This window comes from Nocardioides luteus (assembly GCF_000960475.2).
Classification (GTDB): Bacteria; Actinomycetota; Actinomycetes; order Propionibacteriales; family Nocardioidaceae; genus Nocardioides; species Nocardioides luteus_A.
Genome location: NZ_JZDQ02000033.1, coordinates 1 through 57,671 on the forward strand (window position 1 = coordinate 1; position 57,671 = coordinate 57,671).

At 67.8% G+C, this 57,671-nt stretch carries 50 protein-coding genes (1 of these 50 running past the window's edge); 23 read left to right on the top strand and 27 right to left on the bottom strand.

The genetic code is table 11. The annotated features are described in order from the left end of the window. Window positions 1-92 precede the first annotated feature (92 nt). The 4 genes from UG56_RS20915 to UG56_RS20930 all read right to left on the bottom strand — a co-directional run bounded on the left by UG56_RS20915 (window position 93) and on the right by UG56_RS20930 (window position 3,482). The gene (locus tag UG56_RS20915) at window positions 93-743 is read right to left on the bottom strand and encodes an HNH endonuclease family protein (protein ID WP_045546803.1); all 651 of its coding nucleotides are present in this window, start codon (window positions 741-743) and stop codon (window positions 93-95) included. A 109-nt stretch (window positions 744-852) separates the two neighbouring features. Continuing rightward, a complete protein-coding gene (locus UG56_RS20920) occupies window positions 853-1,665 on the bottom strand; it encodes an MBL fold metallo-hydrolase (RefSeq protein WP_045546802.1) in 813 nt (270 codons plus the stop codon). Between the two features lie 22 nt (window positions 1,666-1,687). Then, window positions 1,688-2,929 (bottom strand): site-specific DNA-methyltransferase, encoded by a 1,242-nt coding sequence (locus UG56_RS20925; protein ID WP_045546801.1) that lies wholly within the window; start codon window positions 2,927-2,929, stop codon window positions 1,688-1,690. A gap of 10 nt (window positions 2,930-2,939) precedes the next feature. Beyond that, complete coding sequence (locus UG56_RS20930) at window positions 2,940-3,482, bottom strand: hypothetical protein (protein WP_045546800.1); 543 nt, start codon at window positions 3,480-3,482, stop codon at window positions 2,940-2,942. 77 nt (window positions 3,483-3,559) lie between these two features. Between UG56_RS20930 and UG56_RS20935 the strand changes: the two genes are divergently transcribed. Next, window positions 3,560-4,135 carry a mismatch-specific DNA-glycosylase gene (locus tag UG56_RS20935; protein WP_045546799.1) on the top strand — a complete coding sequence of 192 codons (576 nt, stop codon included), beginning with the start codon at window positions 3,560-3,562 and terminating at the stop codon, window positions 4,133-4,135. 123 nt (window positions 4,136-4,258) lie between these two features. On the opposite strand, the gene UG56_RS20940 is transcribed toward UG56_RS20935, so the two are convergent. Both UG56_RS20940 and UG56_RS20945 read right to left on the bottom strand, forming a co-directional pair. Next, window positions 4,259-5,416, bottom strand: a complete 1,158-nt coding sequence (locus UG56_RS20940) for a hypothetical protein (RefSeq protein WP_143055133.1) — start codon at window positions 5,414-5,416, stop codon at window positions 4,259-4,261. A gap of 139 nt (window positions 5,417-5,555) precedes the next feature. Next, window positions 5,556-9,593 (bottom strand): carboxypeptidase regulatory-like domain-containing protein, encoded by a 4,038-nt coding sequence (locus UG56_RS20945; protein ID WP_256206802.1) that lies wholly within the window; start codon window positions 9,591-9,593, stop codon window positions 5,556-5,558. 331 nt (window positions 9,594-9,924) lie between these two features. On the opposite strand from UG56_RS20945, the gene UG56_RS20950 reads away from it, so the two are divergent. Further along, the gene (locus UG56_RS20950; protein WP_045546796.1) at window positions 9,925-11,739 is read left to right on the top strand and encodes a hypothetical protein; all 1,815 of its coding nucleotides are present in this window, start codon (window positions 9,925-9,927) and stop codon (window positions 11,737-11,739) included. A 4-nt stretch (window positions 11,740-11,743) separates the two neighbouring features. Here the strand turns inward: UG56_RS20950 and UG56_RS20955 are convergent, their stop codons facing one another. Beyond that, entirely contained in the window at window positions 11,744-12,283 is a 540-nt protein-coding gene (locus UG56_RS20955) for a TOPRIM nucleotidyl transferase/hydrolase domain-containing protein (RefSeq protein WP_052693070.1), read from the bottom strand. Between the two features lie 74 nt (window positions 12,284-12,357). On the opposite strand from UG56_RS20955, the gene UG56_RS20960 reads away from it, so the two are divergent. Then, window positions 12,358-13,107, top strand: a complete 750-nt coding sequence (locus tag UG56_RS20960; protein ID WP_045546794.1) for a helix-turn-helix domain-containing protein — start codon at window positions 12,358-12,360, stop codon at window positions 13,105-13,107. Further along, the gene (locus UG56_RS20965) at window positions 13,101-13,886 is read left to right on the top strand and encodes a hypothetical protein (RefSeq protein WP_052693066.1); all 786 of its coding nucleotides are present in this window, start codon (window positions 13,101-13,103) and stop codon (window positions 13,884-13,886) included. The genes UG56_RS20960 and UG56_RS20965 overlap by 7 nt, the downstream gene beginning before the upstream one ends. 3 nt (window positions 13,887-13,889) lie before the next feature. Here UG56_RS20965 and UG56_RS20970 read toward each other — a convergent pair whose 3' ends face one another. From UG56_RS20970 to UG56_RS20995, 6 genes are all read right to left on the bottom strand, one after another. Then, on the bottom strand, window positions 13,890-14,504 hold the full coding sequence (locus tag UG56_RS20970; protein ID WP_045546793.1) for a nucleoside/nucleotide kinase family protein: 615 nt from the start codon (window positions 14,502-14,504) through the stop codon (window positions 13,890-13,892). Window positions 14,505-14,613: 109 nt separating this feature from the next. Then, on the bottom strand, window positions 14,614-16,149 hold the full coding sequence (arfA, locus tag UG56_RS20975; RefSeq protein ID WP_045546792.1) for an arabinosylfuranosidase ArfA: 1,536 nt from the start codon (window positions 16,147-16,149) through the stop codon (window positions 14,614-14,616). Window positions 16,150-16,183: 34 nt separating this feature from the next. Continuing rightward, window positions 16,184-17,035, bottom strand: a complete 852-nt coding sequence (locus UG56_RS20980) for a carbohydrate ABC transporter permease (RefSeq protein WP_045546791.1) — start codon at window positions 17,033-17,035, stop codon at window positions 16,184-16,186. Then, window positions 17,032-17,883: a carbohydrate ABC transporter permease gene (locus UG56_RS20985; protein ID WP_256206803.1), complete on the bottom strand. Its 852-nt coding sequence runs from the start codon at window positions 17,881-17,883 to the stop codon at window positions 17,032-17,034. Before UG56_RS20985 ends, UG56_RS20980 begins: the two co-directional genes overlap by 4 nt. Window positions 17,884-17,969: 86 nt before the next feature. Then, the gene (locus tag UG56_RS20990; RefSeq protein WP_045546789.1) at window positions 17,970-19,328 is read right to left on the bottom strand and encodes an extracellular solute-binding protein; all 1,359 of its coding nucleotides are present in this window, start codon (window positions 19,326-19,328) and stop codon (window positions 17,970-17,972) included. Between the two features lie 285 nt (window positions 19,329-19,613). Further along, the gene (locus tag UG56_RS20995; RefSeq protein ID WP_045546788.1) at window positions 19,614-20,636 is read right to left on the bottom strand and encodes a LacI family DNA-binding transcriptional regulator; all 1,023 of its coding nucleotides are present in this window, start codon (window positions 20,634-20,636) and stop codon (window positions 19,614-19,616) included. Between the two features lie 675 nt (window positions 20,637-21,311). Between UG56_RS20995 and UG56_RS21000 the strand changes: the two genes are divergently transcribed. The 7 genes from UG56_RS21000 (at window position 21,312) to UG56_RS21025 (ending at window position 36,981) form a co-directional block, all read left to right on the top strand. Next, window positions 21,312-26,057, top strand: coding sequence for a DEAD/DEAH box helicase (locus UG56_RS21000; protein WP_045546787.1), 4,746 nt, complete (start codon window positions 21,312-21,314; stop codon window positions 26,055-26,057). Continuing rightward, window positions 26,054-27,574 (top strand): nuclease-related domain-containing DEAD/DEAH box helicase, encoded by a 1,521-nt coding sequence (locus UG56_RS21005; RefSeq protein WP_045546786.1) that lies wholly within the window; start codon window positions 26,054-26,056, stop codon window positions 27,572-27,574. Before UG56_RS21000 ends, UG56_RS21005 begins: the two co-directional genes overlap by 4 nt. Further along, on the top strand, window positions 27,571-30,762 hold the full coding sequence (locus UG56_RS21010; RefSeq protein ID WP_045546785.1) for a helicase-related protein: 3,192 nt from the start codon (window positions 27,571-27,573) through the stop codon (window positions 30,760-30,762). The genes UG56_RS21005 and UG56_RS21010 overlap by 4 nt, the downstream gene beginning before the upstream one ends. Continuing rightward, window positions 30,743-32,581 carry a DUF1998 domain-containing protein gene (gene drmB, locus UG56_RS21015; RefSeq protein ID WP_045546784.1) on the top strand — a complete coding sequence of 613 codons (1,839 nt, stop codon included), beginning with the start codon at window positions 30,743-30,745 and terminating at the stop codon, window positions 32,579-32,581. Before UG56_RS21010 ends, drmB begins: the two co-directional genes overlap by 20 nt. Before the next feature lie 77 nt (window positions 32,582-32,658). Next, on the top strand, window positions 32,659-34,227 hold the full coding sequence (locus UG56_RS27635; RefSeq protein WP_084101390.1) for a DNA cytosine methyltransferase: 1,569 nt from the start codon (window positions 32,659-32,661) through the stop codon (window positions 34,225-34,227). Between the two features lie 61 nt (window positions 34,228-34,288). Continuing rightward, a complete protein-coding gene (locus UG56_RS27640; protein WP_218145257.1) occupies window positions 34,289-34,717 on the top strand; it encodes a very short patch repair endonuclease in 429 nt (142 codons plus the stop codon). A 605-nt stretch (window positions 34,718-35,322) separates the two neighbouring features. Beyond that, on the top strand, window positions 35,323-36,981 hold the full coding sequence (locus UG56_RS21025) for a TIGR02391 family protein (protein WP_177191523.1): 1,659 nt from the start codon (window positions 35,323-35,325) through the stop codon (window positions 36,979-36,981). A gap of 256 nt (window positions 36,982-37,237) precedes the next feature. Here UG56_RS21025 and UG56_RS21030 read toward each other — a convergent pair whose 3' ends face one another. Then, window positions 37,238-38,128: a helix-turn-helix transcriptional regulator gene (locus UG56_RS21030; protein WP_256206804.1), complete on the bottom strand. Its 891-nt coding sequence runs from the start codon at window positions 38,126-38,128 to the stop codon at window positions 37,238-37,240. A gap of 83 nt (window positions 38,129-38,211) precedes the next feature. On the opposite strand from UG56_RS21030, the gene UG56_RS21035 reads away from it, so the two are divergent. The 8 genes from UG56_RS21035 to UG56_RS21065 all read left to right on the top strand — a co-directional run bounded on the left by UG56_RS21035 (window position 38,212) and on the right by UG56_RS21065 (window position 45,922). Next, window positions 38,212-38,892, top strand: coding sequence for a class I SAM-dependent methyltransferase (locus UG56_RS21035; RefSeq protein WP_045546780.1), 681 nt, complete (start codon window positions 38,212-38,214; stop codon window positions 38,890-38,892). A gap of 48 nt (window positions 38,893-38,940) precedes the next feature. Beyond that, window positions 38,941-40,707 carry a DUF429 domain-containing protein gene (locus UG56_RS21040; RefSeq protein WP_045546779.1) on the top strand — a complete coding sequence of 589 codons (1,767 nt, stop codon included), beginning with the start codon at window positions 38,941-38,943 and terminating at the stop codon, window positions 40,705-40,707. 158 nt (window positions 40,708-40,865) lie between these two features. After that, the gene (locus UG56_RS21045) at window positions 40,866-42,404 is read left to right on the top strand and encodes a molybdopterin-dependent oxidoreductase (RefSeq protein WP_045546778.1); all 1,539 of its coding nucleotides are present in this window, start codon (window positions 40,866-40,868) and stop codon (window positions 42,402-42,404) included. 80 nt (window positions 42,405-42,484) lie between these two features. Continuing rightward, window positions 42,485-43,135: a fasciclin domain-containing protein gene (locus UG56_RS21050; RefSeq protein ID WP_045546777.1), complete on the top strand. Its 651-nt coding sequence runs from the start codon at window positions 42,485-42,487 to the stop codon at window positions 43,133-43,135. Window positions 43,136-43,172: 37 nt separating this feature from the next. Further along, complete coding sequence (gene sigK, locus UG56_RS21055; RefSeq protein WP_045546776.1) at window positions 43,173-43,772, top strand: ECF RNA polymerase sigma factor SigK; 600 nt, start codon at window positions 43,173-43,175, stop codon at window positions 43,770-43,772. Further along, window positions 43,769-44,521 (top strand): anti-sigma factor, encoded by a 753-nt coding sequence (locus UG56_RS21060; RefSeq protein ID WP_045546775.1) that lies wholly within the window; start codon window positions 43,769-43,771, stop codon window positions 44,519-44,521. Before sigK ends, UG56_RS21060 begins: the two co-directional genes overlap by 4 nt. Before the next feature lie 127 nt (window positions 44,522-44,648). Continuing rightward, entirely contained in the window at window positions 44,649-44,783 is a 135-nt protein-coding gene (locus tag UG56_RS28920) for a hypothetical protein (protein ID WP_256206805.1), read from the top strand. After that, window positions 44,783-45,922, top strand: a complete 1,140-nt coding sequence (locus UG56_RS21065) for a N(5)-(carboxyethyl)ornithine synthase (RefSeq protein ID WP_143055134.1) — start codon at window positions 44,783-44,785, stop codon at window positions 45,920-45,922. The genes UG56_RS28920 and UG56_RS21065 overlap by 1 nt, the downstream gene beginning before the upstream one ends. Before the next feature lie 7 nt (window positions 45,923-45,929). Here the strand turns inward: UG56_RS21065 and UG56_RS21070 are convergent, their stop codons facing one another. Beyond that, on the bottom strand, window positions 45,930-46,706 hold the full coding sequence (locus UG56_RS21070; protein WP_045546773.1) for an NPP1 family protein: 777 nt from the start codon (window positions 46,704-46,706) through the stop codon (window positions 45,930-45,932). Between the two features lie 123 nt (window positions 46,707-46,829). Between UG56_RS21070 and UG56_RS21075 the strand changes: the two genes are divergently transcribed. Beyond that, window positions 46,830-47,273 carry a TY-Chap domain-containing protein gene (locus UG56_RS21075; RefSeq protein WP_045546772.1) on the top strand — a complete coding sequence of 148 codons (444 nt, stop codon included), beginning with the start codon at window positions 46,830-46,832 and terminating at the stop codon, window positions 47,271-47,273. A 3-nt stretch (window positions 47,274-47,276) separates the two neighbouring features. Here the strand turns inward: UG56_RS21075 and UG56_RS21080 are convergent, their stop codons facing one another. The 9 genes from UG56_RS21080 to UG56_RS21120 form a co-directional block, all read right to left on the bottom strand. Continuing rightward, window positions 47,277-47,714 carry a hypothetical protein gene (locus tag UG56_RS21080; RefSeq protein WP_045546771.1) on the bottom strand — a complete coding sequence of 146 codons (438 nt, stop codon included), beginning with the start codon at window positions 47,712-47,714 and terminating at the stop codon, window positions 47,277-47,279. Beyond that, window positions 47,711-48,139, bottom strand: coding sequence for a hypothetical protein (locus tag UG56_RS21085; protein ID WP_045546770.1), 429 nt, complete (start codon window positions 48,137-48,139; stop codon window positions 47,711-47,713). The genes UG56_RS21080 and UG56_RS21085 overlap by 4 nt, the downstream gene beginning before the upstream one ends. 2 nt (window positions 48,140-48,141) lie before the next feature. Beyond that, complete coding sequence (locus UG56_RS21090; RefSeq protein ID WP_045546769.1) at window positions 48,142-48,498, bottom strand: hypothetical protein; 357 nt, start codon at window positions 48,496-48,498, stop codon at window positions 48,142-48,144. Window positions 48,499-48,505: 7 nt separating this feature from the next. After that, window positions 48,506-49,708 carry a WXG100 family type VII secretion target gene (locus UG56_RS21095; protein ID WP_052693065.1) on the bottom strand — a complete coding sequence of 401 codons (1,203 nt, stop codon included), beginning with the start codon at window positions 49,706-49,708 and terminating at the stop codon, window positions 48,506-48,508. Next, window positions 49,708-50,010 (bottom strand): hypothetical protein, encoded by a 303-nt coding sequence (locus tag UG56_RS21100; RefSeq protein WP_045546768.1) that lies wholly within the window; start codon window positions 50,008-50,010, stop codon window positions 49,708-49,710. Before UG56_RS21100 ends, UG56_RS21095 begins: the two co-directional genes overlap by 1 nt. A 58-nt stretch (window positions 50,011-50,068) precedes the next feature. Then, the gene (locus UG56_RS21105; protein WP_256206806.1) at window positions 50,069-51,898 is read right to left on the bottom strand and encodes an MDR family MFS transporter; all 1,830 of its coding nucleotides are present in this window, start codon (window positions 51,896-51,898) and stop codon (window positions 50,069-50,071) included. Window positions 51,899-52,146: 248 nt separating this feature from the next. After that, a complete protein-coding gene (locus UG56_RS21110) occupies window positions 52,147-53,289 on the bottom strand; it encodes a hypothetical protein (protein ID WP_143055135.1) in 1,143 nt (380 codons plus the stop codon). A 115-nt stretch (window positions 53,290-53,404) separates the two neighbouring features. Further along, window positions 53,405-53,665: a metal-sensitive transcriptional regulator gene (locus tag UG56_RS21115; RefSeq protein ID WP_045546765.1), complete on the bottom strand. Its 261-nt coding sequence runs from the start codon at window positions 53,663-53,665 to the stop codon at window positions 53,405-53,407. Then, window positions 53,649-54,071 (bottom strand): DUF302 domain-containing protein, encoded by a 423-nt coding sequence (locus UG56_RS21120; RefSeq protein WP_045546764.1) that lies wholly within the window; start codon window positions 54,069-54,071, stop codon window positions 53,649-53,651. The genes UG56_RS21115 and UG56_RS21120 overlap by 17 nt, the downstream gene beginning before the upstream one ends. A gap of 108 nt (window positions 54,072-54,179) precedes the next feature. Between UG56_RS21120 and UG56_RS21125 the strand changes: the two genes are divergently transcribed. The 3 genes from UG56_RS21125 (at window position 54,180) to UG56_RS21130 (ending at window position 55,682) form a co-directional block, all read left to right on the top strand. After that, window positions 54,180-54,584 carry a carboxymuconolactone decarboxylase family protein gene (locus tag UG56_RS21125; RefSeq protein WP_045546763.1) on the top strand — a complete coding sequence of 135 codons (405 nt, stop codon included), beginning with the start codon at window positions 54,180-54,182 and terminating at the stop codon, window positions 54,582-54,584. A 34-nt stretch (window positions 54,585-54,618) separates the two neighbouring features. Next, on the top strand, window positions 54,619-54,789 hold the full coding sequence (locus tag UG56_RS28485) for a hypothetical protein (protein ID WP_177191524.1): 171 nt from the start codon (window positions 54,619-54,621) through the stop codon (window positions 54,787-54,789). 77 nt (window positions 54,790-54,866) lie between these two features. Next, window positions 54,867-55,682 (top strand): PIG-L deacetylase family protein, encoded by an 816-nt coding sequence (locus UG56_RS21130; protein WP_045546762.1) that lies wholly within the window; start codon window positions 54,867-54,869, stop codon window positions 55,680-55,682. On the opposite strand, the gene UG56_RS21135 is transcribed toward UG56_RS21130, so the two are convergent. From UG56_RS21135 to UG56_RS21145, 3 genes are all read right to left on the bottom strand, one after another. After that, on the bottom strand, window positions 55,673-56,038 hold the full coding sequence (locus tag UG56_RS21135) for an HIT domain-containing protein (RefSeq protein WP_045546761.1): 366 nt from the start codon (window positions 56,036-56,038) through the stop codon (window positions 55,673-55,675). The genes UG56_RS21130 and UG56_RS21135 overlap by 10 nt on opposite strands. 27 nt (window positions 56,039-56,065) lie before the next feature. After that, a complete protein-coding gene (locus UG56_RS21140) occupies window positions 56,066-56,419 on the bottom strand; it encodes a nuclear transport factor 2 family protein (RefSeq protein ID WP_218145258.1) in 354 nt (117 codons plus the stop codon). An 84-nt stretch (window positions 56,420-56,503) separates the two neighbouring features. Next, on the bottom strand, window positions 56,504-57,671 hold the 3' portion of the coding sequence (locus UG56_RS21145; protein WP_045546760.1) for a vitamin B12-dependent ribonucleotide reductase. Its footprint extends 1,754 nt past the window's final position; the window shows 1,168 of its 2,922 coding nt (coding positions 1,755-2,922); its start codon lies beyond the right edge, outside the window; it ends in the stop codon at window positions 56,504-56,506.

The following is a 57,671-nucleotide window of genomic DNA, read 5'->3' on the forward strand; positions in this document are numbered from 1 at the left end:
GGCCGACGGGACTGACGCCTCGGCCGACGGGACTGACGCCTCGGCCGACGGGACTGACGCCTCGGCCGACGGGACTGACGCCTCGGCGGGGGTCAGCGGGCGCGGGTCACCGAGACGGTCTGGCTGCCGCAGCCGTTGGCGGAGGTGAGGTTGGTGAGGGCCGACTTCTCGGTGCTGTCGACGGAGAGACGCCAGCGGATCTTCACCGAGACGAACTCCTTCAGGTAGCGGCACTTCTGCTGTGCGGGCATCCACTCGGCCGGGTCCTGGTCGCCCTTGGCCTGGTTGACGTTGTCGGTGACGCCGACGAGGGAGCCGTAGAAGCCGAGGTCGTTGGCGTAGTCGCGCCGCTCGGTCGAGGTCCAGGTGCGGGCGCCGGAGTCCCAGGCCTCAGCGAGCGGGACCATGTGGTCGATGTCGATGTCGCTGGTGGCGGTCCAGGAGACACCGTCGTAGTAGGAGTACCAGCGGCCGCCCGACAGCGAGCAGCTCGAGCCGACGGTGGGGGCCTCCTCGGCCTCCGCGATCAGCACCTCGTTGCGGGTGTTGCAGCCGTCGCCGTCGGCGTCGATCCAGTGCTGGAAGAGGTCACGGCTGTAGCCGGTGCGGTTCTCGGCCGCGACGGGGAGGTCGCCGATGGCGGTGGAGAGCGGCTGGGAGTAGGACTCGGCGTGTGCTGCCGCCGGGATCGTGAGCGGCACGAGGGCGCCGCAAGCAAGGATGAACAGGCCACGGAGTTTCATGGGGGTCTCCCGAGGTGAGGTGTTCGGTCGCCCCTAGACGATGCCGCGTTTTACGCGCCCCGTGTAACGCGGTTACCAGATGTTTCGAGAAGTTCACCCAGGGGCGCGATCACGCCGAGACGAACGGCTCCGTCAGGTGCGGCGTCGCCAGGTGAAGCGTGGCGGCGGCTTCGCGGCTGAGCAGGCGCTCCCTCGAGTGCCTGGCCGCCTCGGGGTCGACCTCGTGCGCGTAGGCGAGCTCGGGGTGGAGCAGTTGGAGCGCGTGTACGAGGAGGTCGCCGGTGACGAGCGCCAGCTCGCGCCCCTCGGCGACCAGCACGCTCTGGTGCCCCGGCGTATGACCGGGGGTGGCGACCGCGCGCCCGGTGCGCAGGGGCGTGTCGCCGTCGAGGAGCCGGAGCCGACCGGCCGCCGTGAGCGGGTCGGTGAGAGTCTCGCGAAGCTGGGGGTTGAGCGCGTCGAGCGCGTCGTACTCGGCCCGCTGGAGCAGGTAGTCAGCGTTCGGGAAGTAGGGGCGGCGGTCGCTGGCCTCGGTCACGACCGCCCACCCGACGTGGTCGGTGTGCAGATGCGTGAGCACCACGGTGTCGACCTCGGCCGCGTCGATACCCGCAGCGACGAGTGAGTCAGGAAGCACACCGGGCACCGGCGCCCACGACGCGGCCGGGCCGTCCGCCGGACCGATCCCGGCGTCCACGACAGTGAGGCCCTTGTCGCTGCGGATCGCGTAGGCCCGGAACTGGAGCCGCCAGCGGCCCTCGGCGTCGACCGCGCCCGGGTCGTAGCGGTCGACCTCGGCCCACTGCGCGGTCGTGGCCTCGGGGAAGGCATCGACGCGCGGAGAGAAGAACGGGCCCTCGCCGTCGGCGAGGGCGATGATCTCGGTCGAGCCGATCTGGAGGCGCGGAACGCTGGGGGCCATGGCCGCGATCCTGCCACGCGTTCTACGCGCCTCGCGTCGCACCAGATGTTCCGAGAAGTTCATCCAAGTCGCGCTCGACCAGCTCCTCGGCGCCGCCGTTCCCGTACGCCGCGACCACGGCCCGCAGCCGCGCGCGGGTGATGTCGGAGACGTACGCCAGGTCGGCCTTGGCCGCGTTCGAGCCCGGCCGGGTGGTCTCGGCGATCTGGACCGACCAGCACGTACGCCGCGTCCCGTCCTCCACGTTGGCCAGCGCGACCGCGTGGCCGGTGGTGCCGGAGCCGGCGAAGAAGTCGAGGACCCGCGCGTCGGCCGGCATCGTGGCCAGGATCCGCCGGATCAGGCCGGTCGGCTTCGGCGACTCGAACAGCGGCCCCACCAGCGCCTTCAGCTCCGCGACCGCGGAGTCGGTCGAGCCGATCTCCTCGGCCAGCCAGATCGTGGTGAGCTTCTTGCGCCGCGCATCGCCCGAGGCGTCGCGGGAGAGCCAGTCGCGCTGGTAGACGTCGATCCGCTCGCCCAACTTCCCGCGTACGCGACGGCACATCAGGTCGTCGGGACGGGCCGCGATCAGCGGGGCGCTCCACCGCCAGACCGCCGGGCGGCCGTCACCGAAGACCGGCCAGATCTCCTGGCCGCCGTCGAACGGCTCGACATCGACGCGGCCGGAGTCCGGGTCGCCCCACACCGGGAAGTGGAGCGTACGCGCCGTCGCCGGGTTGAACTTCTTGTTGGTGTTGCGCAGCGGCAGCCGCCGGTAGTGGCGCCCGTCGTCGGTGACCAGCGGGAAGTCCTGCTCGTTGACGGCCTCGGGGATGCTGGACTCCAGCGCACAGGACCGGGCGTCCTTGGCGTAGACCAGCAGATACTCGTGGGACGTCGCGAACCCGTTGCCGAGCTGGCGGCCCTTGGGGTTGAGGTTGACCACGATCTGCGCGAGCTGGTTGCGCTCGTCGAAGACCTCGTCCATCAGGACCTTGAGATGGGCCGCCTCGTTGTCGTCGATGGAGACGTAGATCGCCGCGCGCTCCGACATCACAGTGCGCGCCGCCTCCAGCCGGGGCCTCATCATGGCGACCCAGGCCTCGTGGCGGCCCGCCCGCTTGCCGTCCTTCCCGCGCCGGTCGTCGTGGTAGGCGAAGAGGCTGCCGGTGTTGTAGGGCGGGTCGATGTAGATCAGGTCGAAGGTCTCCCCTGCCACCGAGAGCGCCCGGAGAACGTCGAGGTTGTCGCCCTCGACGAAGGTGTTCCACGGCTCCCCCACGCGGGGAACGTTAGCCGACCGGGATATCGGTCGAGAGCAACGCGACCGATCGCTCGGCCACCAGGCACTGGATCTTGGTGCTCTTCGGCGGGGTGACGTGGAGGACGACGTCGCTGCCGCTCGTCGAGGCGGTGATGGTGGCCGGGTCCGGCGCCTCGCAGCCGTCGTAGACCGTCTGGGCGTAGAGTCGCTGGCCCGCCGGGACCTGCCCGAGCAGCGAGGTCGCCTTCGTGGCGAACGGTTCCTGGAGCGAGGTGCCGAGAGTCGCTGCGTACGCCTTGATCGCGGCCGCGTCCGGGAGCGGCGTCGCGGTCCTCTCCAGATCACCCTCCGCCGCTCCTCCAGCGGATACCAGGCCGCGGACCGGCTTCTCCGAGCTGGGCGGCCGGGACGGCTCCGGCTGGGGCTTCGGCTCGGTGGTTCCGGACGGAGACGACGAGGCCGAGGGCGTGGGGCTCGCGGCCGGATCGCTCGCCTCGTCGGAGGTGCCGCAGGCGGTGACGAGGAGCGCCGTCGCAGCGAGTGCGAGTGGGAGAAGACGCGTGGGGTGCATATTCCACATACTCCCCACGGCACCCGGCTGTTGCACCCCCGCGGCGCACGTCGTTATCCAGATGGAAGGATCACGCCGTGGCCCGCTTCACCCAGGCCGAGCTCCAGACCTACTACGGCGCCTCGGTTCCCGACCTCCTCCCGGCAGACGACCAACCGCTGCGCCTCCTCTTCGTCGGCATCAACCCCGGCCTGTGGACCGCGGCGACCCAGACCCACTTCGCGCACCCGCTCAACCGCTTCTACCCCGCGATCTACCGGGCCGGGATCACCACCCGCCCGATCGACGCCTCCGCGGGGATGACGCCGGAGGACCGCGACTACTTCCGGGCCCGGGGCATCGGCTTCACCAACATCGTCCGGCGCGCGACGGCCAAGGCCTCCGAGCTCACCAACGCCGAGCTCAAGGAGGGCGGAGCCGAGCTGTTCTCCCTGGTCGCACGCCGGAAACCGATCGTCGTCGCGATCGCCGGGATCACCGCCTACCGCACCGCGTTCAACCGCCCCAAGGCCAAGCAGGGCCGCCAGCCCGAGCCCTTGGCCGGCGCCGAGCTCTGGGTCGTACCCAACCCCTCCGGCCTCAACGCCCACGAGACCGTTCCCAGCCTCGCCGCCGCGTACGCCGAGGCCGCCCGTGCCGCCGGCCTGACCTGACCCGCCGAGACGTCACTCCCGTCGGCCGAAGCGTCACTTACGTCGTTCGAGTGCGCACACGCGTGCCAACTCGGCCGACGTAACTGACGTCTCGGCCGACGCAACTGACGTCTCGGCGGGGGGTCAGAAACCCGAGGGCGGCTGGGGAAGCTCCGGGACCCCGAGCTTGGCCAGCAGCGCGACCGCATCGTCGGCCGAGACCCTCGCGGACTGGGAGTGGAGCATGTCGTCGACGGCGAGGTCGACCTCGGAGGTGAGGCAGACGAGCACGTCCTCGCCCTCGGCCTCGGCCGGCCCCTGGAAGGCGAGCACGGGCAGGTAGGCGAGGTCCAGGGAAGCGGCCTTCTGCAGGAGGCGTACGGCGGCGAGCACGTCGGCACGGGGATCAGCGACCTCGAGCGGGCGGCCCTCGACGGACGCCGCCCCCTCGGCCGGGACCTCGACCACCCCGGCGGTCGAGGGGATGTCGTACTGCTCCACCACGGCGATCCCACCGGGATGCACCACGACGGCCTCGATCTCGCGGCCCGAGACCGGCACGTTGAGCACCACCAGCGCCGACTCGAGCTGGCCGAGCGCCTGGCGGAGCTTCTCCTCGCCGAAGGTCTCCGGGGCCCCGAGGTCAAGCATCCAGCCGCCCGCGGCGGTAGCCACCCACGTGGCCGTCTCCTGCTCCTTGAGCGCCATCAGCTTCTCGGCCTCCTGGCGCAGCCGGTCGCGCTCGAGCGCCGCGTCGTGCGCCCGCCGGCGCTCGTCGTCGAGCTCGGCGCGCAGCATCGCGACCTCGCTCTCGGCCAGCTGCTGCAGCTCGCGGCGCCGCTCCGCCTCCCGGGCACGCTCCTCGGCAGCCTGCTTCTCGGCCCTCAGCCGGGCGACCTCGAAGCGGCGTACGCCCTCCTCCAGGAGGCCGAGGGTGCGGTCGGAGACCGCGACGTCGGCGCCGGACTCGAGCCGGTCCCGCAGCGCGCCCCAGTTGACCTCGGGATGGTCGGTGACCAGGGTCTCCAGCACCTTCAGCAGTACGTCACCCTCCACCCCCGCACGCGAGGCCAGCGAGGCCCGGTTGAACCGAGCCGGCGCGGGAGCCGGGGACGAGGCCGGAGCGAGGCTCCACTGCCCTGGCGGGCCCTCGACGAAGCCACCCGAGGTCAGCACCGCGAGCAGCTCCTCCTCGGTCAGCAGCACGCGCTTGCCCTTCAAAGCGGCGCGCAGGACCGGCAGGCTCAACGGAGCCCGCAGGCGCAGGATCTCGGCGACGGCCGGCATGGAGGATTCAGGCATAGGGGCTGGTTAGGGGGTTGTTCTCGCAGGCGCGGCGATCGTACACCGCAGCACCGACATTCGAGGCCCACCAGCGCGGTTCCGAACAAAGACGCGAAGGCCCCGGACACCGACCGGTGCCCGGGGCCTCGCTGTCGGGCTAGCCCAACGGCTTCAGGTCGAAGTTGTAGACGGTCGTCTGACCAGCCACGATCTGTGCCTTCTTGGTCGCGGGCACGAACCCGTCGGCCGCGACGATCACCTGGAGCGGCGCGTTGGACTTCTGCATCCAGTACCCGTAGGTGCCGTCCGCCTTCGTCCGGAGCGTCACGTCGTAGGACACACCGTCGAGGGCCACCACCGCGCCCTCGAGCGGCTCACCCGACCCCGTCACCGTGCCCGTGATCTTGCCCCAGCCGGAGGGCGCCTTCACGATCATGGTCGCCGGGACCGGCGCCACGGTGTAGGGGGTGTCGTTCCCGATGACCACGTCGGCCGTGTAGGTACCCGGCTGGTCGACCGTGGCGTCGAACGTGACGACGGCGGTGACCGACTTGCCCGGCGCCAGCGTGAACGACGGCGGCTGCACGTCCAGCCACGCGACGCCACCGCCACCGGTCTCACCGGTCACATCGAGGATGATGTTGGAGTCGGGGAACCCGAGCGCCGCGGCGTCGGTCGGCTCCGGCGTACCGCACGCGTCGGAGGCCAGGTAGGTCGGCGACGTCTCGGCAGCGGGGTTGCCGCCGAAGTAGACCGCCGCACCTGCCACCGAGACGACCAGGATGTCGTCCGGCGCGATCTCCGCGGAGGCCGCGACCGGCACCGTGTAGGTCGAGCCGAAGTCGCTGGTCACCGTCGTGGTGCCCGACCCGATCGGGGTCAGGTTGGCGAAGGTGAACGCGGCACCGGCCGGGAGCGTGTAGAGCGTCGCCGTCACCGGCGTGTTCCCGTTGGCCGTCTCTTGGACCGCGAAGCTCACGCTGGTGGGCGTGAAGCCTCCGGAGATCCCGAAGTCACCCGGCGAGTACGTGCGCAGGATCGTCGTGGTCCCCGAGGGGCACGCGACCGAGCTGGACTGCACGACCTCGTGCGAGCTCGAGTGGGACAGCGTCGTCTCACCCGCCGGCGTGGGCGCGATCGCGGTGACCGAGGGCTTCTCGGCCGAGCCGCTCTTGCTGCCGGACGCGGAGCTCAGACCGTGCGCCTTCGACCCGGCACCCGCCTTGGTCTTGACCGCCGTGGCCTTCTTGGTCGCGCTCTTGGTGACGCCGGCCGAGGCGGTCTTGTCCCCGAGGATCACGACCTCCTCGCCGGTGGCACCCAGATCGACCTCGACGGGCGCGGACCCGGTGTTGGCGATCTTCAGGTTGCGGGAGACCGAGCCACCCATCGCGAGGCTGGCGTTGAGCGCCGTCTGGGTGACGGCGAGCCGGCCGGCCTTGAGCTGGGCGTCGGCGGTGGCGGTCGCGTCCTCGGCGACGGTGACGTCGCGGCTGACCGAGACGTAGTCGGGCGCGCCGATGCTCACGCCGTACGCACCCGTGACCGTGTCGACGCTGTAGGAGCCGTCGGCGCCGGTCTCGACCGTCTTGGCGGAACCGCCGGCGGTCGGGGTCAGGGTGACCTCGGCGCCGTCGATGCCGGACTTGGTGTTGTAGTCGGTGACGACACCGGAGACCGTGCCCATCGGGGCCAGGTCGAAGGTGATCGACATGCCGTCGCTCAGCGACGCGGTGTCGAGCGAGAACTGCGTACCGATCGTGCCGGCGGCGTTCTCGATGCCGATGGTCGCCGAGCCACCCAGAGCCCGGTCACCGCTGGGGAGGTCCCCGTAGCCCAGCTCGACCCGGCCGTCCTCGAAGAGGGTGACCGAGAAGTCGAGCGGGTCCGTCGTGCTCAGCGGGACGACGTCACGCCACTCGATGACGAACGCGTCCACGCCGTCGACGGTCGTCGCCCCGGTGAACACGTCCGCCTCACCACGGGCGTCGAGGTCGTCCCAGAACGGGTAGATCGCCGCGTTCGGCACGCTGACCGACGGGATCGCGCCGTTGTTGAAGGCCGTGCTCGAGGCGAGGAAGTTCAGGTGACCGTTCGAGGCGACGTACGCCTTGGTGTAGCTGTCGCCGTAGAGCGGGAAGCTGAACGGCAGGTCCACCGAACCCGCCACGTCGTCACCCTCGAGCCCGAGCGCGGTGGTGCCGGAACGTACGCCGCTCGAGCCCTCGGAGCAGAAGTACCCGTAGCCGTCGTAGGAGAGGACGACCTTGATGGGGTGGGTCTTGTTGCCCGTGACCTCGATCTGCGAGCTCGTCGCCTCGGCGCAGCCCGACCCCTCGGTGAAGATCGTGTACGTCCCCTCCGGAACGCCCGCGAACGAGTAGGTCCCGTCGGCGCCCGCGGTCGCGGACAGGTTGCCCGGCGACAGCTGGACCTCGGCCCCGGCGATCGGGGCGTCGGTGCTGGCGTTGGTGACGGTGCCGCTGACCGTGTACTTCGGGGCCTCGGCGAGGTCGAAGTCAACGGTCGTGGTGGCGTCCTCGGTGACGGTCGCGGTCCCGGTCTCGGTGATGAACCCGAAGGCCGAGGTGGTCACCTCGTAGTCGCCGACGTAGACGTCGGCCGAGAAGTGGCCCTCCGCGTCGGTGGTGAGGGTGCGGTCGAGGGTGTCACCGTCGAGCTCGACGGTCGCGCCCGCGATCGGGTCGCCGCCGCTGGTGACGGTCCCGGCGACCGTGCCGCCCTCGGCCGGGGCCAGGGCGATCAGGCGCGCCAGGTCGAGGTAGCCCTCGCCGTACACGTTGTTGTTCTCGGCGGTGCCGCCGCAGGTGGTGTCGTCGACGTCGGTCGCCGCCTCGTTGAGCAGGCGCCGGGTCTCCTCGACGTTGCCGATCAGGGCCGGGTTGTAGCTCCACAGCGCGGCGACGGCGCCCGCGAGGTGCGGGGCGGCCATCGAGGTGCCGTTGTAGCTGGCGTACCCACCACCCGGGACCGACGAGCGTACGTTCACGCCCGGTGCCGCGATGTTGGGCTTGGTCAGCCCGTCCTGACCGGGACCGCGGCCCGAGAACGAGGCCACGGTGCCGGAGGAGTCGACCGCACCCACCGAGTAGGTGAGCGTGTTCGCGCCCGGCGAGGACGTCCCCTGGCACATCGAGCCCGGGTTGCCCGAGGCCCACGAGGAGAACTGGCCGGCTGCGTTCCAGGCGGCGTTCACGTCGTCGAAGAACGAGTCGATGTAGCCGATGCCGTTCCAGCCCCAGGAGTTGTTGATGACGTGCGGGCGCTTGGAGACGTCCGGGTTCTCGCCGTCGGCGTCGGTCGGCTCCAGCAGCCACCAGCCCGAGTCGAGGAGACCGGCGTCGGTGCCGCAGCAGCCGTTGGTCTCGATCCACTCGGCGTCGGGCGCGACACCGATCTGGTTGCCGGCGCCGTCGTCGCCGACCATGGTGCCCATGGTGTGGGTGCCGTGGCCGTCGAGGTCACAGGGACCGCTGGAGCAGTCCCCGTAGGCGTCGAACCAGTTGTAGTCGTGGGTGAAGGTGCCGTCGCCGTTGTTGCCGCGGTACTGGTTGACCAGGGCCGGGTGGGTGTAGTCGGTCCCGGAGTCGACGCTGGAGACGACGATGCCGGCGCCGGTCGCGCCCTGCGCCCAGGCCTCGGGGGCGTGGATGAAGTCGATGCCCCACTCGGTGCCCTGCGGCGCCGCGGTGGCCTTCTCCTCCTTGACCGGCTCGACGAGCGAGAGCTTGGCCCGCTCGTGGACGGTCTTGATCTCGGGGTCGGCGGCCAGCTTCAGGGCCAGCTCCTCGGAGCCGTCCTTGACCAGGATCGCGTTCGAGATCGCGTACGTCTTGTAGCTCACCTTGGCGGACTCGAGCTCGGCGACGGCGCCGGCCTGGGAGGCCTTGGCCGTCTTCTCCAGCGCGTCGACGACGTACTGGCCGCGCTTGGTCCAGTCCTTGATGGACGTGGCAGGTCCGAGGTTGGCCTTGTCGGAGAAGCGGAGCCAGAAGTCGGCCGAGTCCGACTTCTCGAACTTCGACTCGAGGGTGGAGGTGAGCTTGGCCGCGGGGGCCTTGTCGTCGGCCGTAGGGGTGCCGGCGAATGCGGGAGTGGCGGCAAGCATCGCAGCGGTGGCGGCGAGTATGCCCGTGGCTGCTACGGCCGAACGGCCGAGGCGTGAATATCTCAAGGTGGGTCTCCTTGCGGAAACCGTCGGCAGAGCCCGTGATCAGATCGTGCGCGTTTCCCGGGTAATGCGGACGGATCGAATATTGCCGCCCGAAATCGTTCTCGGGATTTGTTACAGGTAAAGACATCCAGGGCGCCGGAGAGCGGCAGATACCTGTCAATGTCGTAAAAGCGACATGATGTCTAGACAGGTTGGCGAGTCAAATATGACACGGGTGCGTCATTGACACCGGCCCCGGTATCGACGCCGATTCGAACGCCCCCGCGAAGACCGCGGGTCGTTGAGGTAGGTCCCCTTTCCGTTCGCTGTACGTTTTTGTGAAAGGAGGGGCATGTCTGCGATCAAGCGCGTGACGAACACGTCCGAGGCCGAGGCGCTGGCGGCGTTGCTCAACGGCGACACCCGCACCAAGCCGACCGTGGTGGTGACCGTCGCGTCCGGGCACACCGACCCCTACGCCGACGTGGAGAGGATCGCGGCCGAGATCGGCGACCTCGCCGACCTCTACCTGGTCACGACCGGCGGCCACACCTGGGCCTTCTCCAACAGGATGACGCCGGGCACGCAGGTCTACGGCGGCGCCGGACGGGTCTACCCCGTCGGCCTGGCCTGGAACGTCGATCTGAAGCAGGCACCGCTGCGGTTCGCCTGGAACAGGTCCGAGGGCAAGAAGCTCACCGGTCAGCTCATCGACGACGCCCTCGACATGGCCGCGGCCGCCGGCCTCTTCGACAGCGCCCGCACCGCCTCCACCCGCGAGCGCCGCGCCGGCACGGTGCGCTCGATCATGAGCGAGCGCGCCCTGGTCGACCTCGTCGGTGGCGACATGGCCTCGGTACCGCCCCAGCTCGCCCAGGCCGGAGTGCCGATCGAGCGCGTCCTCGCCCCCGGCATGCACGTCGACGGCGTCCTGGAGAAGAAGTCACGCTGGCTCGACATCCGGGAGAGCCGCCCCACCGCCGAGGAGGCGCTGAAGACGTACGCCGCCGGCGACATCGTCCCCGCGCAAGTCCGCTCCGTCCTCGCCGGCTCCGCGGACCTGCGCCTGCATCCCGACGTCACCGTCGAGGTCTTCCGCTCGGACGTGACCGGCGACCCCGACGACGATCTATCGGCGCTTCTCACTCCTGGTGAGGTCGTGCTCGCGCGCGTCATCGCCACCGGCCCCAAGTGGCGGCTGTCGCTGCGCGAGGTCCGCGAGCACGACACGGCCCGTGAGGCGCTTTCTCTGTACGCCGGTGGCCCGCCCTGGCTCGACCCGGATGCGCCGCCGCCTGCTGTCGTCGACCATGTCGAGACGGTTCCCGAGCCTCAGGGGGTCGAGGCCCCGGCCGAGACGGTTCCCGAGCCTGCTCCCGTGGCTCCGGCGAAGCCCGCGGTCCCGACTCCCGCGATGATGCCGCGCCGCCGGGGCGAGCCCGTCCGTGCAGTCCGGCCGACGCCGGTGCCGGCGCCCTCGCCGCCGCAGGAGAAGGAGGTCGCGCCGGCGAAGAAGGCGGCGGTGCAGTCGATGTCGCTGCAGGTCACCGCCATCAAGGCCGAGAAAGCCCATCTCGAGGCCGAACTGGCCGGGCTCCGAGACCAGGTCTCGGGGCTGCGCAACGAGCGCGTGCAGTTCGCCAAGGATCTGGCCCGTGCGGCGCGGCAGGTCGAGACCCGCGACGTCGAGCTGGCCCGGATGCGCTCCCAGCTGCGCCGCGCCAAGCAGCGCACCGCGCCGCCCGAGGTCGCCCTCCCCGTCTTCGCCGACCGCGAGCGCGGCTTCCGTCACCTGGTCGAGGCCGCCTGGGCCCGCCGGATCCCGGTCGGCGAGCAGCCCACCCGGCCGCTGCCCGCTTACTCGATCGGGGAGAGGTTCCTCGACAGCGTCGACGCGCTCGAGGGCATCGCCCTCGACAAGATCGCCGACGTGGTCATGGAGGTGCTCACCGGCCTCGCGGAGCAGTCGACCGGGCGCGAGCTGCACCAGCTGCGTACCTCTGCCGGGGGCAACGCCGCGCCACAGTCCCGCCCCGACGGCGCGGTCTGCTACCGGGTCTCGATGCAGATCCACACGCCGAGCGCCCGCCGGCTGCACTTCTGGAAGTGTCCCGACGGCACCATCGAGCTCTCCCGCGTCGTCGTCCACGACGACATGGAGCCGTGAGGCGTCAGCCCCAGCACCAAGTCAGCAGCCCGACCAGCGGGTCCGGGATGCGCTCGAGCTCGACGGCCTCACCGAGGATCGTGCCATAGCGGATCTTGCGCCCCGACGCGGTGCCGAAGAAGCGGTGCAGCTGGTCGGCGACCTCCTCGCCGCGGTGCTCGGGCTGGTTCTGCAGCGTACGGAACTTGCCGCCCTCGCCGTTGAGCTCGAGGATCTCGACGATCCGCGCCGCGCCGATCGCTCGGATCATCTCGTCCTCGAGGTCACGCCGGCAGGCGAAGAAGCCCTGCCCGGAGAGATCCTCGCCGATCTGCCGGCCGAGCGCGTTGGCGACGAAGCGCTCCTCGGCCTCGTCGTAGAGCCCGCCGACCCGGTGTCCCGCCGCCGTCGTCTCCTTGATGAACCGCCCGGCGTTGCCGGCGCCGTTCATCGAGACGACCTCGATGCCGAGCTCGGCCAGCTCCACCCCGTAGCGCGGCGCCAACGCCTCCACCAGAGCCTTGTCCGACTCCCCCTCGACGAGCAGCGTGATCGGTCGCGTCATGGCGCACACCTTAGAAGAAGGTAGGGCGGCGCGCCTGTTCCACATATGCAACACCGGGCACTAGCGTTGCATATATGGAACGCGACGTCGGGCGCCTCGTCGCAGACTGCATCGAGCGGTCGGGCCTGAGCGCTCGGCAGGTGGCGGCGCGCGCCGGAGTGTCGGCCTCGACGGTCCACCGGATCGTCAACGGTGTGGTCAGCCCGTCGGTCGACACGCTCGACACCATCACCACGGCCTGTGGCGCCGAGCTGACTCTGAGCGCCAATCCGCTGGCGACGCCGGCAGCCGCGGCAGCGGCGCGCGCGATCCTCGATCAGCTGTACCCGACCGACGTGTCCCCCGACATCGAGGTCTGGGCCGGCCGGCTCGACACCTGGGCCGAGGGCGACCCGATCCAGATCCTCGAGGAGGCCGCACGTGCCTCCGGCGTTCTCGACCGGCCGGAGGCCGTGAGGCTGAGCGGCGAGGCGACCATCGGCCGGCTCGCCTCTGCCGGCGACGCCTCGGGTGGCCGCTGGGCGCTCTCCGGCGCGGCCGGCCTGGACCTCCCCTCCTTCGACGACGCCGTCTCACCGATCACGGTCCTGTGGTGCGAGGACCCGGGCTCGATCCAGCCGCTCCTCACCGACGGCACGCTCCGCCCCGCGCCGGCGCCGCACCAGGCCACCGTGGTCGTCGCCGCCGCCGAGCCCGACCTGTTCCTCGGTGCGTTCGAACGTGACCGCGTCGTCTACGCGGCCCCGATCCAGATCGCCATCGACGCCATCTCGGTCGGCGGCGACGCCGCGGACCGTGCCCGCGAGGAGATCCGGACATGGTGACGAAGCAGCCCCGCTGGGCACCCGACCCCGAGACGTACGCTGCCCGCAAGTCGGCCGCCAGCGACCTCTATCGCGAGGTCGCGGACCGCGAGGACCAGGTGCGCGACACCGGCGTCTGGTGGACCGAGGTCGACACCGCCCGGATGCTCCCCAGCGACACCGAGAGCGCGTGGCGGCGGTTCCGCGCGAATCTGCCCGAGCTGGTCTGGAACGCCGCTCGGCTCGAAGGCAACAGCTTCACCCTTCCCGAGGTGCGCACCCTCCTCTCCGGTGTCACCGTCGGCGGCCACCCCTCGGGGGACGAGGCGCAGGTGCGAGCGCTCAGCGAGGCGTACGGCGCTCTCCGAGATCTCGTCGGCTACGGCAGGTTCCATATCGACAAATCGACGTCGGACCGTCTCAATCGGATCCTCGCCCGCCACGAGACGCCTGACGCCGGCAGATTCCGCGGCGAGGGCACGCTGCGCCGCAACAGCAGCGAACAGCTCCGCGCCCGCTTCGCCACGCTGCAGGAGCGCATCGCCGAGACCGACGACCCACGGCTCCAGGCGCTGATCTACTTCTGCTCCGCCGCCCGGACCCGGTTCTACGCCGGTGCCAACAAGCGCACCGCCCTGCTGATGACGACCGGCATCCTGCTGTCCAACGGCTTCGACGCCGTCACCGTCCCGCACTCGCGGCGCCTCGAGCTCGACCACGCCCTCGACACCCTCGTCACCACCGACGACGCCACCGAGTTGATGGCCTTCCTGGTCGACTGCGCCGCCTCCGAGGGCTGATCGTCACAGCACGCGATCTGCCCGGTCCCGGGTCGCCCGCACCAGCGCGGCGTTGCGCAGATCGCTCTCGGCGATCTTGGCCTCCGCCTCTTCCCGCGACCTCCCACCGGCGAGGAACCGCTCGAGCAGCCTGGGCACCAGGATCTCGTCCGGGACATCGACGAACCAGGCCTCGTCCAGCAGGCCGCGTACGTCCTGCCACGGTCCCTCGTCGAGCAGCAGGTAGTTGCCCTCGGTGATCACGACCGGCTCGTCCTCGATCACCACCCCGCCAGGCACCGGCTCATCGGTGAGCCGGCTGAACCTCGGCCACTCGACTCGTTCCTGGGCCCGCACCTGTCGCAGCGCCGCCACGTAGGCGTCGGCATCGAAGGTGTCGGGCTCTCCCTTCCGCCCCCTCGCGCCCATCGCGTCGAGTTCCGCGTTGCTGCGGTGGAACCCGTCCATCGGCGCCACCACCGCAACCCGCCCGGTCTTGTTCAGGATGTCGCGCAGCCGCTCAGCCAGCGTCGACTTCCCCGCTCCCGGCGGCCCGACGATCCCGAGCACGAACCTGGCTCCGGCCTTGACGCTGATCTGCTCCGCCAGTCGGAGGAGTCGGTCCTCATCGAGGGTCAAGGTCAACCTCCACGCCGCACTCGGGGATGCCCGGCAACCGGGCCTTTTACTAGACGATGACACTGAGTGAACGGGTTCACAAAGTGTCATCGTCTAATAAAAGCAGTCGTCAGGACACCGCCACCTCGAGCTCGACGACCGCCCAGGACAACGGCGGCAGGGTCAGGTGCACGGTGCCGTCCTGGACCCCGACCCCGGTGAGCGGGACGAGCCCGACCGCATCAGGAGCCGACTCGACGTTCGACGTGTGCCGGTCACCACCCTCGGGAATGGTGAGCACCTCGGCGCTGACCACCCGCGCGGCACCGAGCCCACGCAGGTCGACCGAGACCTCCGACGCCTCCGAGAGCCCACGATTGGCGACGAAGAGCGCGACCCGACCGTCCGCCTCCGACCAGGTCGCGGCAGCGTCGATGACGTCGACGTCGCCGAACTTCTCGGTGGCGATCTGGTCGGCCGAGACCGCCAGCCGGAGGATCTGCCCGCGGGCGAGCGCGGCCATCCGGGCGAACGGCCAGAAGATCGTCTGCCGCCAGGCGGAGCCGCCCTCCTCGGAGCGGATCGGGGCGATCACGTTGACCAGCTGCGCCTGGTTGGCGATCCGGACGCGATCGCCGTGGCGCAGGAGCGAGTTGAGCAGCGTGCCGACGACGACGGCGTCGGTGACCGAGTACTCGTCCTCGATCAGCCGCGGGTGCTCGCGCCACTCCTTCTTCACCTGGTGGATCTGGTCGGCGGAGTCGAGGCCCTCGGCGTACCAGACGTTCCACTCGTCGAAGGAGATGTCGACCTGCTTGGTGTGCTTGCCGGCCGCCTTGACGGCGTCGATCGTGGCCACGACACCGTCGATGAAGGCGTCCATCCCGACGGCCTCGGCGAGGAACGAGGCGGCGTCGCCGGAGCGCTCCTGGTAGTACTCGTGCATCGAGATGTAGTCGATCTCGTCGTAGGCATGGGTCAGCACGGTGTGCTCCCACGAGCCGAACGTCTCCATGTAGCGGTTCGAGGACCCGACCGCGATCAGCTCGATCGAGTCGTCGACGAGCTTCATCGCCTTGGCCGTCTCCTGGGCCAGGCGACCATACTCGTGAGCCGTCTTGTGGCCGATCTGCCAGGGTCCGTCGAGCTCGTTGCCGAGGCACCACAGCTTGATGTCGAACGGATCCTCGGCCCCGTTGCGACGACGGAGATCCGACCAGTACGTCCCACCGGGATGGTTCGCGTACTCGACCAGCGCCCGCGCCTCCTCGACCCCACGCGTACCGAGGTTGATCGCCTCCATCACCTCGACGTCCGCCTCGCGGGCCCAGCCCATGAACTCGTGGAGCCCGAACTCGTTGGTCTCGATCGTGTGCCAGGCGCCGTCGATGCGGCGGGGCCGCTCGGCGACCGGCCCGATCCCGTCCTCCCAGAGGTAGCCGGAGACGAAGTTGCCGCCGGGGTAGCGTACGACCGTCGGGCCCAGCTCCCGGACGAGCTCGAGCACGTCCTTGCGGTAGCCACGGTCGTCGGCCGTCGGATGGCCGGGTTCGTAGATGCCGGTGTAGACGCATCTCCCCATGTGCTCGACGAACGACCCGAAGAGGCGTCGGGGTACGTCGGCGATCGTGAAGTCACGGTCGATGGTGATACGTGCGCGGGTCATGGAGCTCCTTGTTGTGACTCGTGCGGTTGGTTGGCTACCGGCCACCGAAGCCGGTGGTGGCGACGCCCTTGACGATCTGGCGCTGGAAGAAGAGGAAGACGACGATCAGCGGCAGCGCGGCCAGGACGGCCTGGGCCATCGTCTGGGCGTACTGGATGCCGTGGGCGTCGATGACGGTCTGCAGCCCGGTCGGCAGCGTCATCAGGTTGGTGTCGTTGATGACCAGGAACGGCCACAGGAAGTTGTTCCAGGCGTTGATGAACACGAAGATCGCGACCGCCGCCATGACCGGGCGCGACAGCGGCAGCACGATCGACCAGAAGACCCGCAGCCGGCCGGCGCCGTCGACGCGGGCGGCGTCCTCGAGCTCGATCGGCACCCCGTCGAAGAACTGCTTGAGGATGAAGACCATCGCCGGCGCCACGATCTGCGGGAGGATCAGGCCCCAGGGAGTGTCGATCAGGTCGAACGTGAGCATCTCGTAGAACAGCGGGATGATCAGCACCTGCGGCGGGATGATGATCGCCGCCACGATGACCGCGAAGAGCCATCGCCGGCCCGGGAAGCGCAGCCGCGAGAAGGCGTACGCCGCCAGCGCGGAGATCGTCACCGTCAGCACCGTGATGACCAGCGAGGTCCACAGGCTGTTGAGTGCCCAGATCCACACGTTGCCGTTCGACAGCATCTCCCGGAACGCCTCGGTCGTGAGGCCGTCGCCGCCGATCCAGCCCGACTCGGACGCGGCGTCGGTCTCGGTCTTGAACGCGGTGGCGACCGCCCACAGGAACGGCATCAGCCAGCCGACCGCCATCAGCGCCAGCACCACGAACGCGACGACGCGGCCGGCCCCCTTCTCGCCCGGTGATCGAGTTTGTCGAGATCTCATGACAGGTTCCTCCGACGGTTCATGGCGGTCATCTGGAAGACGCCCACGACGACGATGAGCGCGAAGAAGACGTACGAGATCGCGGCCGAGTAGCCGAAGCGGTAGCCGACGAACCCGGACTCGTAGATGTACTGCACGATCGGCCGGGTCGTGTCCGTCGAGACGCCGATGAGCATCTGGTACGCCTGGTCGAACAGCTTCAGCGAGGCCAGGACCTGCAGCATCACGATCAGGATCGTGGCCGGCCAGAGCTGAGGCAACGTGATCGAGGTGAGCCGGCGCCACGGTCCGGCGCCGTCGATGGCGGCGGCTTCGTACAGCTGGTCGGGGATGTTCTGCAGCGCGGCGAGGTAGAGCAGGAAGTTGAACCCGACCGTCCACCACACCGTGGCGATGACGATCGCGTAGAGGTTCACGGCCGGGTCCTGGAGCCACGCGATCGGCTCGATCCCGAGTGCGCCGAGGACGGAGTTGGCCGCGCCGATGTCCGGGTTGAAGATCCACACCCAGATCTGCGAGACGACCGTCGAGGCGAGCAGGAACGGCATGAAGAACGACAGCCGCCACAGCCACTGCCCCGGCAGCCCGCGATGGACGAGCAGCGCCATCACCAGTGCGAGGATCACCAGCGGGATCGTCGAGACGACGGTGAACCAGACGGTCGTACGTAGCGCCCGCCACATCGTCGGATCCGTCAGCGCCTCCCGGTAGTTGTCGAGTCCGACCCACGAGCCCCCTGCGCCCGTGAGCGACTGGTTCGTGACGCTCAGGTAGAGGCCGTGGACCAGCGGCCAGACCAGGAAGAGCGCGAACGCGACCAGGAACGGCGCCAGGAAACCCCAGCTCACCAGGCCTTCGCGGCTGGGTCCGGTGGTCGTCGCCGTTCTCGCACGGCTTGCCGCTGTGCGTACCAGCGGTCTCTCGACGGCTGCGGTCATGGCTTCCACGTCCCATCGGGGTCGACCGGGTTCTGGGTCTTCAGCAGCCGGTCGACCCGGGCCCGGAACGCGTCGATCGCGCCCGGCGCGCCCTTCCCGGTCATCAGCGCCGGCTGGATCGCGTTGCCGAAGCCGGAGTGGAAGTTGGAGGCCGACCCGGTGAACCAGGCCGCCGGGTCGTAGTTGACCCGCTCGGCGACATCGGCGTAGTGCGACTGCGGCGTCAGCTTCGCGTACTCCGGGCTCTGGGTCACCGGAAGATAGGCCGGTACGTGACCCGCGGTCGCCCACTCGTAGGAGCCCTTGAGCAGGTCGGCCACGAACCGGTAGGTCAGGTCGCGACGGTGCTCGTCGACCTCGTTCTGGTGAGGCAGGACGAACGCGTGCGAGTCGGCGTACGCCGCCGGGGTCCCGAACAGGGTCGGGATGGCGGTCATGTCGAACGGCACGCCCGCCTCCTTGACGGACCGGAGCTCCCAGACGCCGGTGAACAGCAGGCCGCTCCGGCCGGTGGCGAACTCGGCGAGCGCCGCGGCGTAGTCGTTGCGCTGGACGGCGAGCTTGCCGTCGAGCAGCCTCTGCATCAGCTGCAGCGACTCGACGGCGATGTCGTCGTCGATCTCGGCCTTCCCACCCTCGGGGAAGGTCATCGCCGCGCCGTGCTGGGTGTAGAAGGTGTAGAAGAGGCGGAACATCTGGGACCCGTCGCCGAGATAGCCGTACGACAGCGGCGGCGTGCCCTTCGTCTGACCGCCGACCTGGCTGACGAGGTCGATGAACTCCTCGGGCGACTCCGTCTTCCGGAGCCGGCCGTCGCTGTCGAGGACACCGGCCTTGTCGCAGATCTCGGGGTTGAACATCAGCACGGTCGGGTGGGCGTCGAGCGCGACGGCGAACACCTTGTCGCCGATCATGCCCTTCTTCCAGATCTCCTCGGGGAAGTCGTCCTGGCTCACGCCGAGCTCCGCGAGCCGGCCGACGTCCCAGGTGTCGAGGAGCCCGCCGGGTGCATAGCCCGGCACCCGGGAGGCGTGCATGATCGCGAGCTCGGGCGGGCGACCGCCGGTCGCGGCCATCGCCAGCTTCGTGTAGTACGGCTCGCCCCAGACCAGGGTGGTGGTCTTGACGTCGTACGCCGCGCCCGACCCGGTCGCCTTCGCGACCATGTCGGCCATGGTGCCGCCGTCGCCGCCGCTGAGCAGCGTCCAGAACTGGATCTGGTCGGGGTCGGCGGCGCTGGCGGCACCCGCGGCGCCGCAGGCGGAGAGGCCGCCGGAGAGGGCGGCTGCGCCGCCGATCGCGGCTGCTCCGGTGAGCAGCCCGCGTCTGGAAAGCATCGTGGATCGACGTGCCATCGCGTCTCCTTGTCACAGAGGTGGGGTGTGACGTGCGTTACATCCCGAACTATTACATCGATGTAATAGCGCTGGCAAGAGTCTCTTCGTCCCCGATTCGGTGGATCCCTCCCGTCGCTGATCCACCTCGCCTCGATCACGAGTGCCAATGGGAAGCATGAAGTCCCTGAAGCTGCTCTCACGATGAGCACGACGCTGCTCGTCGCCGCGGGTATCGGCTACCTGCTGGGCATCCTCGTCGGCGTGTGGATCGCGCACGGCCGCTGGACCGCGCACTGATCGCCGCTACCGCGTCGTACTCCCCCGGACGACCAGCTCGTGCGGGATCGCCACCACGCGCGGAGGACTCGTCCGGTCGGCGATCCGGGTCAGCAGCAGGTCGACCGCCGCCTCGGCGAAGGCGTGCCGGTCCAGGGCGATGGTGGTCAGCGACGGGTTCATGAACCGGGCGTGCTCGACGTCGTCGAACCCGGTCATCAGGACGTCGCCGGGCACCGAGATCCCGTGCTCGTCGAGCACGTGCAGCGCGCCGAACGCGATCGAGTCGGTGAACGCGACGATCGCGTCGAAGCCGGTGTCGCGGGCGAGCAGCTCGGCGGCGGCCTCGGCGCCACCCACCATCGACCACTCCTCGACGTACACCTCCAGCTGCGGGTCCGCCTCGATCCCGTGCTCAGCCAACGCCCGGTGATAGCCCTCCAGCCGCTGGATGCTGGTGGCCGTGGCGTCGGTCGCGCCGGTCTCGCCGCCCATGGCGACGATCCGCCGCGCGCCGCGCTCGAGCAGGTGCTTCGTCACCTCGTACCCGGCCTGCCGGCTGTCGATCAGCACCCGGTCGACCTTGTGCTGCTCGACCTCGCCGATCAGCACCACCGGCGGCAGCTGGTCGTCGTGGACGATGATGCTGTCCTTGAGCCGGATCGGGTTGAGGATCACCCCGTCGATCTGGTGCTCCCGAGCCCGCGAGACCAGGTCGTACTCCCGCTTCGGCTCCGCCGCCGTCTCCTCGATCTGCACCACCATCCCGCGCTCGTGCGCCACCTGCACCACCCGATGCACCACGTCCGCCGAGAACGCCGTCGCCAGATCCGGCAGCGCCAGCGCGATCACCCCGGTCCTTCCGTTCCGCAGGCTCCGGGCACTCAGGTTCGGTACGAACCCCAGCTCCTCCACCGCAGCCAGCACCCTCTCGCGGGTGTCGGGACGTACGAACACGGTCTCGTTCATCACGTTCGACACCGTCTTCGGCGACACCCCCGCAAGCGCCGCGACATCCTTCACCGTCGCCCGGCGCGGCCCCCTGGTCATGGGGTCAGCGTATGGGAGTTCGGCGAGCCCGTGCGTGCTCTAAACCACGCGAAACGCACTGCCAGCTCTCAACCGACGACTCGGGTCACGTAACACAACAGCGCCCGGCGCAGTCCGGTCGATCATTGCCTGTGCCGCGGGCCATCGCGACGATGTCTGTTGAATGCGTCGAAATCGTTGGTGACGGCGAGGCAGGCACCCCGGAGCCGGTTGTCACGAGTTCAGCTCAAGGCCCGGGCCAGCCGCGACCAGGCAGAGCCGAGACGGTCGGCCTCGATAGCCAGCGCCTGGCTCCAGCAGCAGATCTCTGCACCGCGCGCACGCCGAGTGCGATCCCCACAATTGGTGACGAATTTGCCGAACGAAGAGCGAGGGTTCGCGTTCGTCCAGAACCTAAGAGACGTCAGAACTTCCGCCCTGCTCGGCCATCGCGCGGTTCGCGCTCCCCCGGAGCGGAGGGCGCCAGCTCAGCACCCGGCGCTCAGCCATGCACAAGTATGGCGCAGGCATTTCAAAGATCCCCAACAAGAACCAGCGATGGGCACTAGCATCGTAAGCAAAGAACCAGCGCGAGCAGCGCAGCATCACGGTCTGCCCGCGAGGCCCGTCCTTTGCTGCCAGAGCTCTTTGCTCACCGACGATTTGAGCCCAACTCGGGCAGGAGCAAGCAGGACAGTGACTGTTGATCACGAGGCGTGGAACCCGGACCAAACACTGGCGCGGGAGGTGACGGGTCAGTTCAAGCGAGCGATCGACTCCTACCGAATTCAACCTAATCTAGTGGTCGAACACGCAAATCTCGAGGAGTCCATCCGCACAGGTGGATACGCCAACCGGACGCTCCTCGAACTTGTACAGAACGCCGCGGATGCGATCGTTGGCGCAGAGGACGAGGGCGAGACTGCAGGTCGTGTTGAGATCGTGCTCGACACGAAGAACGAAGTTCTCTACTGCGCAAACGCTGGACGCCCATTCTCGCTCAGCGGACTCACCGCGATCTCCATGGCGTACCTGAGCGCCAAGCGCGGTGATGAGATCGGAAGGTTCGGGCTCGGGTTCAAATCGGTGCTGGCCGTATCCGACTCTCCCCAGGTCTTCAGCCGATCCATTTCTTTCGAGTTCAACACGTCGGAGGCGCGCGACGAGCTGCATAAGGTGAACCCAGCTGCTCGAAGACTCCCGATTCTGAGGACGGCGACGGTCGCAGACTTCAGCGAAGCTGTCACCGAAGATGCGATCCTTGCCGACTTGTCGTCATGGGCAACAACCATCGTGAAACTCCCGGGCGCACGAAACCTGAAGCGCCTTCGCGCCGAGATTGAGGGCTTCCACTCGGAGTTCCTCTTGTTCGTGCAGGCCGTTCGTGAAATCCGCCTGAAGGTCGTCGGCGCGGAGTCGTACGAAGCACACCACGTCTCACGTGACCTCGGTGACGGCAGATTCAGCATCGAGTCTTTGGGCGAGAACCCGGATGAGTGGATCATCGAGAGCCGGATGCATGAGCCGTCGACAGAGGCGCGCAAGGAAGTCGGCGAGGCGGTGTCGCGCTCGAAGGTGAAGGTCACAGTGGCGGTTCCGGCGGTTCAGCGCCGCGAGTTCCGCCGAGGGCAGTTCTGGTCGTACTTCCCGTTGCAAGACGAAACTTCCGCATCTGCGTTGTTCAACGCCCCTTGGAGTGTGAACGACGACCGTACGACCCTACTCAAGAACGACTACAACCGCGAGATCCTCCGGACAGTCGCGGAGATGTTCGTCGACGTCATGCCGAAGTTGAGCAGTGTCAAGGACCCGGCGGCGCATCTGGACTTCATGCCCGCGCGCGGACGGGAGATCCTGAGCTTCGGAGACGAGCTCCTGACGGCACACGTACCAGAGATCGCGGCTCGCCGAGAGTTGATTCCCGACGCGACAGGTGCCCTTCGGAACAGCCAGCAGCTACTTCCGCTCGACTTCGCGGTCGGGTTCGACAAAGAGGTCCACCAAGCATGGACCCAGTCGCCCAACACGGGCGACGACGTTCCGCACTGGCTCTGCTACCAGACCGGCACCCGAACGACGCGTCTTCGCGATCTCTATATCCTCGGCCGGAACTCCGAAGCGGACACTCGGGACCCGAAAGCGGCCCTGACGCACCTGCCTAAGCGAGGGCTTCTCACCTGGCTGCGCGAGTGGGCCGAGGGCGATGACCCCAAGTCCGCCGCGAACGCACTAAGGACCGTCGCGGGCCACTCGAGCCTTCCGAAGATCAACGAGGCAAAGGTCATCCCCACCAACGCTGGCATGAGGGCTCTCGAGGATCGTCGAGTGGTGTTCCTAAACCGCGAGTCGGATCTGGAGATCGAAGATGCGGTCTTCGTTAGTCCGGCGTTCCTCAAGCACGACGGCGTCGAGAAGATCCTTCAGGATCGAGGCTTCCGTGACCTCGATCCCGAAGCGATCCTCACTGCACGTCTCGCCAAGCTCGACAACAACCCGAGCCCCGACGACTTGACCAAGGTTTGGGACTCCACAGTCGACCTGCATGCTCAGGCGGCAAGCCGCATCATGCTGGCCGCAAAGGCACCCATCAAGGTGCCGACGCTCGACGGCGGCTGGGCGTGGCCACAGCAGGTGCTCGATCTCGACATCTCGCTGGGCGACAACTTTGCTCCGCGATTGCTCGACAAGCACCGCTGCGAGTCCGAGGTCGCGCATCAACTCGGTGTCGTACGTCGGCCGATCAAGGGTTACCCGGTCGAGGACGAGCCGCACTTCGACGAGTACCGGCAGTGGGTACTGAAAGAGCTCAACCAACACAACGGTCCAGGAGAACGACCGACCGAGGCTATTGAGTTCAACCTTGCGAAGGGCTCGGGACCGTTTTCGGTTCTGTTCCTGATGCGTGACGTGGGTGCTCCTGACAACGCGCGGGAATCCTGGACTGCCGCCCTTCTGGCTTGTGGTGACGACTCCTGGTCGTGCGAGGACCTGGAAACGGGGCGTACCTTCGAAATCGACTCTCCGCTCAGGTGGGCGGTGCGAAGCGCAGGTCTAGTGAAGTCGACCCATGGCATGCGGGCGCCGGGCGACGTCGTAGCCCCCTCGTTGGTCCGGTATGAAGGACTGCTGCCGCTGTTCCGGGGCGCACCACACGCCGGTGCGGTTCTCGGACTGCCGAGCGAGCTGGGGGATGTGCCTCCCCATCTCATGCGCGAGATGCTGGAAGGGAAGCTCTTCCCGCCGCGAGTCAACGACGATGTCCTTCTGGAGTTCATCGTGGCCGCGACGAAGGTCGGTTTCGAAGGCATGAGGCCAGCAACGATCCCGGCCCGTGTCGCTCGGACAATCGAGGCCCACGCGCCCAATGCTGTTTACATCGCATCCACCGAGGACCAAGAGACCTTCCTGCGAACTCGGGGCCGTCCGTACTTGCGAGCCCGGGTCGACCAGATCGATGAACTTGTTCGCCGCGTCGGTTGCCGCCGGTTCGAGGACAGCTTTGCGTTCTCAGAGATCATCGAAGGACGTCAGAGCAGCGAGCCCGTGCTGGACGTCTACCCAGGGCTGCGGAACATGGTGGGTTCCGACAGACTCAACGGTGTCAAACTCGCTCGAGCGATGATGATCGCGAAGCGAGTCACGACCGAGGATGGCGTCGAGGACCAGCCACAGGATTGGTACCTCGACGGGAGCGAGCTCGTCGTTCGCGATGATGCCGATGAAACGCAGGTCCTCAAGTTCGTCAACGAGGCGTTCGAGCTGCGCCTCGACAACGCCCAGATCACTGAAGTGATCCAAGCAGGTATCGACCACATGCTGGAGGACCTCCGGGTTCAGGCAATGACAGTCGATTCCGATGCTGAGCGGCTTGAGCTCTACATTGGGCCGGACGACCTGCGCGACGCGTTGCCCACGGGTCTCTGGTCAGCGCTGGAGGCCCAGAATCTCGTCGACGATGACACTTCGGTCGCCGAGTTGTTCCTCGTCGTCTACGGCGCGGACTCGCTCAGAATCCTGGCGGATCGTTTTCGGGAGCTTGGCTTCTCGGATGTCCCCTCCGCGTGGGCTGGTATGCCGGCTGCTATCACGTGGGTGCGCAAGATGGGCTTCGCAGCGGAGTACGCCGGCCAGCGATCGCGTTCCCGCCCACAAGAGTTCGTCGTCCCAGGTGCGGTGAAGCTGAACGACCTGCATCCTTTCCAAAAAAAGATCAGTGAGAAGCTGCGTGTCGTCTTGACCCAGCCATCCGAGCAAGGGCCAGCCCAGAAAGGCATGGTCGAGCTTCCGACCGGTGCGGGCAAGACCCGCGTGGCCACGCAGACGGTTCTGCGCCTATTCGTGGATGAGGTTCTGAGTGGGACCGTCCTGTGGGTTGCGCAATCGATCGAGCTGTGCGAACAGGCCGTGCAGACCTTCGAGACCGTGTGGCGCTACCTCGGCGACGAGCGTCCTCTGACGATCGGCCGCTTGTGGGAGAACAACAAGGTCCACGAGCCCGACACTGAGTTCAGTGTGATCGTTGCGACCGACGCCAAGCTGGAAGCCATCATGGGGCAGCCTGAGTACGAGTGGTTGAAGACCCCTGCCGCATTGTTCGTCGACGAGGCTCACCGGGCAGGTGGATCGACTCGGTACACGCAGATCCTCCGTTGGCTCGGTGTCGACGGTCGTAACTTCGAGCGACCGCTCGTCGGGCTGTCCGCTACGCCGTTCAAGGGAAGCGCCGGCGACACAGAGAGGACGAAGCAGCTCGCGGCCCGTTTTGGGCACAACCGCCTCACCGCCTTCGAGACCGACGCGTACGGGCAATTGGTGGGTCTCGGCGTGCTTGCGAGCGTCAAGCATGAGGTTTTGCCCGGAATCGATGTCGTCCTGAGCAGCGGCGAGCAAGAGGAGATCCGATCCTCGAAGGTCATCGACAGAAGTCTCTATGAGCGTCTTGGTCGGAACGAAGTCCGTATGAAGATCCTGGTCGAACACATCATGGGTCTGACAGAGGAGCACCCCGACTGGCCGGTTCTCGTCTTCACCCCGAGCGTGCTGTCAGCTCAGGTGCTGTCGGCGTCCCTGCGGTACCGCGGCGTCAAGGCGGACTCGGTCAGTGGCCAGACAGGTCGTCACCAGCGCCGTGATGTCATCAGCCGCTTCCAGCGGGGCGAGATCAAAGTACTGGCCAACTGTGATCTCCTCATTCAGGGCTTCGACGCGCCTGGTGTTCGTGCGCTCTACATCGCGCGACCGACGTTCAGCCCGAGTGCGTACATCCAGATGGCGGGCCGGGGGCTGCGCGGGCCAAAGAATGGTGGCAAGCAAGAATGCCTCATCGTGGACGTCGCCGATAACTGGGGCGCGATGAACGACTTTCTTGGATACCGCGACTACACCGATCTCTGGGATCAGCAGCAGGGCAGCGTCAATAAGGAAGTGGAGTCGGACGAGTGATCCTCGTACCTGCGTTAGCCGATATCGAGCGTCGTGCCACAAGCAACGCTGAGCGTACGGTCGCGCGACTGCTTCGCGATGTCGTGGGAGATCCCGATGCTGCCGCGTTTCACTCTGTCGACCTGCGCTCGCACGCCTACAAGCAGCTGGCGGAGGCGGACTTCATCGTCCTGTGGAAGGGCGTGATTGTGGTGATCGAAGTCAAGGGCGGAGGCGTGCGCAAGCACGATGGTGTCTGGTACTCGGTCGACCGCCGTGGGGACTGGCACAAGTTAGCCGGCTCGCCGATGGAGCAAGCCCGATCCGCGGCATATGCGCTGCGCGACATTCTCCAGGAAGAGGGTGTCGGCTGGTTCGCGCATGAGGCGATCGTCATCACGCCGGACATCGAATCCCCGCCGAATGCAGTCGGCTGGCGGCCAACGCACTGGCTGGCTCGGGACGAGATGACGTCGGCTGGCGTCGAGGCCGCTCTCGACCGAATCGTGGACAACACGCGGACCGCCCCGAACGGGCAGAAGCGAGCACGAATGGATGATCTGCGTAAGCGTCTGTTCGGCGAGTTCACCAGGATGCCGGTGATCGATGCTCAGCGCGGTGCCGTCATCGAGGAGCAGGCCCGGGCAACTGCAGGGCAGGCACGGGTGCTGGCTGCGCTGGCTCGCAATCCGCGAGTGCTCGTCTATGGGGGCGCCGGCACCGGGAAGTCTCTCGTGCTCGTAGAGGCTGCCAAGCAGGAGGCGGACCGGGGCAAGTCGGTGCTCATCACCTTCCGCTCGCCTGCCCTGACCCGGTTCTTCGCACCGCACGTTGAGGGCCGCGGGATCGATCTGATTCCGTTCGAGGAGTTACCGGACGCCAAGCCATATGATGTCGTCTTAGTCGATGAGGCTCAGGACATGATGACCGCGGACGCCATGGACCGCATCGACGCCTTAATCGATGGCGGCCGAGGCCTCGGTCGTTGGCGGATGTTCCTCGACCCGAACAACCAGGCCCATGTCGATGGCGGCTACGACAAGGACGTGGCCGAATTAATCGCTGACGAGGCGATCACGGTGGACCTCGACTTGAACGTCCGCAACACCCAAGCGATCGTCCACGTAGTCCAGGAGTACCTCGGCGCAGACGTCGGTGACCCTGGGATCGTCCACGGCGAGAAGGTCCAATGGCACAACGCAACCAATGACGCCGGCATCGCCGAGGCGGACCTGCTCGCCCAACAGATCGTTGCCGACGGGGCCAACCGAGCCGACATCTGGCTGATCAGCACGACCTCGAACCAGCCGCCGTTGACCAGTCCCGGTGGGTTCGTAGTCACCAGCCCGAAGTATGCCAAGGGTCTCGAGGCCGAGCACGTCATAGTGTTCGACCTGCCGGGCACCTACGGTGAAGTGGGAACAGCCGCCTTCTACGTTGCCGTCACCCGAGCGCGGGTCTCACTGCACATCATCACATCGAAGGACGACAAACGCAGGATCCAGCAACTCTTGAAGAATCGGATGATGGCGAAGTGACCCTGACACATTCTCAGCAGGTTGTACTGAACCACCTCCGAGCGGCCTACGTCGGCCCCGAGGGCGGCAAGGATGAGATCGTCTTGAACATGCCGAACCGGCAGTACGCCGTTGGTATGCTCTTCCCGCAGGGAGCCGTAGATCATGCCGAGAGAGAAGAGCTCACTCAAAGCGACCATGTCGAGGGTGACGCGGAGGTCGAGACCTCGGGCGAAATCGAGGAGCGTGGTGCCGCGGTCCCGATTTCCGAGGAGTGGCGACCATCCTCGGTAGCGATCTCGTTCGTCACCGATCGACCAGCTGCGTTCTGCGAACTATCCGGTGGCACCTACAAGACAGTCGAGGGCGATGGCCCGCCGCGCTGGCAACGCCGCCCGTTTTCCTTCGATCGACTCCCAGTGCAACGTGGCGAGGGTCCACACACACTGACCGCGAACGGCGTGGAGATCGAGGTCGGTTCCCGCTGGCGCAGGTACGGCTCGGTATTCCTTGCGACGGTCTTCGTCCGTGTCCTGGAAACCTCCGCTGACGACGACAAGCTGGACATTTCCAAGATGCTCTACCAAGTCGGGCTCAGCGTCGCACCCACAGTCAACGCTCGATTTCTCGAGTACGACCCAAGTCAGTCATTCGACATGGACGACGAAGCTGCCGAGTTGCGATTGCGTTACCGCGAGCGGAAGGTCTATGCAGTGGGGCATGGGATGGCCGCGGACTGGGAACTGCACGGTGCGGCATGTACTCGGATCTGGCTGGATCCGGTGCCGTCATTCGTGGTGCCCGCCGTGGAGACTCTCGCCTTCGATTCGGAGACACCCGAGGCAGATGCGCTACGCCTTGCCCATCTGGCGAAGCTGGACTCGGACGCCGACACCGTATTGGCGTCGCTGGATGCCTTCGTCGAAGCGTTCGAGGCCTGGGTATCGAAACAGGACCAGCGAGTGGCCGGGTTTGGCGAGGACGAGAAGGTCGCGCGCCGGATCGTGGGTCGGTCCGTGAAGGCCGCCGAGCGGATGCGCGCGACCGTCGCCCTCCTGCGGCACCCGGATCAGAATCAGCTGCGCACCGCCTTCGCGCTCGGTATGACCGCGATGCGTTTGCAGATGCGCCAAGCGCAGATCGCCCAGGGCAAACCTGGTGGGGAGCCGAGATGGCGGCCCTTCCAGCTTGGGTTCCTGCTCGTCTCACTTGCCTCGACCGTTGACGAGAAGCACAGTGATCGCGAACTGGTCGACCTCATCTGGTTCCCGACCGGTGGTGGCAAGACAGAGGCCTATCTGGGTCTTGCCGCCATCGAGATCTTCCGACGCCGCCTCGTCGACGGCACCTCAGGTGGTGGGACGGCGGTCATCACTCGGTACACGCTTCGACTCCTCACCGCCCAGCAGTTCCAGCGAGCGGCATCGCTGATCTGCGCAATGGAGCTCCTGCGCAAGCAAGGCGATCTCGGTGACGCCCGCGTTCGCAAGATGACTCCGTTCAGCATCGGTCTTTGGGTCGGCAACGAGGTCACGCCAGGAAGCCGTGCTGAAGCCAAGAAGGCCCTCGAACGTCTTCACAAGGCTGCACGTCCTGAGGAAGCCAACCAGTTCCAGGTCGAGAGTTGCCCCTGGTGCGGAACCGCCTTGCTGCCAGCCTCACGCTCCGAGGACACAACGAAGTACGGCGTACGCCTCGTTGGCCGTGATGTCGTGGTCCACTGCACAAACGACGACTGCCACTTCAGCGACGAATTGCCTGTCGTGGTCGTTGACGATCTGCTCTACGAGCAACCGCCGACGATTCTACTGGCCACGGTCGACAAGTTCGCCAGGCTTCAGTTCAAGCCCGATGCTGGCAAGCTCCTGGGGTTGGGTACTACCTACCGACAGCCGTCGATGATCATCCAGGACGAGCTGCATCTGCTCTCCGGCCCGCTGGGCACCACTGTCGCGCTTTTCGATGCCGTGATCCAACTGCTGCTGAGCCGCGGGGGATCGAATCCGAAAATCGTTGCCTCCACTGCGACCATCCGCGCGTCCGATGAGCAGGTGAAGGGGCTCTATGGCCGTAAGGTCGCCCTCTACCCACCGTCTGGCCTGGACGACGACCGAACGTTCTTCTCACAGCCGGTGAGCAGCGGCGAGGGCCGGCTCTACGTCGGACTCATGCCACAGGCCATCTCGCAGATGTCCGCGGTTGTCGCGGCGTCATCTCCGCTCATGGAGATTCCCGAGGTCGTCGCAGCTGGCGCCGAGGATGGCTCCGCCCGGGACGCCTACTGGACGGCCGTCATGTACCACAACAGCCTGCGCGAGCTCGGCCGCACCGGCACGCTCGTCGTCGACGACGTAAACGGCCGACTCGAACCGCGGGCCGAGCGTCTCGGCCTGCCACTGCGCAGGGTCCGGGCTGACAAGGTCCTCGAGCTCACCAGCCGTCGTGGCCCCGAAGAGCTCCCGAACGATCTGCGTGCTCTGAAGCGGAGCGCAAACGACTCCGATGACGCGATCGACGTCGTGCTCTCGTCCAACATGCTCTCCGTCGGCATCGACATCCCACGACTTGCACTTATGCTGATGGTCGGCCAGCCCAAGACCACCGCAGAATACATTCAGGCGACCAGCCGAGTCGGACGGGGCGATGTCAAGGGCATCGTCGCCACCCTCTTCCGCTCCAACCGAGCCCGCGACCGGTCACACTTTGAGACCTTTCGCGGCTACCACGAGGCGCTATACCGAAGCGTCGAACCGACCAGTGTGACTCCGTGGTCGCTGGCTTCCCGAGACCGCTCACTCGCGGGCGCCGTCGTCGCCCTGCTGCGCCACACCCTCGCGACGCTCGCAGCCAACGACTCGGCCTCAAACATGGACCTCGGAGGAACTGGGCTGAAGAGCCAGATCGAGACCTTGGTGAGCCAGTTCGTCGCCATCGTGAGCCAATCCGAGCAAAGCGAGGCCGCAGATACCGATGCGGCGATCTGGGCGCTCCTGCGAGACTGGGATAACCGCGCTCAACGCGCCCGCCAGGATGGCACCAAGCTCGTCTACGACCGCAAGAGTGGCGATGATCCAGCACTCTTCAAGCGATTCGGCCAGCAAGGAGAAGGATGGCTCGTAGCCGACTCCATGCGCTCGGTCGAGCCCAATGTCGCCGTCGCCGTACGCGAGCCATTCGAGGAGGGATCCCATGGAACGGATCAAGCATGACCTGAGACTGTCGGAGACGGTCACGCCGTTCGGTGTCGGCGCTATCGTCGACATCCGCGGGGCCTCGCTCATTGCGCCAGACACCTCCTGGTGGGACAAGAAATACGCCAGCGAGATCCACTGCGACCGGCTTACGGACCGACTCGGTCCCAGCGTTCTCATGGAAGCCCCCACACACGCGGGACGTGCAGCAAAGGAGACCAAAGGCCTGCTCTACTGGCGCTTTCCGGAGTGGCGCTTCTGCGAGCGCTGCACCCGACTGTCGCGTACCACGGGCAAAGACAAGGGCAAGTGGGTCAACGTCTGCGCTGGTTGCAAGGGCGCACTCGTGCCCATGCGATACGTGGCAGTCTGCGAGCGCGGTAGCCACATCCAGGACGTCCCTTGGTTCCAGTGGGCCCATCGCGGCCACGACAGCGGAGTCACCGAGACAGTCCGGCACTGCCGCGCGTACAAGGATCTGAAGTTCGTCCGCTCCTCTAGCCACGGCGAGGGCCTCAAGTCACTTCGAGTGACGTGCGTAGCATGCGAGCGTTCCCGCCCGCTTTCCGACCTCGTCGGCTCCGAATCTCTCAAACGCGACGGCATCCGCTGCCAGAACCGACAGCCCTGGGAAGACGAGAAGGTCGGCGACCCGTGCGAACACAACCTCGTCGCCGTCCAACGCGGCGCCACAAGCAACTACATCGCCGAGCACATCTCCGCCCTCGATATTCCCGAGGAGCAACCCAACTCGGTCACCAAGGCTGACAAAATCCGCGGGCACATGTTCTTTGAGAAGGTCGTCGCCGACAACAGAGGGCCCCAGGCCGAGATGGTCGCCGGTTGGATTGCCTCCGAACTCGACATCACCGCCGAGGAGGTACTTGCCGTTGCCTCCGACGATGACGACGGTGACGACTCCGTCCTGCTAGACCTCAAGGACGGGGAGTGGGCTGCGTTCCTCAAGAAGCTCGAGAAGCCCGGCAGAGACACGAGCGAAGGCGACTTTGTCGTCGACGGCTGGCGGATCGACAGCGACGCCACGACACCTCAGCCAATCGCCGAGGCGGTCTCCGGCGTCGGACAGGTCCGACGCGTCCGAGAGGTCCGCGCGCTCAAAGGCTTCCGTCGACACAATCCAGACGCCGCCCTGATCTCCGCCGACGTCGGTCCCGATGCGAGGCGCCGTCCGGTCTACCCGGCGATCGAGGTGTTCGGTGAGGGTATCTTCCTCCGCTTTGACGAGAATCGTCTCACCGACTGGGAGAACCTACCGGCCGTCCAGGCACGCTCCAGACTCCTCGTGGAGCGACGCAACGCCATACCCTGGGCGCAGCGGCTCGACGTACCTGAACCCCGGTTCATCGCGCTACACACGATCGCCCATCTCCTCATCCGACGATTGGCCTTCGCGAGCGGATACTCGTCAGCAGCTCTCCAGGAGCGCATCTATGCCAATTCGGATCGCCCCGACAAGACAGCCGCGATCCTCATATATACCGCGGCTGGCGATGCCCAGGGCACGCTAGGCGGCTTGGTCCGACTCGGCAAGCCCGACAAGCTCGTGCCACTACTCATAGCCGCTCTCGACGACGCCGACTACTGCTCGAATGACCCAGTTTGCATCGAGAGTGACCGACATGGCACGGGAAGCCTCAACCTCTCCGCTTGCCATGGGTGCTCACTCGTTAGCGAGAGGTCGTGCGAGACTTCCAACCGGCTCCTGGACCGTCAGCTGGTTCTCGGCGGGCACGACGTGAAAGGGCTCCTTGAGGACGTTCTCGACGAGGCACGGTCGGGAATCCGTATCGAGTCCTACGGACCCGGGTCTAGTTGATGGACCCAGCCGGGCCTCATCGGTCTGTTACCACTTGGCTGGCGTCAGCCCCCGACTGGCACAGATAGGATTGCGCAGTGGCTGACCTACGTTCCCCCTCGCTCCCCTCCGGCGAACCGATCACCGTCCTTGATCTGTTCGCTGGATGCGGCGGGCTGACGGAGGGGTTCCACCAGTTCCGGCCGGACTCGGTAGATCGGCCGGTCTTTCGCAGCGTCGGAGCCGTCGAGTGGGATAAGGACGCCGCGGCGTCGTATGCGATGAACTTCGGTAAGGCCTCTACCAAGAGTCTCGAGTTCGGCGCCCCTGAGATCTTCTGCCGTGACATCGTGGGCTGGAATCCGCCTTGGGCGGAAGGCGAGATCGATGTCGTCGTGGGAGGGCCGCCTTGCCAAGGGTTCTCCGGTCTAAACCGCAACGGCGTCGGCGCCGAACGCAATCAGCTATGGCAGGAGTTCATCCGGGTGGTTGTGGAGGTACAACCGAAGGTATTTGTCATCGAGAACGTCGACCGATTCGTCCGATCTCCAGAGTTTGCTGACCTCCAAGACCGCATCGGAAACGGAGATCTTCGAAACTACGAACTGCGTGAAGCACCCGGAACTAAGGCCGACGACTCCGAACGCCAGCGCGCTCGGCGTTACCTCCTTAATGCCGCCGACTACGGCGCTATGCAGGCACGTCATCGCGCGATCGTCATAGGTGTCCGAAACGACGTCGCCGGGCTGCGTCCAGTCCGTATGCAGTACCCCGAGCCCACTCACTCGAAGGAGCGTTGGAAGAAGCGGGACCAACTCGAGGGCCTGCCAGTTCCAGTACTCCCGCCAGCCTGGCTCACGGTGGAGGCTCTCTTTCAACGAACAGCTGGCATGCAGATAACTGGTACAGATCTTCCGCACCGAGACCGAGTGCGAATCGAAGAAATCAAGGGCAACCAAGAGTCAAAGAACGAGTTCGAGGGACCCTTCCGTACTCGCGATCTGCATTTCACGAGAAATCCAGAGCCGATCTCGCTTGCGCGGTATGAGGCGATACCTCCCGAAGGTAATCGAAAAGCCCTGCGCGGTCGCTTCGTTTGTCGTTTTGGTCGCGGCCAAGATGTGATCCTCCAAAAGATCGGAGATTTTCGAGACGCCACCGGCAGGCTTGATCCCATCGGAGAGTATCTACAAGTCACCAATGGCGCACCGATGACCGACGGCCAGAAGTACATGGTTCGAGGTTTGGATGGAGGTAGAACTGTAACTCGCGAGCCTTCGCGGCGGAGCAAGTCGCAAGCGTTCCGTGTCACCGTTTTCCAAGGTGGAGTTGGAAGCCCAGCGATTCTTGAATACTTATCCACGGATTCGTGGGATGCGCACGATGCCGGCGCTGGAGACGTCATGGGTCGAATGCACATGGACGGCCCGTCTGTCACGATTCGTACTGAGTTCTTCAAGCCAGAGAAGGGCCGCTATCTCCATCCAACAGCTCAGCGGCCAATCACACACTACGAGGCAGCGATACTCCAGGGCTTTCCTGACGAGTTTCTTTGGTGCGGCTCAAAGACGGCGATCGCTAAACAGATCGGAAACGCGGTCCCGATTCCGTTGGGAACCGCAATCGCGAGTTCAATCTACGAGTATCTCAGGCCGACACTCGCGTGAACGGTGAGATCAAGTTCAACTGACAATATCGAAATGGACCGAGGTCTTAGTTAGCAAGATAATGAACGAGAAATCATGGGCCGCAAACTTGCAGACGCGACGGAGCATGCAAGCGAACCGTGGGCGCGATACTAAGCCGGAGCTGGCGATCCGCAGGCTCGTTCACGCCGCTGGACTGCGTTACCAGGTCGACACAAGGCCAGTCCCGTCGCTTAACCGCCGGGCCGACCTTGTGTTCAGGGGACCTAAGGTCGCAATCTTTATTGACGGATGTTTCTGGCACGGATGCCCCGACCATCACACCGTCGCGCGGACGAACGCGAGTTTCTGGGCAGAAAAGGTGCGGCGCACGAGGGAGCGGGATATCGAGACCGCGGCGGCGTTAGAAGCCGCTGGATGGATCGCTTTACGCATTTGGGAGCATGAAGATCCGGCCCAAGCCGCCAATAGAGTCGTGGGGGTGGTCCGGGGGAGACGCCAGGACCCGTAGAATTGGCGTCGCGTCAGCCAGATCATTGAGCCAACAAGCAGTCAATGAGCGAGACGTAGGAGCGCGACATGGGGTGGTTCCGATCTAGCTGGGTCACGGTAGCGACCACGGCGCACCGCGTCGGCTGGCCGCAGACGCTAGGCGACCGGAATCCCGCAGCTTCTGAGCTTCCCACCTCACGTCATACTGCCATGTGTAGAACAGGTCTCCGGACGATCTGAGGTCGGGCTCGTGGCGCTGCCATATCTCGCGGGATACCTCGACCACAGATGCTGATCCTCCGCAGGCTCGCAGGGCCTCGATGATCCATTCGGCCAAGTCTTGCTTCGTTGCCATACGCCTAGCTAACCAGCTTCCACCGACCTCGTGCAGGAAAGTTGGGCGTCGCCGAGGTCCATGTAACGTCCACCGAGCCTCTCAGATCACCACGCGCGAGGTCGTCGGTCAACAGTCTCGATGTCGCCCTGGTCGACGATCCACCCTATGGGCCATGAGTCCGTGGCCGGATGGCAATAGGACGACGATGTCGTCACTGTTGGACGAGTCTCCGACCCGAACACTGGCGTTTAGGTCCCCACGACGCCCGCCACCAGTATCCTCCAAAGGTGGAATCGAATCACGAAGATCCCGAGCTCAAGCTCTCCTTCGATCCGCGGACGATCGAGCATCTCGGATTCAAGATGTACTCGCGACTGCCCAACGCGGTCGCTGAGCTCGTCGCGAACTCGTACGACGCGGACGCCACCCACGTCGAGGTGGTAGTGGATACCTCAGGAAAACAGTCGGTCCGCGTCACTGATGACGGACACGGAATGAGCCCACAGGACCTTGCCGATAAGTATCTCCGGATCGGGCGTAATCGTCGCGCCGAAGACATGGGGTACTCGGAAAGCGGCAAGAGGCGTGTTGCGGGTCGCAAGGGCCTCGGCAAGCTGGCCCTCTTCGGCATCGGTACGAAGATCACCATCCGAACGAAGCGCGCGGGCGCGCCGGACTGGAAGGTCGTCACGATGACGTGGGAAGATCTCCGGCACGCCACGGGTGGTGACTACGTTCCCGGCCAGACCTCGGAACCTGCAGCGGACCCTGCCATGCACGGTACCGCCATCACCGTCGAGGAGCTCAAGCGCAAGACCCAGGTCGATGTTTCCGAACTCGCCAGTAGCCTCGCGCAGCTCTTCAACTACGTCGACGAAGACTTCAAAGTGACGGTCTCGGCCGACAGCAGCAAGCCGATCGCGATCACCAAAGATCTCCGCTATGGCGCCATCGAGGAGGAGAGCCGATGGAAGGTTCCGTTCGATGTGGCCGGTGCCGGAGAGGCACCAGCAGTCTTCGGTGTCGTGATCGCGGCCAAGAAGCCGCTCAGACAGGAGCTTCGGGGCCTCACGATCTACGTCAAGGGTCGCCTCGCCAACGACCCTGAGTTCTTCGGCGTCCCCGAGTCTAGCTATGCCTACTCTTACATCACCGGCTACATAGAGGCCGACTACCTCGACGATCAAGACGAGGACGTCGTCGCGACGGACCGGCGCTCGATTAACTGGGACAGTCCAGAGGCCGCCACGCTTCGGGATTACCTCGCAGCGGTGTTGCGCGAAGTCGCCCGTCTGCGACGCGGGACTCGGAGGATGGCAAAGGCGAACGAGCTGCGTGAGGATCTCGGCGTCGACGTCGGGCGGTGGACTGCGACTATCGAGGACAAGACCGCCGCCGACTCCGTTAGACAGGTCCTCGAAGTCGCGGTTTCACCTGACACCGAGCTCTCGCCTGACGATCGAGAAACACTCGTACACAGTCTGATGGCCATCGCGCCGGAGTATGCAGATATGCACTGGAGATCCCTTCACCCTGATGTTCAGGCGGCGGCTGAAACCCTCTATAAGACTGGCCATTACTTCCACGCACTCCTCGAAGCAATCAAGCGGTATGCGAAGGACGTCAGGACCGCCTCTAGTGTTGATCCGGTTGACCTCAGCGCCTTGCAGGCCGCGTTTGGGAACAGTCCGCCCAAGCTCGATGTGGCCGGTCCGTATCTGCCGTCGACCGTCACCGAGGAGACCGCAGACGGTCTCCGAACTGCACAAAGGGTCCTTTCGGAGGGCCTTTGGCGTGGCTTCCGCAATCCCATTGCGCACCAGGACGTCGACGAGCTCGAGAACAAGGACGTCTTTTCCTATCAGGACTGCCTCGACGCCTTGAGCATCCTCTCCCACCTGCGGCGGCGCGTGGACAAGGCAGCACCACCATCGAGTCAGACATGATCGCAAGGTCGTTTCCCCTTGGCCTCGCGCCAAAGGCGACCGGAGTAAATGCCATCAACGCAACCTGCGAATCGGGAAGCTGGACTTACGTCCGGCCCGTGCCGGCCTCTGCGACGCCAACAGCGACACCTCCCTCCATGATCGAGTCGCTCTCGCGCACAGGGCCGCGCGATGGAAATGCTCAAGGCTTGAGCCACGCCGACGCCGACTTGAGGCACCTGGGAACAGCCTCCCTTGCGGCGCGCAGGGTCCGTGCTCACCACTCCCGACGCCAGCGGTCGGGAGTGGTGCCGTAGCGGGCCTTGAAGCGGCGGACGAGGTAGCCGGGGTCGGTGAGGCCGGTGCGGGTGGAGATGACGGACAGGGGCAGGTCGGTCTCGCGGAGGAGGCGGCGGGCTTCGGTGAGGCGGCGCTCGGTGAGCCAGTCGAGGAGAGTGCGGCCGGTGCGTTGGCGGATGACGGTGGTGAGGTGGCCGGGGGTGTAGCCCAAGGATCGGGCGAGGTCGCCGGCGGTGACCTTGGTGGCGTACGTCCTCTCGATCTCGTCGAAGACGCGGCTGACCAGCGGGTCGGGGGCGATGGGGGCGCTCGGGGCCAGGCGCGCGGAGGCGACCAGGAGGTTCGTGAGGGTCGCGGTGACGGCGTCGTGGGCGCCGAGGCGGTCGGGGTGGCGTAGCTCCTCAGCCAGATCGGCCAACAGCGCCAGCCAGCGGGGGCGGTCGGCTTCCGGTACGAGCGCGCGGCGGCCGTCGGCGGCGAAGAGGGCGAGGAGCGGGTGGTGGGTCCAGGTGAGCGGGGAGATGGAGGCGAGGGAGGGGATCGCATCGGGGGTGAAGGCCACCGACCAGGCCCGCGCGTGGGTCAGCTCGGCGAGCGACTCGGCGGCGACGACCTCGCCGGGAGCGACCGCGTGGACCTCGCCGTCCCGCAGCGCCACCTGCCGGCCGTCGAGGCCGACGGCGCCTCCGCCGCGCTCGACGTAGGCCAGCACCCAGAAGTCGTGGGCGTGCCGGTTGTCGGGAGGCAGGTGCTCGGTGTCGCAGTCGGGGTCGAGGGGTACGACCCTGACGGGAGGTACGCCGGGGCTCTGCTCCCACCGGTAGATCGGAGTGCCGTCGGCCCGGACCGTACGCACCGAGCGCGACAACGTCGGAGTCGAATCCGAAGAACGTCCCATCGCCACCGACTTCCTTCCCACCACAGATCCGCAGAATGTCCCATCGTGGAACCATGACCACCATACAGATCATCGACGGCCGCGCCGAGAGCGATCAGGGCCGCGACTTCCTCCCCGGCATGGGTCGCGCCTGGCTCCTCCCCCTCTACGACCTCTTCACCCGGTTCGCCCGCGTCCGCGCTCTCCACGAGCGGACGGTCGAGCTCGCCGGCATCCAGCCCGGCCAGAGCGTCCTCGACGTCGGCTGCGGCACCGCCAACCTCTCCTTCTCGGTGCTCCGCGCCGTACCCGGGGCCGTCGTCACCGGGCACGACCCCGATGCCGGCGCGCTGCGGATCGCTGCCCGGAAGGCGGGTCGGCGAGGCGTACGCCTCTCGCTGGTGCAGGGGTACGCCGACCGGTTGCTGCCCGAGGACGGCAGCGTCGACCACGTCGTCTCCTCGCTCGCGCTGCACCATGTCGACGACGCCGGGCGCGAGGGGTTCGGGCGCGAGGCGTACCGGGTGCTCAAGCCGGGCGGGCGGGTGACCATCGTCGACTTCGGCGCCTCCGACCACGGACACGGAGGCGGCCACGAGGGCCACCGGCACCGCGGCATCAACGCCCACACCGAGCGCAACCTCGACAACGGGATCGTCACCCTGCTGACCGACGCCGGCTTCACCGACGCCCGCGAGATCGACCACATCGAGCACCGGTTCGGGCCGATCACGATCGTGCAGGCGACCCGCTGACGTACCTCGGTGTTAGACCCGCGCGGCACGGGCGGGCAGGCTGGCCCCATGTACTTCATCGGAGTCGACCTCGCCTGGGGCGTGCGCAGGCCCACCGGCCTGGCCGTCCTGGACGAGGAGGGCCGGCTCGTCCACGTCTCGGCCGCCCGGACAGACGACGAGATCGTCGCCGCCCTGGAGCCGTACGTCGACAGCGACTGCCTGGTCGCGATCGACGCTCCCCTGATCGTCACCAACCCCACCGGGAACCGGCCGGCCGAGGCGGCGCTCAACAGGGACTTCGCGCGCTTCGACGCGGGCGCGCACCCCACCAACACGAGCAAGCCGGAGTTCAGCGAGCAGCCGCGCGGTGCCCGGATCGCGGCTCGGCTCGGGCTCGACATGAATCCCCGCTCGGGCCGCCGGCGCCGGGCGATCGAGGTCTACCCGCACCCCGCGACGGTCGCGCTCTTCCGGCTGGGCCGGACGCTGAAGTACAAGCACAAGTCAGGGCGCGAGATCGACCAGCTCCGTGCCGAGCTGCTCGTGCTGCTCGGCCTGCTCGAGGGTCTCCAGACCTCCGAGCCGCCGCTGCTGCTCGACGACCCGGCGTGGCTCGCCCTTCGCACCGCCGCCGAGAACGCCGTACGCAAGAGCGAGCTGCGCGCGGTCGAGGACCAGGTCGACGCGGTGCTGTGCGCCTACATCGGCCTGTTCGCGACCCGAGCACCGGAGCGGACCACGACCTACGGCGACTTCGCAACCGGCTACATCGTCACCCCGACGCTGCCCGACGACCTCCGCCCCACCCCGCGCGGGCAGCGCGGGCAGGCCGGGGCGACGGTCCACGACCCCGGGACCGCGGTCCGTGAGTACGCCGCGATCCAGCCGACGCTGCAGGAGGCCGCCGACCAGTATGTCCAGCTGGTGACCTCGATCCTCGACGAGGCGGGCATCAACTACCTCACCGTGACGTCGCGCGCGAAGTCGGTCGCGTCGTTCGCGGCCAAGGCGGCCCGCACCGTCGACGGGCGGCCGGTCTACCCCGACCCGCTCCGCGACATCACCGACCAGATCGGGCTGCGGGTGATCACCTACGTCCACAGCGACGTCCAGGCCGTCGCCGAGCTCCTCGACGACCAGGTGGTGGTCCACGACGACCGCGACATGGGCGAGGAGACCGCGAGCGAGGGCCGGTTCGGCTACGCCAGCCGCCACCTGCTGGTCAGTCTCGACCCCGCGCGCGAGGGGCAGGCGGCGTACGAGCTGTTGCGGGGCCGCCAGGCGCAGATTCAGATCCGCACCGTGCTGCAGCACGCCTGGGCCGAGTTCGAGCACGACATCCGCTACAAGGGCACGATCCCCAGCGAGCACGTACCCGACTTCGACCGCCGGTTCACGCTCGCCGCCGGGCTGCTCGAGCTCGCCGACCGCGAGTTCTCCACGATCAGGGACCGGCTGCGACAGGGCGTGACCGGCGCCAGCACCGAGGCCGTCGACGACGACCCGCGGATCAGCGCCCGTGAGCTGGCGGCGTTCCTCGCCGGGCAGTACGCCGACGCCGGCTGGTCGCGCACCGACCACTACGGCTGGATCTCCGGCGTCATCCTCGAGCTCGGCATTACCTCGCTGACCGAGCTCGGCGACGCGTTGCGCTCGGTGGACGAGGACACCCTGATGGCACGGATGGACTACCGCTATCCGCCGGGCGCCGTGCGGCGCCTCGACGACGCGCTGCTGTGGGTCTACGGCGACGCGTACGTCGGGCTGCGCGCCAACGCGCACCGGGTGCCGGCCCTGCGGGCCCGGCTCGCCAAGATGCACGACGCCGACTGAGCCGGTCGTTCGGGTCGCTCGCTGATGTCCGATCGCGGGCCTGACCACGTGTAACACGCTGTTCGTAGGACTATCCGGTCGTTCTGATAGGGCGAGTAGTCCTACGAACAGCGTGTTACAGGCGAAATCCGTTCGGCTTCCCGGCGCGAATCCCCGCCATGAGACGCCTGGATCGCCACACCTTCGCCCATGCCGCCGTCGGCGTGCTCGCCGGGGTGACCGGAATGTCCGTCGCGCATCTGACCGCGGCGCTGCTCACCCCGGCCTCCTCACCCGCGCTCGCCGTCAGTACCGCGGTCATCGACGCCACGCCCACCCCGGTCAAGGAGTGGGCGGTGCGCGAGCTCGGCAGCGCGGACAAGCCGATCCTGATCGGCAGCGTGCTGCTGGTCACGATCGCGTTCGCCGCCGCGATCGGGGTGGTCGCCCGGAGACGTCTGTGGCTCGGCGCCGGCCTCATCGCCGGGCTGGTCCTGCTCGCCGGGGCCGCCGTGGTCCGCCTGCCGTTCTTCCGGGTCACCGACCTCGTGCCCACGCTGGTGGCGCTGGTCCTCGGCCCCGCCGTGCTGGTCCTGCTGACCCGCGCCCTGACCGCGGAACGCACACCAGCCCACAGGCAGGACGCCCCGAGCGAGGGCGCCGCCACCCGCCGCAGCGTGCTGATCGGGTTCGGGGCGCTGGCCCTCGTCTCCGCCGCGGCGGCGACCGGCGGACAGCTGATCGTGCGTGGCCGCACCGCGCTCGCCGACATCATGCTGCCGCGGGTCCGCGACCCGTTGCCCGCGCTCCCGGCAGGACTGGAGGAGACACACCAGGGCATCTCCCGGTTCGTCACCCGCAACCGCGACTTCTACCGCGTCGACACCAAGCTGGCGGTCCCGATCGTCGACCAGAACAGCTGGTCGCTGACCATCGACGGCGACGTCGAACGCGAGCTGACCTTCAGCTACGACGACCTGCGTCAGCGGGAGAACGTCGAGCACGACATCACCCTGACCTGCGTCTCCAACGAGGTGGGCGGCAAGCTCGTCGGCGCGGCACGCTGGACCGGCGTACCTCTGCAGGACCTGCTCGAGGAGGCCGGCGTCGGCAAGGACGCCGACCAGATCCTCTCGACCGACGTCGAGGGCTTCACGATCAGTACGCCGCTCGAGGCTGCCCTCGACGGCCGCAACGCGATGGTCGCGCTCGGCATGAACGGCGAGGTCCTCCCCCGCAAGCACGGCTTCCCGGCCAGGCTGGTGGTGCCCGGCCTCTACGGGTACGTCGGTGCCACCAAGTGGGTCACCAGGCTGACCCTGACCCGCTACGACAAGGCGACTGCCTACTGGACCGACCGCGACTGGGCCATCGATGCCCCGATCAAGCTGTCCAGCCGGATCGACACGCCCCGGCCGCTCAGCAACATCTCGGCCGGCCGCACCGTCATCGGCGGCGTCGCCTGGGCCCAGCACCACGGCGTCGCGAAGGTCGACGTACGCATCGACGGCGGCCGCTGGCAGCCGGCCGAGCTCGGCCCGGACGCCGGGATCGACTACTGGCGCCAGTGGTTCCTGCCGTGGGACGCCGAGCCCGGCAGCCATCAGCTGGCCGTGCGGGTCACCGACCGCGACGGCACCGTGCAGAGCGACGAGCGGGCCACCCCGTTCCCCGACGGGTCGAGCGGCATCCAGGAAATCGTCGTCACGGTCGCCTGAGAAAAAGACGAAATCCGATCCGTCCGCCGTGCCGAAGCCCTCATGACAGCAACGCAGAACCTCCCTCGAAAGGCCCTTCCATGAAGATCAACACGATCACCCGCACCGGCAGCGCGGCCGCCACCCTGGCCCTCCTGCTGGGACTCGGCCTCTCGGCATGTGGGTCCGAGGACACCGACGCCGCGAAGGACAGCGGCTCCAAGACCGACGAGACCTCCGAGTCGATGCCCGCCGAGACCGACGAGGCCGACGACGCCGGCGCCCAGACCTTCGGCGAAGGCTGCAAGCTCATCCCCGCCGACGGTGCCGGCTCGTTCAACGGCATGTCGACCGCACCGGTCGCCTCCGCCGCGAGCGCCAACCCGCTGCTCAAGACGCTGGTCGCGGCCGTCGGCCAGGCCAAGCTCGTCGACACCCTCAACAGCGCCGACGCGCTGACCGTCTTCGCCCCGACCGACGACGCCTTCAAGAAGATCCCGAAGGCCGACCTGGACGCCGTGATGGCCGACAAGGCCACGCTCACCAAGGTCCTCACCCACCACGTCGTGGCCGGACAGCTCAGCCCCGACGAGGTCGCCGGTGAGCACGAGACCCTGGCCGGTGACAAGATCAACGTCAAGGGCTCTGGCGAGAACTTCACCGTGGGCAAGGAGAACGCCAAGGTGCTGTGCGGCAACATCCCGACCGCCAACGCCACGGTGTACGTCGTCGACACCGTCCTGATGCCCTGATCGGGACATCGGACCGGATATCCGCAAGGATCGACACATGAGACCGCTCAGCTCAGTTCCCTCCGGCGACTCGTCGCCGGAGGGAACCGGGTCGCAGGGCCTGGCCGGCCTCCTCCGCCGCATCGCCCGAGGTGACGAGGAGGCTTTCGCCGCTCTCTACGACGCCACCTCCTCCCGTTTGCACGGACTGGTGCTGCGGGTGGTGCGTGACCCGGCCCAGGCCGAAGAGGTCACCCAGGAGACATTCCTCCAGGTGTGGCGCACCGCCAGCCGGTACGACGAGAGCCTGGGCAGCGCCCAGTCGTGGCTGCTGACCCTGGCCCATCGTCGTGCCGTCGACCGGGTCCGGTCCGCGGAGTCCGCGGGCCGCAACGACACGGCCTACCACGGCACCACCCAGACCCCGCCCCACGACACCACGGCCGAGGCCGTGGAGGCCTCGCTCGAGGCCCGCCGCGTCCATACGGCGCTCGAGACACTGACAGCTGTGCAACGGGAGGCGCTCCAGCTGGCCTACTTCGGCGGTTACACCCACACTGAGGTGGCCGCCATGCTTGATCTGCCGATAGGCACTGCAAAGACCCGTATCCGGGACGGACTGATCCGGTTGCGCGACGCGATGGGAGTGAGCCGATGACCGCGCACGACATTCACGCCCTCTCCGGCGCCTACGCCGTCGACGCCCTCGATGACATCGAGCGCGCCCGGTTCGAGGAGCATCTCGCCGTCTGCGCCGACTGCCGCGATGAGGTGGCCGGCCTGCGCGACAGCGCCTGGATGCTCGCCAGCCTGACCGACACCGCACCTCCGCCCGAGATGCGCGACCGGCTGCTCGCCGGCATCAAGGAGATCCGGCCGCTTCCGCCCGAGACCGCCCCGCGCCACCGGGCCGACGACACCGTCGCCCCGTCGACCGAGGCCGGCCGCCGCCGGTTCGGGTGGCGTACGTTCGCCGCCGCGGCCGCAGTGCTGGCCGTCGTCGGCACCGGCACGGTCGCCGCCGTCGAGCTGATCCGTGACGACTCGAGCCAGACCCTGACGACGGCGGAGCGGGTGCTGCGCGCGGACGACGCGACGACCGTCGCCGTCGACCTGCCCGGCAAGGCCCGGGCCCGGGTGGTCCGCTCGGTCTCGGAGAACAGGGCCGTCCTGGTCACCTCCGGGATGCCGGCCGCGCCGTCGGGCAAGGTCTACGAGCTCTGGCTCCAGCACGACAACGTCATGGTCCCCGCGGGCCTGATGCCGAAGGGCAGCGACCAGACCTTCGTCCTCGAGGGCGACGCCGGGAACGCGAGCGCGGCCGGGATCACCGTCGAGCCCGAGGGAGGCTCCGACGAACCGACCTCGGCCCCGATCGCGCTGTTCGACTTCTCGCAGGCCACCTGACCTGCGAGAAGTGGAGACCGGCCGGCTCAGGCGCACGGGGCGAGGGAGACCCCGGCCGGCTTTCCGACCAGCAAGGGCGTACTGTCGCAGGATGGAGCCATTCAGGCTTCCCATCAGAGAGATCCCCATGAGCGACAAGTCGCCGCGGCAGAAGATGTCCAAGAAGTCCGGGAAATCCATCAAGGCGAAGCGCGCCGAGAAGCGCAGCTCGGGGTCCACGGAGACCCTTGCCGACAAGATCCATCCGCCGAAGAAGAAGTGATGCGCCTAGGGCTCGGTGTCATCGGCTCGTCGGCCAAGGAGAACGAGCACCGGCTGCCGCTCCACCCCGAGCACATCCCGAACCTGGACGCTGACATCCGGTCCAGAATCACACTCGAGGACGGCTATGGCGCCCGGTTCGGGGTCAGCGACGAGGCTCTCGGGACGTACGTCGCCGGGTTCGCGTCACGCGACCAGATCTTGGCCGACTCCGACGTCGTGCTGCTCCCCAAGCCGCAGCTCGAGGACGTCGAGGCGCTGAGCCCGGGACAGACGCTCTGGGGCTGGCCACACTGCGTACAGGACCCGGAGCTGACCCAGGTCGCCATCGACCGGCGCCTGACCCTGATCGCCTTCGAGGCGATGAACCACTGGACCCGCGACGGTTCGGTCGGTCTGCACGTGTTCCACAAGAACAACGAGATGGCCGGCTACTGCTCGGTCCTCCAAGCGCTCGAGCTGGCCGGGTTGACCGGCGACTACGGTCGCCGCCTGAGCGCGGTGGTGATCGGTTTCGGAGCCACCGCACGTGGCGCCGTGACCGCCCTCAACGCGCACGGTGTGCACGAGGTCGCGGTGCTCACCAACCGAGAGGTGGCCGCGGTCGGTTCGCCGATCCACTCGGTGCTGATTCGGCAGTTCGACCACGAGCCGGACGGCGAGCACCTCAGCCACGTGATCACCGAGCGGGGGCGCGAGCCGCTGGCGCCGTACCTGGCGGAGAACGACATCGTCGTCAACTGCACCCTGCAGGACACGGCCAACCCACTGGTCTTCCTCGAGGAGGAGGACCTCTCCGCCTTCCGCCCCGGCAGTGTCATCGTCGACGTCTCCTGCGACCTGGGCATGGGCTTCACCTGGGCCCGGCCCACCTCCTTCGACGACCCGGCCTTCCTGGTCGGCGACAACGTCCTCTACTACGCGGTCGACCACAGTCCGTCATACCTGTGGAACTCGGCGACCTGGGAGAACAGCAACGCGTTGATCCCGTTCCTGCGCCCGGTGCTCGAGGGACCGACCGCGTGGGACGCCGTCGAGACGCTGCGCCGAGCGATCGAGATCCGCGACGGCCGCGTGCTCAACCCCGCCATCCTCGCCTTCCAGGGGCGCGCGACGGAGGCGCCTCACGCTCTGGTGTGACCGTGGGTCAGGCGTACGGATCCAGAGTGACCGCGGCCGGCTTCCCACCTGCCAGTGCGGCGCCGAACCGGTCGTCGGTGAGCTTGAAGGTGGCGGCACCGAAGTCGGCCGCGACGAGGCGGTCGCGGATGCCGGCCGGATAGTTGTCCCAGCCGACCAGGCCCTTGATCTGCCAGACGCCCTCGTGGTTCTCGGGCGGCTCGTCGCCGCCGTCGGCCTTGGGGAAGCGGAAGCAGTGGGTGCTGCCGCCGTCCTTGTGATAGACGGCCTTGGGGTGCGTACCGCCCTCGAACTGCAGCTCCGACTCCGGCTTGATCGCGTAGCCGGAGTGCTGGGAGACGGACATGTAGCGGGCGTGACCGTCCTGCACCCACACGATGATGTGCTCCCAGTCGTGGCGGTGTCCGGCCGAGCCCGGACCCCAGGAGACCTGGTCCTTCTCGAAGTAGTAGCCGTAGAGGTACGCGCACCAGCCGTTGTTGCACTTCGAGCGGGAGTAGACGTTGGTGTTCTGCAGGTCGGAGAGGTCGCGGCACTGGCCGTTCACCGTGCCGCCCATCGCCAGGCCGCCGTTGAGCGTGCCGTCCGGGCCGATCGCCGGGGTGTTGTAACAGCCGTCGGTGTCGAAGTCGAGGGCCGGCTGCCAGGTGCGGTCGGCCTCCGGTGCCGAGGCCGGCAGCGCGGGCGGCGGGGCCGCCCAGGCGGCCGCCGGGATGGCCGTGAGAAGTGCGGCGATCGGAAGCGCGACGGCGAGCTTGCGCGTGAGTCGTTTCCCGAGAGTCATGGGGGTCCCTTGTCTGTGGGGGAAGGGGGCTCACCGATGCAACCAGTGCCGTGATCGCGTGACAACCCCTGGGGCGTGAACGCGGCGGTAACGCTGACCGGTGCCTCCTGGTTGGATGGACGCGTGGATGCGACGCAGTGGCAGGAACGGATCGCCTCCGAGCTCGCCGACCTCGGGCAGCAGGAGTTCGTGGTCGTCGGTGAGCCGGAGCCGGCGGCACCGGAGCCGACGGGCTTCCTGGCCCGGCTCAGGGCCAAGGCGTCGGCGCCTGCGCCGTTCCGCTGGGGACAGGTGCTGTGCGTGGACGAGATCCTCTACGCCGAGTTCACAGGTACGCAGCACATCGGTGGCACCTGGCCGGCCTCGGCCGAGCGGCACGAGGCGCTTCGCGCGGCCGGCTGGCTGACGCCCGAGGAGACCGACCCGATCGCTCCGGCGCCGTCTCAACCGCACTACTGGCGGACCGTGCCGCAGTCCGAGGCGGAGCTCGTCGCCCGCCTTCTCGTCGAGGCCTTCGGCATCCTCGGCGCCGACTTCGCGACCCTCACCCTTCGCCGGGACCGGTAGAGCTCAGTAGCCGCCGAGCTGCTCGCACAGCAGCCGGTAGAACGCCGTGTTGGTCATCGGGGTGAGCGTGTCCGCCAGCGCGAGATGGAGGCCGTCGGGGCCGTTGATCCCGGCCAGCTGCCACGACTCGACCGTGATCGACCAGGCGGTGCGGGCTTCGAGCTCGTCCAGGACCACGTCACGCGCGGCCTGGTCCTCGCCCAGCAGCTCGGCCATCCGGGCGGTCGGGAACGGGCGCACCGATCCCGCGGCGCCCTTGACCGGGCGGATCTTCAGGGTGCGGACCAGGCTGGGGACGAGGTGGCCTCGCGGGAGGTCGAGGGGCTGCGTACGGGTGCCGTCGAGACCGAGCTCGAGGTGGATGCCCGCCGGGTCGACCGCGGCGCGGTGCTCGAGCCGGCCGCCGGGGCCGGCGAGGATCCAGGTGACCTCCGCGCTCATGCCGGGCTCCAGGTCGCGGCGGTGGCGTCGATCTGGGCAGCCCACGTCGCGTAGTCGCTGGTCACGACGGTGGCGGTGAGGGTGTGGCCGACTCCGTCGATCGCCACGAACCACTGCTCCATGGTCAGCGCGGAGCCGCCCGGCCCGTCGTACATCGCCAGCCGTCGCCCCGCCTCCTGCCCGGCGATCGTGAGTCGCTCGAGGTCGATCGGCGTGTAGCCCGGCAGCATCTGGGCGAACGCCATCTCGGAGCCGACCTGCCAGTCGCGGAACCCGAGGTCACCGTTGGTCTGGGCGGTCACCGTGATGTTGGCGCGGAACGTCCCGCTCTCGGGGGCGAGCGCCAGGAAACGTACGCCCTCGGGCGGGTCGACGCTCTCCCAGCCGTCCGGGAGCGTCATCGGGGCCGCTTGGGTGTCGGACACGGTCACTTCTTCCCCGCGGCGCGCTTCTTCGGGCGCGACTCGCGATACCACGTCGGCTTGATGAACGGCGGGGTCGGCAGGATGACGAGCAGCGGGTAGACGATGCAGGTGAGCAGGAAGAGCCCACCGACGATCGTCCACGCGGCGGTGTGCTCCGGCACCAGCCCGAACGCCGTCGACCCGGTGACGGCCAACGCGGAGATGCAGGGCAGATGGATGAGCACCACGTCCTCGCCCACACCGCCCCGGTTCCACGCGTTCGCCCAGGAACGGGCGCGGGGCGAGAGCCCGAGATGTTGCCAGATGCTGACCCCGGCGCCGATGACGCCGGCGGCCAGGATGAGTGCGGCCCAGATCATGGTGGTCCTAGTCCCAGAAGGTGATGGCGTCGCCGACATCGGAGGCTACCTCGCCGGCGCCCTCCGCGAAGTCGCTGACCCCGTCGACGACGGCCTCACCGAGCTCCCCGGCCTCGTCGACGACGAGGTCGGCCGCCTTGCCGGCCAGCCCCGAGCCGATCGCGCCACCGATCACACCGCCCACGACACCGCCGATCACCGTGCCCGGCCCCGGGAAGACGCTGCCGATGGCGGCGCCCGCCTGGGCTCCGGCCCAGGCTCCACCCGCCGCACCTGCGGTCGTGATCGCGGAGGTGCTGACCGTACGGCTGACCCGCTCCGTCGTCGACAGCGAGGGGTCGTCGGCGTCCTTCTGCCACTGCTCCCACGCCGAGGAGCCCGCCGTGACCACCCAGCCGGCGCGGGTCGCCCACTTGCCCGCGGTGAGCCACTTGCCGCGTACGGCTGCCTTGTTGGCCTTCGCGTGCCAGTTCTTGTCGTTGAGCACCTTCGCGGCGCGCTCGAGCCTGGTGAGGCTCGACGGACTCGCGAACCGGCCGTTCACCCGCGGCTGGAAGGTGCCGTAGCGGCTCTTCACCATCCAGTCGACGCCGGCGCCTGCCCCCAGACCGGCCAGCCCCAGAGCGTACGCACCGATCTGCATGCCGTCGGAGAAGTCCTTCGGCAGCAGGCCGAGGTCCTCGAGGCGGTCCTCGATCCAACCGTCGCCGGTCGACTTCGAGATCGCCTTGCCGAGGTCCTCGTGGGCGTTGTTCTCGTCCTTGCGCGCGGTCTCGACCCGGCTGACCAGGTCGTTCCACTTCTCGACCTTCTTGTTGTGGGCGTCGACGTCGCTCTCGGAGGCGTCGTCGCCGGGGTCAGTCGGCGGCGAGATCATGGTGCCGCTGACCGTCAGCCCCGCACCGCTGGCCTCGTCGCGGATCGTCGACATCTTGGTCTCGACCGCCTTCAGGTCGCCCGAGAAGGTCGAGAGACCCTTGCCCATGGCTTCGATGCGCGACTCGAGCTGACGCAGGTCGCTCTTGCGCTTCTCCGCCTTCGACTCGAACGCGGCGCCGGCCTGACCCTTCCACGAGCCGGCGGTCTTGATCGCCTTGCCGAGATCGTCGAGAGCGTCCCCGACCGCGTCCTTGGCGGTCGTGCACGCGTCGGCCGCGGTCTGTGCCGCCGACACGTCGCCGTAGACCTTCGTGTCCATCGCCTCCGCCATCAGCTGCCCCTCACCTTCTGCTCCTGGCGCCGGCCGGCGTCGCCGGCGGCGTGGTCGGACGTGGTCGCGTGGTCGAGCGCGTTCTGCACGCTGTCGCCGAGCTTCCCCAGACCTTCGGACATCCCGCCGACCGCTGCTGCCAGGGATGCCAGCGCGGTCGCGACCTCGGAGGACGACTCTCCGACGTCAGGTGTCTTCTGCAACGGCTCGGCCTGCTTGAAGAGGTCGCCGCCGGCGGTGTCGAGCGTGTTCTTGATGGACCTGAGATCGTCTGGATTGACGTGGATGTCGTCGTCGGTCATGCCTTCGTCCTACCCGCTCTCGCCGATTTCAAACACGGACGAAAGTAAAATGCCCTTGTCAGGCGGCGACGGTCGGCTTCAGGTCGTTCTCGCCCTCGACGAGCTTGCGGGAGAGCACCGCGAGCGCCTCGTCGAGCTTGGCGTCGTCGGCACCCCAGTCGGCGAGCTCGGCGGCCAGCCACGCCTTGAACGCCGCGACCAGCTTGGCGAGCTCCTCCTTGCCCGCCTCCGTCAGCGCGTAGCCCGCCTCGTCTCCGTAGAGATAGCCCTCCGCGGCAGCGGAGGCGAAGGCCGGGGCCAGCACCTCGCCCGGCATCCCGAGACGGTGACCGATCGCGACCAGCGACCGCTCACCGCCGACCCACTCGCGGATCCCGATCTGGCGTACGCACCACGCGGTCGCCGCGTCGAGGTCGACGGCCGACTCCCGGAGCCTGGTGAAGGTCTCGGGCGGCTGGCGGCGGAGCAGCTGGGCGACCGCGGCGTCGAGCCGCATCGCGCTGTCGGAGGAGTTGGGCATCGCGAACCCGTCGCCCGGATCCGTCGCCGCGGCTCTCGAGGTGTCGCGCAGGGGCACCTCCTCGAGGAAGAGCGCGAGCAGGAACGCCAGCCCGGCGACCGGGACCGCGGCGAGGAAGACGACCTGCAGCGTCTCCGCGTACGCCCCGATGATCGGCGCGCTCTGGGCGTCGGCCAGCCTGTGCAGGAGTGCGGGGGTCGCGACCTGGTCGGCGGAGACACCGGCCGAGGCGAGCGCGGCGGGCAGTCGGTCGGCGAGCTCGTTGGCGTAGACGGTGCCCATGATCGAGGCGCCGAACGAGCTGCCCATCGTGCGGAAGAAGGTCACGCCCGAGGTGGCGACACCGAGGTCCTCGTAGGCCGCGGTGTTCTGCACGATGATCGTCAGGATCTGCATGCTCAGGCCGACACCCATGCCCATGACCAGCAGGAACAGCGACATCATCAGGGTGCTGGTGTCGGCGTCCATGGTCGAGAGCAGGTAGAGGCCGAGCGCCATGATCAGCGCGCCGGCAACCGGGAAGATCTTGTAGCGGCCCGTCCTCCCCACGATCGAGCCCGCCACCGTCGAGGTCACCAGCAGGCCGATGACCATCGGCAGGGTGCGGATCCCCGACGACGTCGCCGAGACGCCATGGACGTACTGCATGTAGGTCGGCAGGTAGGTCATCGCGCCGAGCATCGCGAAGCCGACGATGAACGAGAGCACGACGCTGACCGTGAAGACCCGGTTCCGGAACAGCCGCAACGGCAGGATCGGTGAGGCCGCCCGCGACTCGACCCGGACGAAGATCGCGAAGGCGACGGCCGAGGCGATGAACAGGCCGATGATGGTCGCCGATCCCCAGGCGTACTCCGTCCCACCCCAGCTGACCGCCAGCGTCAGCATCGAGGCGCCGAGGCCGACGAAGAGGATGCCGAGGTAGTCGATCGAGGGTCGCGTGCCGCGAGCGATCTGCGGCAGCGTCAGGCTGGCGATCGCGATCACCGCGATGCCGAGCGGCAGGTTGATGTAGAAGGCCCAGCGCCAGGAGAGGTGGTCGGTGAAGAGGCCGCCGAGGAGCGGCCCGAGGACGGTGGTGGCGCCGAAGACCGAGCCGAGGGCGCCCTGATACTTGCCGCGGTCTCGCAGCGGGATGACGTCGCCGATCAACGCCGTCGCGGTCACCATCAGCCCACCCGCACCGATGCCCTGCACCGCTCGCGCCCCGATCAGCCACACCATGTCGGTCGCGAACCCGCAGGCGGCCGAGGCGAGGATGAAGAGGCCGGCGGAGACCTGCAGCATCAGCTTGCGACCGAAGAGGTCGCCGAACTTGCCGGCGAGCACGGTCGCCACCGTCTCGGCGAGGAGGTAGGAGGAGACCACCCACGACAGGCCCTGCCCCGCCGACGTCGGCCACGATCGTCGGCAGCGCGGTCGAGACGATCGTCTGGTCGAGCGCCGCGAGCAGCATGCCGAGGAGCACCGTGCCGAAGATGAGGTTGATCCTGCGCCGGCTCAGCTGAGGCTCGGTGTCCGATGCCGCCTGCGTTGCTGCCATTGCGACCCCCACGGTCTCGACTGGAATCAAACTAGGTCAAACTCCAGGTTTGCGCGAGGGATCTCGCGGAGTGTCAGGCGGCCTCCTCGTGGTGGTCGACCAGGTCGCGGATGAGGCCCGCCGCGGGCTCCTGGACGACGTCCGCGAAACCGACGAGCGCGGCCCGACCCTCGGGCGGCAGCCCGGTGCGCAACGCACCGATGGTCTCCGGGCGGACCAGCCAGGCGGCCAGGCAGGCCGGATAGTCGGCGGGATGGGTGAACAGCTCGGCGAGCTCTTGATCATCGGGGTGGTGGAAGGCGTGCAGTCCCGCGTCCATGGCGAGATTGACCAGGGCGTGCGGGATGTCGGTGAGCAGGCCGTAGTCGCGCAGCCCGCGGCGGATCCAGATCTCGCTCGGGTCCTGGGCACAGGCATCCCGCAGCGCCTCGGTCCATCGGTCGGGCTCGTCGGCCACTGCGTACGCCACCTCGTCCGGCACCCGCAGCGGCGCCGTCTCGAACATCCATCCGCTCGCCAGCGGCACGATCCGGCCGATCGCGCACTCCCCGTCCTCGATGAGCATGCCGGCTCCGAGGTTGATCGTGCGCACCTGCTCCCCTGTCGCCGGGTCCTCCCACAGCAGATGTCGCGGCTCCCGCCCGAGGAGACGTACGCCGCGCATCGACGCCCCCACCCACTCCCAGATCCGGTCGGCACCGGCGACGAGGTCACCGGAGGCGTTGTGGCGCAGGAAGGCCTCCAGCCCGCCGAGGTCGTAGAGGAACGTCTGGCGGTAGACCCAGTCGCGATCAAGGATCTGGATCCGGTCGGCCTCTCGGTCGCGGACAGGATCGGGGCCGCCACGGACCTCGAGCGCCGCGTTGATCGCCTTCGCCATCCGCCACTGGTTGCGCGGATGGGTTCCCTGCATCGCCTGCGCGACGATCCAGCGCGAGTGGGCCCACCGGGGCATGAGCACCCCGAGCAGGCTCATCTGTTCCAGCCGCTCGAGGCGCGACGGATGCCAGAACTGCTCCTTGTCGAGCTGTTCGCTGGTCCTGTGGATGATCCCCAGGGCCGCCTTCACGTCGCCGCGGGCCTCGGCATCGTTGACCGCGAACATCGCCGGCCAATAGGGACTGTCGACGACCTTCTCGGCGAACGACCGTCGTCGCGGGTCCCCGAACCTGTGGGGCGACCGGGGCGATCTCTCGTGCTTCTTTCGTTTGGGCATGGCACCAGCACACCCCCGATCCCACCGGCCCGCCACCCACATCGGCGGGCCTGTGGACAACCCCGTCCCGAACCACTCCTGTGGACGACAACCGGCCCGGCCGGCTCAGGTCGGCTCAGGCCAGCGCGAGAAAGAGCTTCTCCATCTTCTTGGTGTCCACGCTGTCGCGCCCACCCTCGGCGAGGCACTTCTCCAGACCGGTGGCGACCAGGGCGTACCCACCCCGGCTGACCGCCTTGTTCACCGCCGCGAGCTGGGTGAGCGCGTCCTCGCACTCCGAGCCCTCCTCGAGCATCCGGATCACCGAGGCGAGGTGCCCGTTGGCACGCTTGAGTCGGGTGATGATGGCCTTGATCTCGTCAGGCTCGAGCTGCATCGTCGTCCTTCTCGTTTCCAGTGAGTGCTTCCAGCATGCCGGTGAGGCGCTGACGCGCATCCGCCGCGACCTCGGCGACACCCGCATCAGCGCTGAAGGAGGTCATCGCCGACGGGTCGAAGATCTCGACCCGGGTCTCCGCGCCCTCGTCAGCGACCACGACGTTGCACGGCAGCATCGTGGCGATCCGCGGGTCGGCCTCGAGCGCGCGGTGAGCGAGCTGGGGCATGCAGGCTCCGAGGATCACCTGCTGGGGAACCTCGACACCGAGCTTGGCGCGCAGGGTGGCGGTCAGGTCGATCTCGGTGAGCACGCCGAAACCGGCCCCACCGAGGAGCTCTCGTACGCGCGCCAAGGTCTCCGCGTACGACGCGGGAACGGTGGCTCGCAGCGTGAAGCTGGTCATCGGTCTCCTTCTTTCTCCACGATTCTATAACCCCCCGGGGGGTTATGCTACCTTCGAGATCGTAACCCCCCGGGGGGTTACGAATCGAGACAGTAGGAAGGAACCGCCATGACCTCGACGACCGACATCGAGTCACCCCAGACCCAGTCCCCCCACGGCAAGAGCGTCCTGCGGGACCTCGGCCCCCTTCACCAAGAGCTGCGCCGCGCGATCCCCGACGTCTACAAGGGCTGGGGCGGGCTCTCCAAGGCAGCCTTCGCCGACGGCGCGCTCGACCGTAAGACCAAGGAGCTGATCGCCTTCGCCATCGGCGTGGTCGAGGGCTGCGACGGCTGCATCGCCTCGCACGGCCAGGCCGCCGCTCGCGCCGGCGCCAGCCCCCAGGAAGCGGCCGAGGCCATCGGCGTCACCTTCCTCATGCACGGCGGCCCCGCCACGATCCATGGCGCCCGCGCCTTCGACGCGTTCTGCGAGTTCGTCGACGCACTCGACGCCGGCGAACCGCCCGCCTGAGCACCGACCAGAACCACAGAACAGGATTCGAACGATGTGTCGCTCCGTACGCTGCAAGAAGTGCGGCAAGACCACCTGGGCCGGCTGCGGCCGCCACGTCGCCCAGGTCAAGGCCTCCGTACCCTCCAACCGCTGGTGCCCCGGGCACACCGCCGACCCCAAGGACCCCAACGGCACCTGGCTCGCCCGCATCCTCGGCCACTGACTATCGGACGTCGCGCTCACCGCGCCCGGGGTGAGCACTTTCCTACGCCTCCTCGCCGGCGGCCGTAGCGTGGGCGCATGTTCGGCAAGCCAGGGGATGACCTGAACGGCGCCATCGTGCTCATCGTGCATGCCCACCCTGACGACGAGGTGTTCGCCACCGGGGCCGCGGCGGTCGCCGCCAAGGCCGCCGGGGCGCGGACTCACCTGCGCCTCTTCACGGGCGGAGAGGGTCGCGGCAGTGTGCTGACCCCGACGGGCCTTGCGAGCGCACGCCGAGCCAAGGAAACGCGGCTCACCGAGTCAACCGAAGCGCTCGGGATCGACACCTGGGACTACCTGACCCAGCCCGGCCGCTGGACGGATACCCCGCACGCACCCACCCGGACGATCGGCGCTGCCGACCTCGTCGATCTCGCCGCTCCCGTCAGGAGCGCGCTCGAAACGCTCCGTCCTGACATCGTCCTCACCGTTGGACCAGACGGACTGACCGGACACCCGGACCACATCGCCTGCCACAACGCCGTTACTCACGCCTGCGCCACGGCGGCTCATCGGCCTCGCGTCGCACTCGGCGCCGTCCTTGACCAGCGTGCGGTGCGGGCAGCCGCCGAGGCCGCCCGAGCGGCCACCGGCCGCCCCGTCGGTTCCGGCCGGGTCAACGGGATGACTCTCGACACCTCGGTCATCACGGTCACCGGGCCGCCCGGAACCGACGACAGCCGCAGGCAAGCCCTCGATGCGTACGTCCCCGGCCTGGGCACCTCGAGCGCGAACGACGTCGACACCGAACTCATGGGCGCGGGCGACTCGGTCCTGCTTCGCTTCGTCCTGGACGCAGCAGGCTGGACCCGGGACCGCTTCCTTCCCCTGCATCTTCCAGGTCACCTCTGATCTCGGCGCCCGCCACTGTGGATGTGGACGTGCAGGTGCTTGGAGTCCTGGTAGGCACCCAAGTTGGTGAGGACTGCCGCGGCGCCGTGCTCGCGCTCCACGTCGCGGGCAACTGCCTGGACGACACCGAGCAGCTCACGTACGTCTGCCTCGTCCTCGGCGCTCACGGTCGTGAGTGACCCGATATGGCGCTTGGGCACCGCGACGATGTGGACCGCCCAGAACGGTCGCGTGTGATGGAACGCCAGCACGTGTTCGTCCTCGTGCACCACGTCCAGGCGGTCCGGGTGCGGGATCGCGACGTCGCAGTAGAAGTCGGTCCCTGCATACGCGACGCCCGTGCCAGCCGAGCTCATCTCGAAAACCTATGTCCCCGCGCGACCTCAAGCGATCGGCGTGCCTTGGTGATGCACGAGGCGCCAACCCTCCGGACGACGTTGCCACAGCGAGGTCCGCCGAGCCCGGCGCTCGCCGCGGACCGACTGCCATCGGAGCAGGACCATGTCGTCCGCGATCATGCGCCCGGTGAGCTCACGCACCTCGATGTCAGGAGTGCCGTCGTCCTCGCCCGCGAGCATCTCGAGAATCGACGCCAGGTCCCACAGGCGGCCCGAGGCGCCGATCTCCTCGAAGTCCGGGGCCAAGAGCTCCGTGAGCCGACGCGGATCGGTGCGAGCCGCCGCAGTCTGCAGCTCACGTTCGAGCGCCATCACCTCAGCCACGTCCACATCAATCACGTCCCGCAGGCTATCCACGTCCCCGAAAACGAGCCGGTCCCGCGCCCCAGAGGGGCACGGGACCGGACTCAGTCACTCAGAAGCTCAGCTGCAACCGGAGGTCGAGCCGCAGCCCTCGCAGACGTAGCAGGAGCCGGCGGGGCGCATCTTGGTGCCGCAGGTGAAGCAGAGCGGGCTGTCGATGGCCATGCCGCTGATCGACTCGAGCAGCTCGGCGGTGGTGTGGGCGGTGGCCTTCGGCGCCTCCTCGACGAGCTCGGCCTCCTCCTCGACCTCGGCCTCGACCGGCTCGGCGGCCGGAGCAGCTGCGGCCTTCGGGGCCGGGGCGGGCTTCTGGACGAGCTCGGCGGCGGTGGTGCCGTTGCCGAGCTGCTCGTAGGAGCCGGTCTCGAGGTAGCGCTGACGCTCGTCGGCGGAGTAGATGCCGAGAGCCGAGCGGTCCTCGAAGGACATGTAGTCCAGCGCCAGCCGGCGGAAGACGTAGTCCATGAGCGACTGCGCCATGCGTACGTCCGGGTCGTCGGTCAGACCGGCGGGCTCGAACTTCAGGTTGGTGAACTTGGAGACGTAGGTCTCCAGCGGCACGCCGTACTGGAGGCCGACGGAGACCGCGATCGAGAAGGCGTCCATGACACCGGCCAGGGTCGAGCCCTGCTTGCCGAGCTTGAGGAAGACCTCGCCGAGCTCGCCGTCCTCGTGCGCACCGGAGGTCATGTAGCCCTCGGCGCCACCGACCGTGAAGGAGGTGGTGCGCGAGACGCGGGACTTCGGCAGGCGCTTGCGGGTCGGCGCGTAGACGATCTTCTCGATGATCTTCTCGACGACCTCGGGCTCGACCTCGGCCTCAGCGGCCGGAGCAGCGGTGGAGAGGCCCTGGTCCTTCTTGGCGCTCTCCGACTTGCCGTCGGCCAGCGGCTGACCGACCTTGCAGTTGTCGCGGTAGATCGCGGTGGCCTTCAGGCCCAGCTTCCACGACTCCATGTAGACCTGCTCGATGTCCTCGACGGTCGCGGTCTCGGGGAGGTTGACGGTCTTGGAGATCGCACCGGAGAGGAACGGCTGGGTGGCCGCCATCATGCGGACGTGGCCCATCGGCTGCAGCGCGCGCTTGCCCATCGCGGTGTCGAAGACCTCGTAGTGCTCCTGGCGCAGGCCGGGGGCGTCGACGACGTGGCCGTGCTCGGCGATGTAGGCGACGATCGCCTCGATCTGCTCGGCCTGGTAGCCCATCTTCTTCAGGGCCCGCGGGATC

What these genes read in the sequence shown, in the direction of transcription:
- UG56_RS20960 (WP_045546794.1), top strand. Translation starts at nt 12,358, where the DNA reads ATGGAACGCGACGTCGGGCGCCTCGTCGCAGACTGCATCGAGCGGTCG.
- UG56_RS20950 (WP_045546796.1), top strand. Translation starts at nt 9,925, where the DNA reads ATGTCTGCGATCAAGCGCGTGACGAACACGTCCGAGGCCGAGGCGCTG.
- UG56_RS21065 (WP_143055134.1), top strand. Translation starts at nt 44,783, where the DNA reads ATGCGCCTAGGGCTCGGTGTCATCGGCTCGTCGGCCAAGGAGAACGAG.
- UG56_RS21135 (WP_045546761.1), bottom strand. Translation starts at nt 56,038, where the DNA reads ATGAGCTCGGCTGGCACGGGCGTCGCGTATGCAGGGACCGACTTCTAC.
- UG56_RS21090 (WP_045546769.1), bottom strand. Translation starts at nt 48,498, where the DNA reads ATGATCTGGGCCGCACTCATCCTGGCCGCCGGCGTCATCGGCGCCGGG.
- UG56_RS20995 (WP_045546788.1), bottom strand. Translation starts at nt 20,636, where the DNA reads ATGACCAGGGGGCCGCGCCGGGCGACGGTGAAGGATGTCGCGGCGCTT.
- UG56_RS21115 (WP_045546765.1), bottom strand. Translation starts at nt 53,665, where the DNA reads ATGCAGCTCGAGCCTGACGAGATCAAGGCCATCATCACCCGACTCAAG.
- UG56_RS21040 (WP_045546779.1), top strand. Translation starts at nt 38,941, where the DNA reads ATGTACTTCATCGGAGTCGACCTCGCCTGGGGCGTGCGCAGGCCCACC.
- UG56_RS21070 (WP_045546773.1), bottom strand. Translation starts at nt 46,706, where the DNA reads ATGACTCTCGGGAAACGACTCACGCGCAAGCTCGCCGTCGCGCTTCCG.
- UG56_RS21120 (WP_045546764.1), bottom strand. Translation starts at nt 54,071, where the DNA reads ATGACCAGCTTCACGCTGCGAGCCACCGTTCCCGCGTCGTACGCGGAG.
- UG56_RS21100 (WP_045546768.1), bottom strand. Translation starts at nt 50,010, where the DNA reads ATGACCGACGACGACATCCACGTCAATCCAGACGATCTCAGGTCCATC.
- UG56_RS21035 (WP_045546780.1), top strand. Translation starts at nt 38,212, where the DNA reads ATGACCACCATACAGATCATCGACGGCCGCGCCGAGAGCGATCAGGGC.
- UG56_RS28920 (WP_256206805.1), top strand. Translation starts at nt 44,649, where the DNA reads ATGAGCGACAAGTCGCCGCGGCAGAAGATGTCCAAGAAGTCCGGGAAA.
- UG56_RS28485 (WP_177191524.1), top strand. Translation starts at nt 54,619, where the DNA reads ATGTGTCGCTCCGTACGCTGCAAGAAGTGCGGCAAGACCACCTGGGCC.
- UG56_RS21125 (WP_045546763.1), top strand. Translation starts at nt 54,180, where the DNA reads ATGACCTCGACGACCGACATCGAGTCACCCCAGACCCAGTCCCCCCAC.
- UG56_RS21060 (WP_045546775.1), top strand. Translation starts at nt 43,769, where the DNA reads ATGACCGCGCACGACATTCACGCCCTCTCCGGCGCCTACGCCGTCGAC.
- UG56_RS27640 (WP_218145257.1), top strand. Translation starts at nt 34,289, where the DNA reads ATGAACGAGAAATCATGGGCCGCAAACTTGCAGACGCGACGGAGCATG.
- UG56_RS20915 (WP_045546803.1), bottom strand. Translation starts at nt 743, where the DNA reads ATGAAACTCCGTGGCCTGTTCATCCTTGCTTGCGGCGCCCTCGTGCCG.
- UG56_RS21110 (WP_143055135.1), bottom strand. Translation starts at nt 53,289, where the DNA reads ATGCCCAAACGAAAGAAGCACGAGAGATCGCCCCGGTCGCCCCACAGG.
- UG56_RS20930 (WP_045546800.1), bottom strand. Translation starts at nt 3,482, where the DNA reads ATGCACCCCACGCGTCTTCTCCCACTCGCACTCGCTGCGACGGCGCTC.
- UG56_RS21050 (WP_045546777.1), top strand. Translation starts at nt 42,485, where the DNA reads ATGAAGATCAACACGATCACCCGCACCGGCAGCGCGGCCGCCACCCTG.
- UG56_RS20955 (WP_052693070.1), bottom strand. Translation starts at nt 12,283, where the DNA reads ATGACGCGACCGATCACGCTGCTCGTCGAGGGGGAGTCGGACAAGGCT.
- UG56_RS20920 (WP_045546802.1), bottom strand. Translation starts at nt 1,665, where the DNA reads ATGGCCCCCAGCGTTCCGCGCCTCCAGATCGGCTCGACCGAGATCATC.
- arfA (WP_045546792.1), bottom strand. Translation starts at nt 16,149, where the DNA reads ATGACCCGCGCACGTATCACCATCGACCGTGACTTCACGATCGCCGAC.
- UG56_RS20940 (WP_143055133.1), bottom strand. Translation starts at nt 5,416, where the DNA reads ATGCCTGAATCCTCCATGCCGGCCGTCGCCGAGATCCTGCGCCTGCGG.
- UG56_RS20965 (WP_052693066.1), top strand. Translation starts at nt 13,101, where the DNA reads ATGGTGACGAAGCAGCCCCGCTGGGCACCCGACCCCGAGACGTACGCT.
- UG56_RS21130 (WP_045546762.1), top strand. Translation starts at nt 54,867, where the DNA reads ATGTTCGGCAAGCCAGGGGATGACCTGAACGGCGCCATCGTGCTCATC.
- sigK (WP_045546776.1), top strand. Translation starts at nt 43,173, where the DNA reads ATGAGACCGCTCAGCTCAGTTCCCTCCGGCGACTCGTCGCCGGAGGGA.
- UG56_RS21095 (WP_052693065.1), bottom strand. Translation starts at nt 49,708, where the DNA reads ATGGCGGAGGCGATGGACACGAAGGTCTACGGCGACGTGTCGGCGGCA.
- UG56_RS20980 (WP_045546791.1), bottom strand. Translation starts at nt 17,035, where the DNA reads ATGAGATCTCGACAAACTCGATCACCGGGCGAGAAGGGGGCCGGCCGC.
- drmB (WP_045546784.1), top strand. Translation starts at nt 30,743, where the DNA reads ATGGAACGGATCAAGCATGACCTGAGACTGTCGGAGACGGTCACGCCG.
- UG56_RS21080 (WP_045546771.1), bottom strand. Translation starts at nt 47,714, where the DNA reads ATGAGCGCGGAGGTCACCTGGATCCTCGCCGGCCCCGGCGGCCGGCTC.
- UG56_RS21045 (WP_045546778.1), top strand. Translation starts at nt 40,866, where the DNA reads ATGAGACGCCTGGATCGCCACACCTTCGCCCATGCCGCCGTCGGCGTG.
- UG56_RS20990 (WP_045546789.1), bottom strand. Translation starts at nt 19,328, where the DNA reads ATGGCACGTCGATCCACGATGCTTTCCAGACGCGGGCTGCTCACCGGA.